The sequence below is a fragment of the Pseudomonas sp. R45(2017) genome, assembly GCF_002112305.1.
Lineage (GTDB): Bacteria > Pseudomonadota > Gammaproteobacteria > Pseudomonadales > Pseudomonadaceae > Aquipseudomonas > Aquipseudomonas paraglycinae.
The window spans coordinates 286,229-338,434 of the sequence record NZ_NEHH01000009.1 but is presented as its reverse complement, the minus strand read 5'-3'; the positions used below and the strand labels follow the sequence as shown (position 1 = coordinate 338,434).

51 protein-coding genes (1 of these 51 running past the window's edge) are annotated in these 52,206 nt (G+C 60.4%); 30 read left to right on the top strand and 21 right to left on the bottom strand.

All coding sequences use genetic code 11. From position 1 onward, the window contains the following. Window positions 1–263: 263 nt before the first annotated feature. From msrQ to CAF74_RS22160, 6 genes are all read right to left on the bottom strand, one after another. The gene (gene msrQ / locus CAF74_RS22185) at window positions 264–887 is read right to left on the bottom strand and encodes a protein-methionine-sulfoxide reductase heme-binding subunit MsrQ (protein WP_085747759.1); all 624 of its coding nucleotides are present in this window, start codon (window positions 885–887) and stop codon (window positions 264–266) included. Beyond that, window positions 887–1,900 (bottom strand): protein-methionine-sulfoxide reductase catalytic subunit MsrP, encoded by a 1,014-nt coding sequence (gene msrP, locus CAF74_RS22180; protein ID WP_085747758.1) that lies wholly within the window; start codon window positions 1,898–1,900, stop codon window positions 887–889. Before msrP ends, msrQ begins: the two co-directional genes overlap by 1 nt. A 62-nt stretch (window positions 1,901–1,962) precedes the next feature. Continuing rightward, on the bottom strand, window positions 1,963–2,820 hold the full coding sequence (gene pssA / locus CAF74_RS22175; RefSeq protein WP_039771608.1) for a CDP-diacylglycerol--serine O-phosphatidyltransferase: 858 nt from the start codon (window positions 2,818–2,820) through the stop codon (window positions 1,963–1,965). 148 nt (window positions 2,821–2,968) lie between these two features. Beyond that, window positions 2,969–3,985, bottom strand: coding sequence for a ketol-acid reductoisomerase (gene ilvC, locus CAF74_RS22170; RefSeq protein WP_007959661.1), 1,017 nt, complete (start codon window positions 3,983–3,985; stop codon window positions 2,969–2,971). Window positions 3,986–4,033: 48 nt separating this feature from the next. Further along, entirely contained in the window at window positions 4,034–4,525 is a 492-nt protein-coding gene (ilvN, locus tag CAF74_RS22165) for an acetolactate synthase small subunit (protein WP_003176102.1), read from the bottom strand. A 2-nt stretch (window positions 4,526–4,527) separates the two neighbouring features. Next, complete coding sequence (locus CAF74_RS22160; RefSeq protein WP_085608788.1) at window positions 4,528–6,252, bottom strand: acetolactate synthase 3 large subunit; 1,725 nt, start codon at window positions 6,250–6,252, stop codon at window positions 4,528–4,530. Between the two features lie 400 nt (window positions 6,253–6,652). Between CAF74_RS22160 and CAF74_RS22155 the strand changes: the two genes are divergently transcribed. Beyond that, entirely contained in the window at window positions 6,653–7,069 is a 417-nt protein-coding gene (locus tag CAF74_RS22155) for a DUF4124 domain-containing protein (protein WP_085747757.1), read from the top strand. Between the two features lie 18 nt (window positions 7,070–7,087). On the opposite strand, the gene CAF74_RS22150 is transcribed toward CAF74_RS22155, so the two are convergent. From CAF74_RS22150 to mrcB, 3 genes are read right to left on the bottom strand one after another with little or no spacing between them, the layout of a single operon-like run. Further along, window positions 7,088–7,423, bottom strand: a complete 336-nt coding sequence (locus CAF74_RS22150) for a YqcC family protein (RefSeq protein WP_064599443.1) — start codon at window positions 7,421–7,423, stop codon at window positions 7,088–7,090. Continuing rightward, window positions 7,423–8,169, bottom strand: a complete 747-nt coding sequence (locus CAF74_RS22145) for a hypothetical protein (protein WP_007959642.1) — start codon at window positions 8,167–8,169, stop codon at window positions 7,423–7,425. Before CAF74_RS22145 ends, CAF74_RS22150 begins: the two co-directional genes overlap by 1 nt. A 16-nt stretch (window positions 8,170–8,185) precedes the next feature. Next, entirely contained in the window at window positions 8,186–10,510 is a 2,325-nt protein-coding gene (gene mrcB / locus CAF74_RS22140; RefSeq protein ID WP_007959641.1) for a penicillin-binding protein 1B, read from the bottom strand. Between the two features lie 118 nt (window positions 10,511–10,628). On the opposite strand from mrcB, the gene CAF74_RS22135 reads away from it, so the two are divergent. From CAF74_RS22135 to CAF74_RS22120, 4 genes are all read left to right on the top strand, one after another. Continuing rightward, entirely contained in the window at window positions 10,629–12,185 is a 1,557-nt protein-coding gene (locus CAF74_RS22135; protein WP_085747756.1) for a bifunctional aminoglycoside phosphotransferase/ATP-binding protein, read from the top strand. A 91-nt stretch (window positions 12,186–12,276) separates the two neighbouring features. Next, entirely contained in the window at window positions 12,277–12,621 is a 345-nt protein-coding gene (locus CAF74_RS22130) for a pentapeptide repeat-containing protein (RefSeq protein WP_007959639.1), read from the top strand. Window positions 12,622–12,843: 222 nt separating this feature from the next. Further along, complete coding sequence (locus CAF74_RS22125; protein ID WP_085747755.1) at window positions 12,844–13,116, top strand: TfoX/Sxy family protein; 273 nt, start codon at window positions 12,844–12,846, stop codon at window positions 13,114–13,116. A 15-nt stretch (window positions 13,117–13,131) separates the two neighbouring features. Further along, window positions 13,132–13,914: a Crp/Fnr family transcriptional regulator gene (locus CAF74_RS22120; protein WP_085747754.1), complete on the top strand. Its 783-nt coding sequence runs from the start codon at window positions 13,132–13,134 to the stop codon at window positions 13,912–13,914. Between the two features lie 226 nt (window positions 13,915–14,140). On the opposite strand, the gene CAF74_RS22115 is transcribed toward CAF74_RS22120, so the two are convergent. Genes CAF74_RS22115 through CAF74_RS22100 form a run of 4 tightly spaced genes read right to left on the bottom strand, consistent with a single transcriptional unit; the run spans window position 14,141 to window position 17,687 of the window. Further along, window positions 14,141–14,992, bottom strand: a complete 852-nt coding sequence (locus CAF74_RS22115) for a ChaN family lipoprotein (RefSeq protein ID WP_085747753.1) — start codon at window positions 14,990–14,992, stop codon at window positions 14,141–14,143. Between the two features lie 21 nt (window positions 14,993–15,013). Continuing rightward, window positions 15,014–15,781 carry a heme ABC transporter ATP-binding protein gene (locus CAF74_RS22110; protein ID WP_085747752.1) on the bottom strand — a complete coding sequence of 256 codons (768 nt, stop codon included), beginning with the start codon at window positions 15,779–15,781 and terminating at the stop codon, window positions 15,014–15,016. Then, complete coding sequence (locus tag CAF74_RS22105) at window positions 15,781–16,764, bottom strand: iron ABC transporter permease (RefSeq protein ID WP_170928972.1); 984 nt, start codon at window positions 16,762–16,764, stop codon at window positions 15,781–15,783. Before CAF74_RS22105 ends, CAF74_RS22110 begins: the two co-directional genes overlap by 1 nt. Window positions 16,765–16,814: 50 nt before the next feature. Beyond that, window positions 16,815–17,687 (bottom strand): hemin ABC transporter substrate-binding protein, encoded by an 873-nt coding sequence (locus tag CAF74_RS22100; RefSeq protein WP_085747751.1) that lies wholly within the window; start codon window positions 17,685–17,687, stop codon window positions 16,815–16,817. 162 nt (window positions 17,688–17,849) lie between these two features. On the opposite strand from CAF74_RS22100, the gene CAF74_RS22095 reads away from it, so the two are divergent. After that, entirely contained in the window at window positions 17,850–18,167 is a 318-nt protein-coding gene (locus CAF74_RS22095; RefSeq protein ID WP_085747750.1) for a Rieske (2Fe-2S) protein, read from the top strand. Here the strand turns inward: CAF74_RS22095 and sfsA are convergent. Next, a complete protein-coding gene (gene sfsA, locus CAF74_RS22090; protein ID WP_085747749.1) occupies window positions 18,164–18,877 on the bottom strand; it encodes a DNA/RNA nuclease SfsA in 714 nt (237 codons plus the stop codon). The genes CAF74_RS22095 and sfsA overlap by 4 nt on opposite strands. Further along, window positions 18,877–20,049 carry a pyridoxal phosphate-dependent aminotransferase gene (locus CAF74_RS22085; protein WP_085747748.1) on the bottom strand — a complete coding sequence of 391 codons (1,173 nt, stop codon included), beginning with the start codon at window positions 20,047–20,049 and terminating at the stop codon, window positions 18,877–18,879. The genes sfsA and CAF74_RS22085 overlap by 1 nt, the downstream gene beginning before the upstream one ends. A 334-nt stretch (window positions 20,050–20,383) precedes the next feature. Between CAF74_RS22085 and dksA the strand changes: the two genes are divergently transcribed. The 14 genes from dksA (at window position 20,384) to CAF74_RS22020 (ending at window position 39,745) form a co-directional block, all read left to right on the top strand. Continuing rightward, window positions 20,384–20,827, top strand: coding sequence for an RNA polymerase-binding protein DksA (gene dksA / locus CAF74_RS22080; protein ID WP_039771633.1), 444 nt, complete (start codon window positions 20,384–20,386; stop codon window positions 20,825–20,827). A gap of 83 nt (window positions 20,828–20,910) precedes the next feature. After that, complete coding sequence (gene gluQRS, locus CAF74_RS22075) at window positions 20,911–21,807, top strand: tRNA glutamyl-Q(34) synthetase GluQRS (RefSeq protein WP_085747747.1); 897 nt, start codon at window positions 20,911–20,913, stop codon at window positions 21,805–21,807. Window positions 21,808–21,884: 77 nt separating this feature from the next. Then, window positions 21,885–22,061 carry a hypothetical protein gene (locus tag CAF74_RS29085; RefSeq protein ID WP_003176118.1) on the top strand — a complete coding sequence of 59 codons (177 nt, stop codon included), beginning with the start codon at window positions 21,885–21,887 and terminating at the stop codon, window positions 22,059–22,061. Continuing rightward, on the top strand, window positions 22,045–24,999 hold the full coding sequence (locus CAF74_RS22070) for a sensor histidine kinase (protein WP_007959612.1): 2,955 nt from the start codon (window positions 22,045–22,047) through the stop codon (window positions 24,997–24,999). The genes CAF74_RS29085 and CAF74_RS22070 overlap by 17 nt, the downstream gene beginning before the upstream one ends. A gap of 22 nt (window positions 25,000–25,021) precedes the next feature. Continuing rightward, window positions 25,022–26,458 (top strand): sigma-54 dependent transcriptional regulator, encoded by a 1,437-nt coding sequence (locus CAF74_RS22065; RefSeq protein WP_085747746.1) that lies wholly within the window; start codon window positions 25,022–25,024, stop codon window positions 26,456–26,458. A 734-nt stretch (window positions 26,459–27,192) separates the two neighbouring features. Beyond that, entirely contained in the window at window positions 27,193–28,593 is a 1,401-nt protein-coding gene (locus CAF74_RS22060) for a polynucleotide adenylyltransferase PcnB (RefSeq protein ID WP_007959609.1), read from the top strand. Between the two features lie 3 nt (window positions 28,594–28,596). Beyond that, complete coding sequence (folK, locus tag CAF74_RS22055) at window positions 28,597–29,082, top strand: 2-amino-4-hydroxy-6-hydroxymethyldihydropteridine diphosphokinase (protein WP_085747745.1); 486 nt, start codon at window positions 28,597–28,599, stop codon at window positions 29,080–29,082. Between the two features lie 396 nt (window positions 29,083–29,478). Further along, window positions 29,479–30,279, top strand: coding sequence for a 3-methyl-2-oxobutanoate hydroxymethyltransferase (panB, locus tag CAF74_RS22050; RefSeq protein ID WP_085747744.1), 801 nt, complete (start codon window positions 29,479–29,481; stop codon window positions 30,277–30,279). Then, complete coding sequence (panC, locus tag CAF74_RS22045; RefSeq protein WP_085747743.1) at window positions 30,276–31,136, top strand: pantoate--beta-alanine ligase; 861 nt, start codon at window positions 30,276–30,278, stop codon at window positions 31,134–31,136. The genes panB and panC overlap by 4 nt, the downstream gene beginning before the upstream one ends. Window positions 31,137–31,485: 349 nt before the next feature. Next, window positions 31,486–33,150 (top strand): glucose-6-phosphate isomerase, encoded by a 1,665-nt coding sequence (pgi, locus tag CAF74_RS22040; protein WP_085747742.1) that lies wholly within the window; start codon window positions 31,486–31,488, stop codon window positions 33,148–33,150. Between the two features lie 114 nt (window positions 33,151–33,264). Further along, complete coding sequence (gene acs, locus CAF74_RS22035) at window positions 33,265–35,202, top strand: acetate--CoA ligase (protein WP_085747741.1); 1,938 nt, start codon at window positions 33,265–33,267, stop codon at window positions 35,200–35,202. 145 nt (window positions 35,203–35,347) lie between these two features. Then, window positions 35,348–36,364 carry a class I SAM-dependent rRNA methyltransferase gene (locus CAF74_RS22030; RefSeq protein ID WP_085747740.1) on the top strand — a complete coding sequence of 339 codons (1,017 nt, stop codon included), beginning with the start codon at window positions 35,348–35,350 and terminating at the stop codon, window positions 36,362–36,364. Between the two features lie 133 nt (window positions 36,365–36,497). Continuing rightward, window positions 36,498–39,449, top strand: a complete 2,952-nt coding sequence (locus CAF74_RS22025; protein ID WP_085747739.1) for a DUF748 domain-containing protein — start codon at window positions 36,498–36,500, stop codon at window positions 39,447–39,449. Beyond that, a complete protein-coding gene (locus CAF74_RS22020; protein ID WP_085747738.1) occupies window positions 39,449–39,745 on the top strand; it encodes a DUF2845 domain-containing protein in 297 nt (98 codons plus the stop codon). Before CAF74_RS22025 ends, CAF74_RS22020 begins: the two co-directional genes overlap by 1 nt. A 167-nt stretch (window positions 39,746–39,912) precedes the next feature. On the opposite strand, the gene CAF74_RS22015 is transcribed toward CAF74_RS22020, so the two are convergent. Then, entirely contained in the window at window positions 39,913–40,269 is a 357-nt protein-coding gene (locus CAF74_RS22015) for a BON domain-containing protein (protein WP_011335977.1), read from the bottom strand. A gap of 297 nt (window positions 40,270–40,566) precedes the next feature. After that, the gene (locus CAF74_RS22010) at window positions 40,567–40,989 is read right to left on the bottom strand and encodes a pilin (RefSeq protein WP_085747737.1); all 423 of its coding nucleotides are present in this window, start codon (window positions 40,987–40,989) and stop codon (window positions 40,567–40,569) included. 226 nt (window positions 40,990–41,215) lie between these two features. Here CAF74_RS22010 and pilB point away from each other — a divergent pair, with 226 nt between their 5' ends. From pilB to yacG, 5 genes are read left to right on the top strand one after another with little or no spacing between them, the layout of a single operon-like run. After that, on the top strand, window positions 41,216–42,916 hold the full coding sequence (gene pilB, locus CAF74_RS22005) for a type IV-A pilus assembly ATPase PilB (RefSeq protein ID WP_085747736.1): 1,701 nt from the start codon (window positions 41,216–41,218) through the stop codon (window positions 42,914–42,916). Window positions 42,917–42,918: 2 nt separating this feature from the next. Further along, window positions 42,919–44,136 (top strand): type II secretion system F family protein, encoded by a 1,218-nt coding sequence (locus tag CAF74_RS22000; RefSeq protein ID WP_085747735.1) that lies wholly within the window; start codon window positions 42,919–42,921, stop codon window positions 44,134–44,136. 1 nt (window position 44,137) lies between these two features. Next, window positions 44,138–45,010: an A24 family peptidase gene (locus CAF74_RS21995; RefSeq protein WP_085747734.1), complete on the top strand. Its 873-nt coding sequence runs from the start codon at window positions 44,138–44,140 to the stop codon at window positions 45,008–45,010. After that, window positions 45,007–45,630, top strand: coding sequence for a dephospho-CoA kinase (gene coaE / locus CAF74_RS21990; protein ID WP_085747733.1), 624 nt, complete (start codon window positions 45,007–45,009; stop codon window positions 45,628–45,630). Before CAF74_RS21995 ends, coaE begins: the two co-directional genes overlap by 4 nt. Further along, a complete protein-coding gene (gene yacG, locus CAF74_RS21985) occupies window positions 45,627–45,827 on the top strand; it encodes a DNA gyrase inhibitor YacG (RefSeq protein WP_011335983.1) in 201 nt (66 codons plus the stop codon). The genes coaE and yacG overlap by 4 nt, the downstream gene beginning before the upstream one ends. A gap of 6 nt (window positions 45,828–45,833) precedes the next feature. Here yacG and CAF74_RS21980 read toward each other — a convergent pair whose 3' ends face one another. From CAF74_RS21980 to CAF74_RS21970, 3 genes are all read right to left on the bottom strand, one after another. Continuing rightward, the gene (locus CAF74_RS21980) at window positions 45,834–46,049 is read right to left on the bottom strand and encodes a hypothetical protein (RefSeq protein ID WP_007959584.1); all 216 of its coding nucleotides are present in this window, start codon (window positions 46,047–46,049) and stop codon (window positions 45,834–45,836) included. A 65-nt stretch (window positions 46,050–46,114) separates the two neighbouring features. Continuing rightward, complete coding sequence (locus CAF74_RS21975; protein ID WP_085747732.1) at window positions 46,115–46,804, bottom strand: energy-coupling factor ABC transporter permease; 690 nt, start codon at window positions 46,802–46,804, stop codon at window positions 46,115–46,117. After that, a complete protein-coding gene (locus CAF74_RS21970) occupies window positions 46,801–47,268 on the bottom strand; it encodes an FAD/FMN-containing dehydrogenase (RefSeq protein ID WP_085689765.1) in 468 nt (155 codons plus the stop codon). The genes CAF74_RS21975 and CAF74_RS21970 overlap by 4 nt, the downstream gene beginning before the upstream one ends. A gap of 130 nt (window positions 47,269–47,398) precedes the next feature. On the opposite strand from CAF74_RS21970, the gene CAF74_RS21965 reads away from it, so the two are divergent. The 5 genes from CAF74_RS21965 to CAF74_RS21945 all read left to right on the top strand — a co-directional run bounded on the left by CAF74_RS21965 (window position 47,399) and on the right by CAF74_RS21945 (window position 50,755). After that, window positions 47,399–48,025, top strand: coding sequence for a DUF1780 domain-containing protein (locus CAF74_RS21965; RefSeq protein ID WP_007959580.1), 627 nt, complete (start codon window positions 47,399–47,401; stop codon window positions 48,023–48,025). Next, window positions 48,022–48,549, top strand: coding sequence for an MOSC domain-containing protein (locus CAF74_RS21960; protein WP_085747731.1), 528 nt, complete (start codon window positions 48,022–48,024; stop codon window positions 48,547–48,549). Before CAF74_RS21965 ends, CAF74_RS21960 begins: the two co-directional genes overlap by 4 nt. Window positions 48,550–48,600: 51 nt before the next feature. After that, a complete protein-coding gene (locus CAF74_RS21955) occupies window positions 48,601–48,774 on the top strand; it encodes a DUF3094 domain-containing protein (protein WP_007909875.1) in 174 nt (57 codons plus the stop codon). A gap of 63 nt (window positions 48,775–48,837) precedes the next feature. Then, window positions 48,838–50,136, top strand: a complete 1,299-nt coding sequence (locus CAF74_RS21950) for an NAD(P)/FAD-dependent oxidoreductase (protein ID WP_064599500.1) — start codon at window positions 48,838–48,840, stop codon at window positions 50,134–50,136. 211 nt (window positions 50,137–50,347) lie between these two features. After that, the gene (locus tag CAF74_RS21945; protein ID WP_007959573.1) at window positions 50,348–50,755 is read left to right on the top strand and encodes a hypothetical protein; all 408 of its coding nucleotides are present in this window, start codon (window positions 50,348–50,350) and stop codon (window positions 50,753–50,755) included. 72 nt (window positions 50,756–50,827) lie between these two features. Here CAF74_RS21945 and CAF74_RS21940 read toward each other — a convergent pair whose 3' ends face one another. Next, window positions 50,828–52,206: the 3' portion of a methyl-accepting chemotaxis protein gene (locus tag CAF74_RS21940; RefSeq protein ID WP_085608689.1), read on the bottom strand. Its footprint extends 247 nt past the window's final position; the window shows 1,379 of its 1,626 coding nt (coding positions 248–1,626); the start codon falls outside the window, past its right edge — the gene reads right to left on this strand; its stop codon occupies window positions 50,828–50,830.

Sequence of the window (52,206 nt, the reverse complement as noted above, 5' to 3'; positions counted from 1 at the left end):
GCTTCCGATCTCTCGTTAGCGGGAGGCGAATTCTACAGCGTTACACGCTGCTGTCAACACCTCTTTTTCTCCGCTTTCGACCGAGAAGATCGAACCGTTAAAAGCGCCGAACAAGTCGACATTTCCAACTCCTTCCAGGCTTCGATGAACTGAAGCGACCCGCTTTCGAAACCTACTTAACTCATTGAATCTCAAGTAGTTTTCCGTTTCGACTGCGCCGGAAGTGGGGCGAATTATAGAGACTCAGGATCTGCCGTCAACCCTTAATTTCGCTTTTCCTGAAAAACCTGCTTTTTACCCATCAAACGCGAGATCCGGCGGGTCAAAGGAGGAATACGCAACGCCAAAAGGAAAACACCTATAAAGGCATAGATTGCCCACTCCTTAAGATCAGCACGGACAATCCACAACATATGCAGCAATCCCAACCCGAGAATCACATACACCAGCCGGTGCAATTTCTTCCAGCGGGTACCTAAACGACGCTGACTGTATCGGTTGGAGGTAATCGCCAATGCCAACAACCCCAGAAAACCCAGAGCACCCACAATGATGTAAGGACGCTTGCGCAGCTCGACACCCAGTTGCGACCAGTCGAAACCGAGAATGAACGCCATATAGCTGCAAAGATGCAGAACCACATAGGCAAAACACCAGAGCCCCAACTGACGGCGCACAGCAATCCACCCGGCCCACCCCGTAAGTTTCTGCAGCGGCGTCATACTCAGGGTGATCAACAGCAATACCAATGTCCCAAGCCCCAGCCGATCAACCAGAACCTTCCCCGGATCTGGCCCAAGCAGATCCGCAAAAGCCTGATAGAACCACAACAGCGGCCAGATCGCCGCAGCCAGGAAAACGCCTACACGCCAGATCGGATATCGCATCAGTAGTTCTTCCGCAGATCCAGCCCTGTATATAAAGAAGCGACCTCATCCGAGTAGCCGTTGAACATCTGCGTATCACGCACATTCGGCTTGAACAGACTGTTAGGCAGTCGCCGCTCCCGAGCCTGAGTCCAACGTGGGTGGTCGACAGTAGGGTTCACATTCGCATAGAACCCGTACTCATCCGCCGCAATGCTCTGCCACGTCGTCTTCGGCTGCTCGCTGACCAGACTGATCCGCACGATGGATTTGACGCTCTTGAATCCGTACTTCCAAGGCACCACCAGACGCAACGGCGCACCGTTCTGGTTTGGCAATTCGCGGCCATACATACCCACCGCCAGAATCGCCAAGGGATTCATCGCCTCATCCAGACGCAAGCCTTCTACATAGGGCCAGTCGATCAGGGCAAATCCCGAACGCTGTCCCGGCATGCTCTTCGGATCCTGTAAGGTTTCGAAGCGAATGTATTTGGCATTCGAAGTAGGTTCTACCTGCTTCAACAGTGCCGAAATGGGAAAACCGATCCAGGGAATCACCATCGACCACGCCTCGACACAGCGCAGGCGATAAATACGCTCTTCCAGCTGGTAAGGCTTCATGAAGTCTTCCAGAGCATAACGCCCCGGTTTACCCACCTCCCCGTCCACGACAACACTCCACGGTTCGGTTTTCAGCGAACCGGCATTGGCTGCCGGGTCACCTTTGTCAGTACCGAACTCATAGAAGTTGTTGTAATGGGTCGCGTCCTTGAAAGGTGTGATCGCCTCATCCTTGACGTTCACCGCACCCCATTTGACAGAGGGCAACTTCTCGGCAAACCAGGCGGGCGCTTTTCCGGCTTCGACATCGGCGTAGCGGGCAGCCTCTTCGGCACTGGCCCAGCGCGGCAGACTGCTTATGGCCAAACCGGCCGCGGTCGCTCCGAGCAATTGTCGGCGAGAGAGATAAATGGATTCAGGCGTGACGTCCGACTCATGGCAGTCGGACGCTTTGGGGACTTTGATCAGCATGGCAACTCCGCAGCTTTGGAGGACAGATGCACCATAGACTGCGGAGTATGAGGGAAATTACATCACTCGGCGTGTTTGTGACGACGAAGATGCAACAGATACTGCACCGGGCCCGACGCGGCATAAGCGAGGAACACCAGCAGCAGAATGCGAGGCGGATCGCTGAACACCACGGCAAACACCAGCACCACCGCCAGAATCGCCACGAAAGGCACGCGCCCCTTCAGATCCAGCTCCTTGAAGCTGTTGTATTTGATGTTACTGACCATCAGCATGCCGGCGGCCGCTACCATCAGCGCGACCAGGAACGACATCTTCGAACCCTGGATCCCGTAATCGCTGAACGCCCAGACAATCCCCGCAACAACGCCGGCAGCAGCCGGGCTGGCAAGACCGATGAAGTAGCGCTTGTCGGCGGTCCCCACCTGAGTGTTGAAACGCGCCAGACGCAACGCCGCACCCGCCACATAGATGAAGGCAACCATCCAGCCGACCTTGCCCATGTCACCCAGTGCCCAGCCGAAAGCCAGAAGCGCCGGCGCGACACCGAAGGCAACCATGTCCGACAACGAGTCGTACTCGGCACCGAACGCACTTTGGGTATTGGTCATGCGTGCCACGCGACCATCAAGGCCGTCGAGCACCATGGCGACGAAAATCGCGATGGCGGCAAAGGCGAAATACTTGCTCGCATTCGCCGCGTCCCCGGCACTCAAGGCAGCCTGGGCACTCATCGAGTTGATGATGGAATAGAACCCTGCGAACAGGTTCGCAGTGGTGAACAGATTCGGCAGAAGATAGATACCACGATGCCGGACTTTACGACCTTCTGCGTCATGCCCTTCTTCGATGTGCTCATCGATGGGCAGCAGGCTTTCGGCGTCGGAAGCCTGGTTCGGCTCTTCGGGACGTTCGCTCATGGACAGTACCTTGCAACGGATTGGACATTTTCGACAGGTGTCTGGGACGACGGTTCGGCCACAAACGATGCAGCTTTATACCAGAACCGCCCGCCCATACGAAAAAACGCGGCCGAGGCCGCGTTTTTTTCATACAAGGTTCGACGACTTAGTTTTTGGCTTTGTCGACGATCTTGTTGGCACCGATCCACGGCATCATGGAGCGCAGTTGCTCGCCGATGATTTCGATACCGTGAGCGGCGTTGTTACGACGCTTGGCGGTCATCGAAGGGTAGCCGGTTGCGCCTTCGCTGATGAACATTTTGGCGTATTCGCCGTCCTGAATACGTTTCAGGGCGTTGCGCATGGCCTGACGGGATTCGGCGTTGATCACTTCCGGACCGGTCACGTACTCGCCGTACTCAGCGTTGTTGGAGATCGAGTAGTTCATGTTGGCGATACCGCCTTCGTACATGAGGTCAACGATCAGTTTCAGTTCGTGCAGGCACTCGAAGTAGGCCATTTCCGGCGCGTAGCCAGCTTCAACCAGGGTTTCGAAACCGGCTTTTACCAGCTCAACGGTACCGCCGCACAGAACGGCTTGTTCGCCGAACAGATCGGTTTCGGTCTCGTCCTTGAAGGTGGTTTCGATGATGCCGGTACGACCGCCACCCACGCCGGCGGCGTAGGACAGTGCAACGTTCTTGGCATTGCCCGAGGCGTCCTGGTAGATCGCGATCAGGTCAGGGATACCGCCGCCTTTCACGAACTCGGAACGTACGGTGTGGCCCGGGGCTTTCGGCGCGATCATGATCACGTCGAGGTCGGCACGCGGAACAACCTGGTTGTAGTGGATCGCGAAGCCGTGGGAGAAAGCCAGGGTGGCGCCTTTCTTGATGTTCGGCTCGATTTCGTTCTTGTACAGCTGGGACTGGAACTCGTCCGGGGTCAGGATCATGACCAGGTCGGCACCGGCAACAGCGGCAGCCACGTCTGTCACTTTCAGGCCATGGGCTTCAGCCTTGGCGACGGTAGCCGAACCTTTACGCAGACCGACGGTAACGTCGACACCGGAATCTTTCAGGTTGCACGCCTGGGCGTGGCCCTGGGAGCCGTAACCGATGATGGCAACTTTCTTGCCCTGGATGATCGACAGGTCGCAGTCTTTATCGTAGAAAACTTTCATGAATTTCCCCTTTATATCCAGGCCGTTCAGGCCATTCGCTAATTTGGTTTAGATGCTGAGTACTTTGTCGCCGCGGGCAATACCGGTGACGCCACTGCGGACGGTCTCCAGAATCGATGCGGTGCCGATGGACTGAATGAAGCTGTCGAGCTTGTCGCTGGTACCGGTCAGTTGAACGGTATACACGCTGGCGCTGACGTCGACGATCTGTCCACGGTAAATATCGGTGGTGCGTTTGATCTCGGCGCGCTGGGCGCCAGTGGCCTTGACCTTGACCAGCATCAGTTCGCGCTCGATGTGAGCGCTTTCCGACAGGTCCACCAGCTTGACCACTTCGATCAGCTTGTTCAGGTTTTTGGTGATCTGCTCGATGACTTCATCGTGGCCGACTGTGGTCAGCGTCAGACGCGACAGGGTCGGGTCTTCGGTTGGCGCCACAGTCAGGCTTTCGATGTTGTAGTTGCGCTGCGAGAACAGGCCGACTACGCGAGACAAAGCACCGGGTTCGTTTTCCAGAAGCAAGGAAATAATGTGCCGCATGATTAGGTACGCTCCGTCTTGCTCAGCCACATATCGCGCATGGAGCCGTCTTTGATCTGCATCGGATAGACGTGCTCGCTGGTGTCGACCGAAATGTCGATCACCACCAGGCGATCTTTCATGGCGAACGCCTCTTCCATCTTCGACTTCAAATCTTTCGATTCGGTGATGCGCACGCCGACGTGGCCATAGGCTTCAGCCAGCTTGACGAAATCAGGCAAGGACTCCATGTAGGAGTGCGAGTGACGGCTGCCGTAACTCATGTCCTGCCACTGACGAACCATGCCCAGAACACCGTTGTTCAGGATGACGATCTTGACCGGCAAACCGTATTGCAGGCAGGTCGACAATTCCTGGATGTTCATCTGGATACTGCCTTCACCGGTGACACACGCAACATCGGTGTCAGGGAAGCTCAGCGCGATACCCATCGCGGCCGGCAGACCGAAGCCCATCGTGCCCAGGCCACCGGAGTTGATCCAGCGGTTCGGCTTGTTGAACTTGTAGTACTGCGCAGCAAACATTTGATGCTGGCCCACGTCGGAGGTCACAAAGGCGTCGCCCTTGGTCACTTCGCACAGGGTTTCGATCACGGTCTGCGGCTTGATCTTGCTGCCGTCGCCCTTGTCGTAAGGGAACAGACCGCGATCACCGCGCCATTCATCAACCTGCTTCCACCAGCTGGCAACGGCTTCCTTGTTCGGGGTTTCGCCGATTTCCTTGAGGATCGCGACCATTTCGGTCAGGACGCTCTCCACCGGACCAACGATTGGCACATCGGCCTTGATGGTCTTGGAAATCGAAGCCGGGTCGATGTCGATGTGAATGATCTTGGCGTTCGGGCAGAACTTCGGCGCGCCGTTGATCACGCGATCGTCGAAACGCGCACCGACCGCCAGGATCACGTCGGCATGGTGCATCGCCAGGTTCGCGGTGTAGCTGCCGTGCATGCCGAGCATGCCGATGAACTGACGGTCAGTGCCAGGGTAGCCACCCAGGCCCATCAAGGTGTTGGTAACCGGCAGGTTGAGCATTTGCGCCAGCTCGGTCAGCGGCGCGGAGCCGTTGCCGAGGATTACGCCACCGCCGGAGTACAGCACGGGACGCTTGGCCGCCAGGAGCATTTCTGCCGCCTTGCGGATTTGCCCGGAGTGACCGCGAACGGCCGGGCTGTAGGAACGCAGTTTGGCTTTCTTCGGGAAGATGTATTCGAACTTCTCGGCCGGGTTGGTCATGTCTTTCGGGATATCGACCACGACCGGGCCCGGACGACCGGATTGCGCCAGGTAGAAGGCTTTCTTCATGACTTCCGGGATTTCCGAAGCGTGCTTGATCATGAAGCTGTGCTTCACGATCGGCCGGGAGATACCGATCATGTCGGTTTCCTGGAACGCGTCGGTGCCGACCATGGTGCTTGGCACCTGACCGGAAATGATCACCATTGGAATCGAGTCCATATAGGCAGTGGCGATACCGGTGATGGCGTTTGTGGCGCCTGGACCGGAAGTCACCAATACCACGCCGGCTTTACCGGTGGCACGAGCGTAGCCGTCAGCCATATGGGTAGCCGCTTGTTCGTGACGAACCAGGATGTGGGTCACTTCCGGTTCTTTGAACAGGGCATCGTAAACATGAAGGAGAGCACCACCCGGGTACCCGTAGATATATTTGACGCCTTCGTCACGCAAAAAGCGGACGAGCATCTCACCGCCAGATAAAAGCTCCACGTTGTTCACCTCTAAAACGCCAGAATACCGTCCACAAAAAAGCGAACGGGTCTTAATAGGTTTACTTCTCGGCAGAGCATGAGCGACGGTGGTCGCCGACTACGTCAGCACTGACTGAGCAAGTATTGGGATCGTCCCAAGTGTTGCGGGCCTTTCCCACCCAGCGCGAGGTAACGCGTTGCGGGTGTAACAGGTCGACGCGGATATGCGCCTCATGATCTGCCGAGAGGGTCTGCTTCTGGCAGTCCCTGTACAGCGGACTTTGGATTCTTCTGTTTCGCCCTCTCCAAGTCAAGCCGTCTATGTGCTTAATTGTGGGTAAGCACATGAGAACGCAAGAAAAAACCTGGAAACCGCTACTCTGTTAGCTTCAATTGCGCAGTTTTGCCAAGGAATCAGCATGCGAACGCTTCTCTTAACTCTGCTAATCGGCGCCAGCCCCTGGTGTATGGCCGGTCAGATCTACAAATGGGTCGATGCCCAAGGCGTCACCCATTTTGATCAACAGCCACCACAAGGGCAGTCATCCACCGCCGTGAAGACGCCCTCATCTCCCGCACCAATACCTGCCGCATTACCTGGCAGCGGCGCGCTGGGCGATCAGAAAGCCATCGATGACAAGGTCAAAAAGCAAGTGGCCGAGCAACAGAATCAGCTCAAGGCATTTTGCGAACAGGCACGCACGAATCTCGCGCAACTGCAGAACAATCCGCGCTTGAGGGAGGAAGTGGAGGGAGAATTGCGGCGGCTGAGCGACGAACAGCGACAGCAACGTACTGCGGAGGCACAAAAACAGATTGCGGAAAACTGCCAGTAACCACTGGCAGTTTTCGGTTCAGCGCGAAGCGGTGATCAGCAGGTCGAACTCTTTGAGCAATACCTGAAGCTGCCGATCCTTGCCCTGCAGATTGCGCTGGGCAAAAACCATCTCGGCCATTTCCTGAATGCCCGAGGCATTGGGCAATGGCAGATCCTGTTCGAGGATCATCTTCATCCGCGGCAGGAAGATCCATTGCAGCCACTGCTCGAAATCGAGGGTGTCGACCGAAAACGGCTCGACACTGCTCAGGGCTTCGACCGAGGGCTGGACGTCATCCCACCAGCCCTGGGCGCGCAGTTCACGCTCGATCAACAGCAGTTGATCGGCGACTTTGGAGAAACGACTGTCCATCACAGCGAAACCTTGGCCTTCTGACGGGCCAGAGTGGCGCCGGCGGAATCACCTTGCTTCTCACGTGCCTGAGCGATCAATTCCCACAGACTGGCCTGCAAGTCCGGACGACCATTGGCCATGGTCAACGCACGGCGAGCGGTCTGCTCGGCTTGCGGCGCATCGCCCTGGGCCATACGTACCTGCGCCAGACGGTAAAGCACTTGCGGCTCGCGCGGCGCTACACGCTGGGCGCGCTCCAGGCTGGAGGACGCGCCGTTGAGGTCGCCACCGGCCTGCTGCTGTTGCGCAGTGCTCAACAACGCGAGAACCGGACCGTCCAGTTGTTCATCGGCAGACAGACCGCCGCCGCTGCTGGCCGAAGGAATGCCGCTCGGCGTCGAAGGCATACTGTAGCTGCCGGAGCTGATCGGCGCCGACTCGACCGCCGACGGGTTATACGGCCCCGGCGTGATGCCGCCGGATGCCGGGCCCGGAACGATCGGCGAAGAGCTGATCGGTGCCGAAGCCGCTGCGCCGCCCGGCACCATCACTACCACACCGGTATCGCCTTGCGGGATCGCCTGAGTCTGGGCCTGTGCAGGACGTTTCACCGTCGTTTGACGGAAACCGCCATTGGCCGAAATACGCTCGCTGTTGGACACGGCGGTGCCGGAATCCACAACCGGGATCGAACCACGCTGTACGGTGGAGCAGCCGCTGAGCAAAGCCACGGCGGTCACCGCTGGAATCAACCACTTGTTCACTTGAAACCCTCTTTGCTTAATTCATCCAGCCCTTGACCCAATCCATCACCGACTCGCCCGATGCCGGGCTTTCGCCCGCGCAGGAGGCGCCGGGTGGCGGTTCGCTGCCGCGAATATACGGCATCTGCACGGCGCCCGGACAGTTGGCATCGGAGCCCTGGCCGGTACGCGAATCGACCCAGGCCTGCACCACGTTGTCCGGCTGCGGCATGTCCAGCGGCAGCGGATCGGCCTTGCGCATGAAACTGGTCCAGACCTGCAACGCACCGGTGGCCCCGGTGAACGGCGTCTTGCCGTTGTCGTCACGGCCGAGCCAGACCACCGCCAGCAGATCCTGGCTGAAACCGGCGAACCAGCTGTCGCGCGAATCGTTACTGGTACCGGTCTTGCCCGCCAGTGTCAGGGTTCTTGGCAACACGTTATAAACCGAACTGCCGGTACCTTCACGCATGACCCGCTGCATGGCGTTCTGGATCAGGTAGATAGAGGCCGGATCGAAACGCTGCTCGATCTGAAACGGATAACGCTTGAGCGGCTCGCCATCGGCAGTCAGCACGCTGCGGATCCCGCGCATCGGCGTATTGAAGCCACCGTTGGCCAGGGTCTGGTACATGGTCGCGACTTCGATCGGGGTCATGCCGCCAGCACCGAGCAGCATCGACGGGAACGCCGGAAACTCGCGGGTTACGCCCAGTCGCGCGAGCGTCTTGAGGACATTCGGAACACCGACCGCCAGACCGAGACGCGAGGTCGAGAGGTTGTAGGAATGCGCCAGCCCCTGATATAGGAACACTGTGCCGTGGGAGCGACGATCATAGTTCTGCGGTTTCCAGACCTGTCCGTCTGCGCCTTTTATCGAAAGCGGGTCGTCCGACAGCCAACTGGTCAGCGTGTACTGGCTTGGTTTCTCCAGTGCCGTCAGATAAACCGCCGGTTTGATCAGCGAGCCGATCGGCCGCACCGCATCCAGCGCCCGGTTGAACCCGGCAAAACTCGCCTGACGGCTGCCGATCATGGCCTGGACCTCACCGGTTTCCGGGTTGGTTACGACCATCGCCGCTTCCACGTCGTCGGAACCTTTACGGCCGGACAGACGCTTGAAGGTGTCGTTGACCGACGCTTCGGCTTTCATCTGCAGGATCGGATCGAAACTGGTGAAGATCCGCAGGCCTTCTTCGGTCAAGTCTTCGTCGCGATAGTCTTCACGCAACTGGCGTTTGACCAGATCGATGAAGCCCGGGAACGAGCTGTCGGCCAGCTTGCCGCGTGTGGTCACGCCCAACGGCATTTTCTTCGCAGCGGCGACTTGTTCGGCAGAAGCGACGCCCTGCTGCTCCAGCACGTCGAGCACCAGATTGCGTCGTTCCAGCGCACGCTCCGGGTTGCGACGCGGGTTGTAATAGGACGGACCTTTGACCATGCCGACCAACAGCGCGACCTGATGCAGTTTCAGCTCGGACAAAGGCTGAGCGAAGAAGAACTGGCTCGCCAGACCGAAACCGTGCACCGCCCGCTGACCATCCTGACCGACAAAGACTTCGTTGAGGTACGCCTCAAGGATTTCCTTTTTGTCGTAATGCAGCTCGAGCAGCATCGCCATCATCGCTTCGGTGAGCTTGCGGGTCAGACTGCGTTCGTTGGTGAGGTAGAAGTTTTTGACCAGTTGCTGGGTCAGCGTACTGCCGCCCTGAGTCATCTTGCCGCCCGAGGTGTTGACCCAGACTGCACGGGCGATCGATTTCGGCGACACGCCCCAGTGGCTGTAGAAATCCCGGTCTTCCACGGCGACCAAGGTTTCCAGCAGATACGGCGGCACCTGATCGAGCTTGATCAGAATCCGGTCTTCAAGGTTTTTCGGGTAGATACCGCCGATCATCAGCGGCTCCAGGCGTACCACGGAGAGCTTCGAACCGTTGGTCGCCGAGAGTTCGGCCACGTAATCGCCGGAGAAACGCACGCGCACCGGCTGCGGTTTCTCGAGGCCTTCATAGAACTGGAAGCCACGGGTATTCAGATCAACCGTATTGCCATTGACCGCCGCCGCGCCGGGACCGTTGCTCACGGCTTCGCGGCGATAGCCCAGGGCATCGAGTTCGGTGAGGAAATCGTCCTTGCTCAGCTTTTGTCCGACGAACAGCTCGAGCGGGCGCGCGTAAACCTTGGCCGGGATGGTCCAGCGCTTGCCGGAGAACTTCTCCTGCACCACGGCATCGAGGTAAACGGCGAAGCCGGCCAGCACCACAAGGCCGACCAGACTGAGTTTAAGGGCCCAGCCCAACCATGGGCGCAGGCCCCGGGAAGCTGGTTTTTTAGGGGTACGGGGGGATCGAGTACGAGTCATGGCGGCGGATTATACGCACTTTATTCATACTCAACAGGAGCGCTCCGAGGTTTGCGTCGGGCTGGCGAGCGGCCATAATGAGCGCCTTGAATTTCTCCCAGTCTCTGAAGGATCGTCCGTGAGCCAGTCCCTGATCGCTGCCCTGCAAAACCCGGCCCTCTACCCGCATCCCGTCGAAGGGTTCCAGGTCATCGAAACCCATATCTCGTGGGTACTGCTCACCGGTCCCTACGCTTATAAAGTGAAGAAGCCGGTGAATTTCGGCTTCCTCGATTTCACCGGCCTTGATTCCCGTGAACACTTCTGCGGTGAAGAGCTGCGCCTGAACCAGCGCCTGACCGAAGATTTGTATCTGGAAGTGATTCCCGTAACCGGCAGTGCGGAAGCTCCGCAACTGGGCGGCGAAGGCCCGGCCATCGAATACTTGCTGAAAATGCGCCAGTTCCCGCAGAGCGGCCTGCTCAGCACCCTGCAAGCCAACGGCGAGCTGACCACCGCGCACGTCGACGCAATGGCCGAACAGATCGCCCGCTTCCACCTCAACGCGCCGAAAGTCCCGGCGGAACACGATGCCGGCACGCCTGAAAGCGTAATGGCGCCGGTGCGCCAGAATTTCGAACAGATCCTGCCATTCCTCAGCGACAAGAACGATCTTCTGCAACTCGACGCCCTGCAAGCGTGGGCCGAAAGCAGCTTCGATCGCCTGAAACCGCTGTTCGCCCAGCGCAAGGCGGACGGCTTCACTCGCGAATGCCACGGTGACATTCACCTGGGCAACGCCACGCTGATCGACGGCAAAGTCGTGATCTTCGACTGCATCGAATTCAACGAACCGTTCCGTTTCACCGACGTCTGGGCCGACACCGGTTTCCTGGCGATGGACCTGGAAGACCGTGGCCTGAAATCCCTGGCCCGTCGCTTCATCAGCCAGTACCTGGAACTGACCGGCGACTACCAAGGCCTGGAAGTACTGAACTTCTACAAGGCTTACCGCGCCTTGGTACGTGCGAAAGTCGCACTGTTCAGCATGCCGGCCGATGCCACTCCGGTGCAGCGTGCCACCACCCTGCGCCAGTACCGCAACTACGCCAACCTGGCGGAAAGCTACAGCACCATTCCTTCGCGCTTCATGGCGATTACCCACGGCGTGTCCGCTGTAGGCAAAAGCCACGTGGCCATGCGTCTGGTCGAAGCGCTGGGCGCGATCCGCCTGCGTTCCGATGTCGAGCGCAAACGTCTGTTCGGTGAGCAAACCGTTGCCAATGATGTTCAGGCCGGGATCTACAGCGCCGAAGCCAGCACCGCGACTTATGCTCGTCTGCATGAAATCGCCGAAGTGATTCTGCACGCCGGTTTCCCGGTGGTGATCGACGCCACTTATCTCAAGCGCGAACAACGCGACAACGCCGCCAAGGTCGCCGAAGCCACTGGCGCGCCATTCCTGATCCTCGACTGCAATGCTCCGCAGGCCGTGATCGAGAGCTGGCTGGCGATTCGTCAGGCGGACAAGAAGGATCCGTCCGACGCGACCCTCGCTGTGATCGAAGCACAACAGGCCAACCGCGAAGCGCTGACGCCGGAAGAAATCCTGCGCAGCAAACGCGTGCAGACCAATGAATCCGGCACCCTGGATACCGTCGTGGCGCAGATCCGCCAGCGCCTGCCAGGTCTGTAAGAAACTATTTCGGCCGTGAAGCCCTCGCTCGCTTCACGGCCGTCAAATAGTGGCACTATACTGGCGTCATAAAACCAACAGGTGATTTGACATGAGCCAGCCGAAACTTCTCGACACCCCGCTTTATGCCTTGCTGCACAAAGACGACATCACAGGTTTCAACAATGAACGCCCGAAAGACGGTCCGATCGACATGGTTGGTGGTGATTTTCGCGGCCTGGACCTGCGTGAACTGAACGCCGATGGCGTGGATTTCCGGGACGCCTACTTCCGTTCCGCCGACCTGCGCGGCATCGACTTTCGCAACGCCTCGCTGGAAGGCGCGAGCCTGGCTCATGCGCAGATTTCCGGGGCCTACTTCCCGCCGGAGCTGAGTGCCGACGAAATCCTGATGTCGATGAATTTCGGTACGCGCCTGCGTTATCGCACCCGCTGAAGCTTTTAAAAACCTGAACCGTCCAGCGCCCCCGCTTTGCGCTGGACTGCGTGCTATTGGTAATTTTCCCTCGCCCCCCCCCCATCCTGATTCATCAACGGAAACTGACGTTTCTTAGAAGCGTTTGCGTTGAATCCGACCAAACAACCACGCTTTTCCTACTGATGGCTACACTCCTGAGAAGCTCGCCCACGCACCATTCGGCCGTCGCAAGGAGGCTTGATGAATGATGAACTGCAACACCTGAAGAATCTTGGCAAGACGTCGGCGCAATGGCTGCATGCCGTGGGCATCCATAGCGCCTCGGATCTGCGTCGCCTGGGCGCGGTGGATGCCTACCGGGCCGTGCGCACTCGCGGGTTTCGGGCGTCGAAGGTGTTGTTGTACGCGATCGAAGGGGCGTTGATGGATGTGCACTGGAACGACATTCCCCCCGAACGCAAGGATGCGCTGAACAAGCAGCTGGAAGCCATTTCCTCTCGCCACAAGAACTAACGGGCACTGACCGCCATGTACCTGCTCGGGGAACAATCGGCCCAGGCCGATGCATTGATCAACCACTTGCAGTGCTTGCCTGCGCAATGGCTTGAGGGCCTGGCGCCGTGCGGGCCAGCGCTGGACCTGGAAGCAACGGATGATCTGTTGGCACCCTTGCCGGACGATCAGTTGTTCTTGCTCACGCAAGGTGTCATCACCGGCCGAGTCAGCGGTCGAGGCTTGTTCTACTGGCACGAGGGAGATTTGATCGGTCTGCAACAAGGGCCGGAATGGGCGGATTGCACGCTGTACTCAGACAACCCGTTGACATTACTGCCCTATCGCCTAAGTGATTTGTTTCAACATGTGTATGGCGAACCATCGCGCTCGGAGCAGTTTCTGCGCTACCTGCTCGGGCAAATGGCGCTGCTGGCCCACGCCGTTGCCGAGTTCAAGCCGCGTGAGTTTCGCAGCACCAATGGTTTCAAGCGGGTCGACGCCGGAGACATTCTGATCCGCGAGGGCGATGACGCCGACCATGTGTTCGTGATTATCGAAGGACACGCCGAAGCGTTTGTTAACGGGCACAAGGTAGGCGACGTGCCCAAGGATGAAATATTCGGTGCAATGGCTGTGTTCACGGGCGAGCCGCGCAACGCGACGGTCATAGCCCGGGAGGCAAGCACGGTAATGCTGATTCCCGGCGATCAGTTTCTGAGCATGACCCGCACCAATCCGAAAATCGCCCACAGCCTGATCGAAAGCATGGCGCGGCGTATCGACCAGCTCAACAAGCAGCTCACAGCCCAGACCTGACGCCCGTATTCACGGGGCGTTTACGCCATTGCCGGGACAAAACGAAAGAAATGAAAAAACAGCAGTTGACTTGGTAATGAGAATCGCTATGATTATCACAACTGATCGCGAGATCAGTCGATATTCTGAAAAGCCCTTGGTTCGGACTCTCAGATTATCTCCTCATCAGGCTAATCACGGTTATTTGACCCGGTTTTTACCGGGTCTTTTTTTGCCTGTGGAAAAGTCATTTCTTACTGAACTGTTTACGCATCTCGGCGCAATAATCCTGTTTCGGCGTGGCCGGTGTGTACCAGACATAATCAGCCATCGCCGCCGTGATCTGGCTGCCTTGCTCCGCCAGCATCAGCACCGTCGGCGCTTCGGGCGCGCCCAGATCCAGCGCATGCAACGGCACCCCCACATCCTTGCGCGCGTGATACGCACCCGCTAATAACAACGCAGGCGCGGGCGCCGCCAACAAACGCGAGGCCATGCGCCGATCCCGTTGTTGCTGAACGGCCAGCATCGCCGGCATTTGCGATGACGGCAGCATGCCGCAGTGAGAATCGCCGATCTGCTCCAACAGCGTCTCTTTCACAGATTTCGCGTTGCTGCGCTCACCGCTCAAAACCGGAGGATCACGATAGAACGCACGAATTTCGATGTTATCGAGATTGGCCGCCAGCACTGGCCAGGATTGTGTCAGGGCAAACCGAACAATCGGTCCGTAGAGATTCCAGTCCCAACCGTCCTGCCAGGCCAATGCTGCAGGAAGATCAGTGGGTGGCGTTGCGGCATGGCGCACGTCATCGACGCGCGACTGTTGATCGGGCGTCAGCATTTCCAACAGGAGACTGCCTTGGGGTCGTGTTTCTTCGAGGTTCTGCAACAACCACAATTGAAGGGCATGGTGATCGGCGTTGTCATGCTGTTCGCCAATGATCAGCCGCGACGGTCTGCTCAGTTGCTTCAGTAACTGCTGCGCCGTCAGACGCTCGCCGCTGCGCAGATCACGGATCTCGGCCACGACCGGCGGCGCCGCAACATGCTGGCAACCCGCAAGCCACAACACCGCCAACAGCAGAATCCTGCGCATACCCTCACCTCGATGACGACATCAGCGGGCGATGATCAGCGGATGCCCGCGCTCCGGGTGCGGCTGCACCAATACTTCCAGACCGAAAACCGCCTTCAGCGATTCCGGGCGCAACACCTGTTGCGGCGTATCCAGCGCCACCGGGCGCCCGCCCTCCAGCAGCAGGATGCGATCACAATAGCGCGCCGCCAGATTCAGATCATGCAGGATCACCAGCACCGCCGCGCCACGATCAGCAAATTCGCGCACTGCCTGCAGCGTCGTGTGTTGATGTAGCGGATCGAGCATCGAGGTCGGCTCATCAAGCAGCAACGTCTGCCCCGCCTGACCCGGCCAGAGTTGCGCCAGCACCCGCGCCAGATGCACCCGCTGACGCTCGCCGCCGGACAGCGCCAGATAACTGCGGCCACTAAGATGCCCGGCATCGGCCGCCAATAACGCGGCAGCGACGATCTCGTCATCGCGCACCCGCCCGCTCTGATAAGGCAGACGCCCCATGCCGACCACTTCTTCAACACGAAAGGCAAAATCCAGGGTCGACACCTGTGGCAACACCGCCAGCCGCTGAGCGCGCTGAGTGCCGCCCCAATGGCTCAGTGCCTCACCGTCCAGCAGCACTTCCCCTTCGTGTGCGCTCAGCTCACCGCACAACGCGCCGAGCAAAGTGCTCTTGCCGGCGCCATTCGGCCCCAGTACACCCAGCACTTCGCCCGGTTCGAGCTGCAGGCTGACATCGGCCAGAACGGTCTTGCGGCCACGGCGGATGTGCAGATTGTGCGCACGCAGCATCAGGCACGCCCTCGCAGCAGCAGATAAAGGAAGAACGGCGCACCGATGAACGCGGTGACGATGCCGATCGGCAGCTCCGCCGGTGCCAGTGCCAGCCGCGCCACCAGATCCGCCAGCAACAACAGACTCGCCCCGGCCAGCACCGATGCCGGCAGCAATACCCGATGATCCGGCCCCGCGAGCAAGCGCACCAGATGCGGCACCACCAGCCCGACAAAACCGATCATACCCGCCGCCGCCACCGCCGCGCCCACACCCAACGCCGTGCAGAACACCAATTCGCGCTTGAGCCGCTCGACATCGATCCCCAGATGCCCGGCTTCCGATTCGCCGAGCAGCAACGCATTGAGCGCCTTTGCCCGACGTGGAAGCCACAGTGCAACACCGGCGGTGATGATCAGCAGCGGCCACAACCGCGCATAGCTCGCGCCGTTGAGGCTGCCCAGGTTCCAGAACGTCAACGTGCGCAATGTCGCGTCATCAGCCAGATAGGTAAACAGTCCCACCGCCGAGCTGGCCAACGCCGTCAGAGCGATACCCGCCAGCAACATGGTCGCGACATTGGTCTGCCCATTGCGGCGACCGAGACGATAAACCAGCGCCGTCACACCCAGACCACCGAGAAACGCGCAAACCGACAGCAGATAAGGCCCGAACCACTCCGGCAATCCACCAAAAAACGAACCGCCGACAATCGCCACCGCAGCGCCCAACGCCGCTCCACTCGAGACGCCGACCAGCCCCGGATCCGCCAGCGGATTACGAAACAGCCCCTGCATCGCCACCCCGGACAACGCCAGCACACCGCCAACTGCCAGCCCGAGCAACGTACGCGGCAGACGAATCTGCCCGAGAATCAGTTCAGCCTGTTCCAGCCCGTCCGGCGCCAGCGGCACACCGATCATGCGCAACGCTGCGCGCAAGGTGTCGAATAACGGCAGACTGACCGGCCCCAGCGCCAGCGAAAGCCAGATCGCCAGCAGGCAGAGCAGGATCAGGCCGATAAACAAGCCACGGGGTTTGACCAGCGTGGTCATTGGCCGCTCTTGGCCGGGTAGAAACCGTCAGACAGGGTTTTCAGCGCTGCCGGTAATCGCGGCCCGAGCCCGCCCACCAGCAGCGTCGGGTCCAGCTCCAGCACGCGTCCGGTCTTGGCCGCGCGGCTGGAATTGAGGATCGGGTTTTCCTTGAACAGCGCCGCTTTCGCCGCCTCGCCGGTCAGCGCACGGTCAGCGAATACCAGCACTTCAGGATCGAGGCTGGCCAGGGATTCCACAGAAAACGGCTTGTACCCGGTGTGGGTCGCAAGGTTATGCCCGCCCGCCTGTTGCAGCAGCCAATCGGCGGCGGTGTCTTTGCCGGCAATCAACGGTTTTCCGCCGGCATGCCCAAGTAGCAACAGCACGCCCGGTGCTTTCCGCTTTGATTGCACCGTAATCACACGCGCCTTCTGCGCATCGAGTTGCTGTTGATAACTTTGCAGCAGCTGAGTCGCCTGACTTTCGGCGCCCAGCAACTGCCCCAGATGGGTAACGTTTTTCTCCAGCGTCGGCAGATCCGGCTGAGCCGAGAACAATTCCACCTGCACCTTGGCGCTGCGAACCTGGGAGATCACTGGCGGCGGGCCCATTTCTTCGGTGCCGATCAGAATGTCCGGGCGCAGGCTGAGGATGCCTTCGGCCGACAGGCTGCGCTGGTAGCCGATGCTTGGAAGGGACTTGAGGGACTGCGGGTGCTGGCTGGTGGTGTCGACGCCCACCAGTTTCGCCTCACCGCCCAGCGCACTCACCCACTCCGACAACGCGCCGCCAGCGCTGACCCAACGTTGCGGCAACTCGGCCGCTGCAGCCTGGTGGCTGACCAAAAGTCCGACACACAGCACGGCAACGCGGGTACTCAGGCGCATAGACAGCTTCCTTGAAAGGTTTTCCCGGGCATCGGGACGGCAGGCCAAGTATCCTCGGCAGCGGTCACCTCGCCACGGGTGAAGGCGGCCATTTGATAATTGTTTGCATTTGAACGTCAAGCTCGGACATATCCAGACACGAGCCGACATTTGAGGATAGCCATGAAGTTTCTTTGCGCGGGCGCCGATCTGGTTGAGGACGGCAGTCGCGGTTTCGATATCGACGGGAAAAAACTGTTTGCCGTGCGCCGTGCGGGGCAGGCTTACGTCTATCTCAATCGCTGCCCGCATCGGGGCGTCGGACTGGAATGGCAGCCCGACCAGTTTCTCGACCCAAGCAACAGCCTGATCCAGTGCGCCACCCACGGCGCACTGTTTCTGATCGAAGACGGTGAATGCGTCGCCGGCCCGTGCGCCGGGCAATCGCTGACGGCCATCCCTTGCCGTGAAGACGCGCAAGGGCTGTGGATCGATGTTTAACCGTTGAGCAGCACGTCCAGGCGCCGGTCGATCACCATCTCTTCATGGCTCAAACGCACGCCGTACGCCAGGACTTCGACCCCGCACGCCACCGCCTCACGCAGCGCAGCGGCGTAGGCCGAGTCGATTTCCTCGGCAGGACGCACCGCTTCGATACCCGTGAGATTGACGCAGTACAACTGCACCGCGCGAATCCCGTCCCTGGCCAGATGCGCCAGCTCACGCAAATGCTTGGCGCCGCGATCGGTCACTGCATCGGGAAATGCCGCGACCGCCGTGCCGTCGAAACCCAGCGTGACACTTTTCACTTCCACATACGCCGGGCCCGTCGGGTAGTCGAGGCGAAAATCGATCCGGCTCTTTTCCTGCCCGTACGCCACCTCGCGTTTGAGCCCGGTAAACCCGCTCAATTCGCTGATGACACCGGCCTGCAAGGCATCTTCGACCAGTGCGTTGGCGCGTCCGGTGTTCACGCAAAACAGCCGGCCCTGCGGGGTTTCACCGACTTCCCAAGTACCGGGCAGTTTGCGTTTCGGATCTGTGGAGCGACTGAACCAGACCTGCCCGCCCTCGACCTGGCAATTGAGCATCGAGCCGGTGTTCGGGCAATGAATGGTCAGCAACTCGCCGCCAACGGTTTCGATATCGGCGAGAAAACGCTTGTAACGGCGGATCAACCGGCCTTCTTCAAGAGGAGGATGAAAGCGCATCAGCCTTGCCAGCTCTTCAAGCCACGGGCGATACGCTCTACCGCTTCCTGTAGGCGTGGGAGGTTTTGCGTGTAAGCAAAGCGCACATGATGACCGGCCTGATAGCGACCGAAATCCAGCCCCGGCGTGAAGGCTACATGCTCGGTTTCGAGGAAATGCCGGCAGAACGCGAAGGCATCGCCGCCGAACTGGCTGATATCGGCATACAAATAGAACGCGCCTTCCGGCTCTACGGCAATGTCGAAGCCCAGCTCCCGCAATGCCGGCAGCAGGAAGTCACGGCGACGGCCGAATTCGGCGCGGCGCTCTTCGAGAATCGCGATGGTGTCCGGCTCGAAACAGGCCAGCGCCGCATGCTGGGCCATGCTTGGCGCGCTGATGTAGAGGTTCTGCGCGAGTTTTTCCAGTTCACTGACCGCCGCATCCGGCGCCACCAGCCAGCCGAGGCGCCATCCGGTCATGCCGAAATATTTGGAGAAACTGTTGAGGACAAATGCGCTGTCGTCCACTTCCAGCACACTGGCCGCGTCGGTGCCGTAAGTCAGACCGTGATAGATCTCGTCCACCACCAGATGCCCGTGACGCGCCTTGATGGCTGTGGATAACCCGGCCAGCTCATCGCGGGTCAGAATCGTACCGGTCGGGTTGGCCGGCGAAGCGACCAGCGCACCGACGCTGTCGTGGTCCCAGTGGCGCGCCACCAGGTCCGGCGTCAGTTGATAACGCACGTCCGGGCCAACTGGTACAAGCTGCGCCGCGCCTTCGACCAAACGCAAAAAGTGCCGGTTGCAGGGATAGCCGGGGTCGGCCAGCAGCCAGTGCTTGCCCGGATCCACCAGCAACGCACTGGCCAGCAGCAACGCCCCGGAACCGCCGGGGGTGATGAGAATCCGTCGAGGATCGATGTTCAAGCCGTAGCGCGTCTGATAGAAGCCGGAAATCGCCTCACGCAGTTCGGGAATGCCACGGGCTGCGGTGTAACGGGTTTTCCCGGCTGTCAGGGCTTGCTGGCCGGCGCGGATGATCGGTTCGGCGGTAGTGAAGTCCGGTTCGCCGATTTCCAGGTGGATCACGTCGTGGCCGGCGGCCTGTAATTCATTGGCCCGCGCCAGCAGCGCCATCACATGGAACGGTTCGATCGCACGACTGCGCGCACTGTAGGGCTGAGCCATTGGCCTTCCTTCAACGAGGGAAAAGAAACGATTCTACCCATCTGCCGGAACGAGCGAGAACCCGCAGCGGTCACAGCCACAAGAACACTGGACTGTAACGACCCGAGCGTACGCTCCAGGATTGACTAAAATCAGTGATTGAGCAGGTTTGCAGCACCGCCGGACATGGCTTGGCAAACATTTGCAAGTCCCCTCGGCCACGCGCTCGACATCCGGGAGTAGCGCGGGTCGAATTGATCTGGTAAGTTCGCCCGCTTGCAGCCGCAGGGCCGGCAGGTGTCGGTGATGGAGCAATCCTGCGCAATGGATTACAAGAGTAGAGGCGGTCCATTTCATGCCCACCCAAGCAAAGCAACAGGCAAGTCAGACACTCAGCGGTTTCGAACCTTACGTCCCTAAAGAGGGCGAAGAGTACATGGGCGCGCCTATGCGTGCGCATTTCACCAAGATCCTGACCAAGTGGAAACTCGACTTGATGCAGGAAGTCGACCGCACTGTTGATCACATGAAAGACGAAGCGGCCAACTTTCCTGATCCGGCCGACCGTGCCAGCCAGGAAGAAGAGTTCGCCCTCGAGCTGCGCGCCCGCGACCGCGAGCGCAAACTGATCAAGAAGATCGACAAGACCCTGCAACTGATCGAAGACGAAGAGTACGGCTGGTGCGACTCTTGCGGCATCGAGATCGGCGTCAAGCGCCTCGAGGCCCGTCCGACTGCCGACATGTGTGTCGACTGCAAGAACCTGGCGGAAATCAAGGAAAAGCAGGTCGGCAAATAATCCCGGCCTGAACGAAAAACGGAGCGTGCGAACGCTCCGTTTTTGTTTCTGCCGTTTTTTGACTCTCAAGTAACATCGCCCTCATGACTGCCAACACCTCCCCCGCCTATATTGGCCGCTTCGCCCCGACCCCCAGCGGGCACCTGCACTTCGGTTCGCTGGTTGCCGCCCTGGCCTCTTATCTGGACGCACGCTCGGTGGGCGGTCGCTGGCTGGTGCGCATGGAGGATCTCGATCCGCCCCGGGAAGAGCCGGGCGCGCAAGCGGCGATTCTCAAGGCGCTGGAAAGCTATGGCTTCGAATGGGACGGCGAGATGGTTCGCCAGAGCGATCGGCACGAGGCCTACGCGCAAGTGCTCGACAGCCTGTTCAATCACGGCCTCGCCTACGCCTGCACCTGCTCGCGCAAACAATTGGAGCCATACCACGGCATTTATCCGGGACTGTGCCGCAATGCCGGCCATGGCCAGGAAGACGCGGCGATTCGCCTGCGCGTGCCGGAGTTGGAATACCACTTCATCGACCGGGTGCAGGGCGAATACCGCCAGCATCTGGGCCGTGACGTGGGAGATTTCGTGATCCGCCGCCGCGACGGCCTCTACGCCTACCAACTGGCGGTGGTTCTGGACGACGCCTGGCAGGGCATCACCGACATCGTGCGCGGTGCCGATCTGCTCGACTCCACACCGCGCCAGCTCTACCTGCAGGAATTGCTGGGCCTGCGCCAACCGCGCTATCTGCATCTGCCACTGATTACCCAGCCGGACGGCAACAAGCTCGGCAAGTCCTATCGCTCGCCACCACTGGAAGCCGATCAGGCCACGCCATTGTTGCTGCGGGCCCTGCGCGCACTGGGGCAAGACCCGGGGCCCGAACTGGCCCACGCCACGCCGCAAGAACTGTTGAACTGGGGCAGCGTCCACTGGGATGCCTTGAAAATCCCGCGCACACTGACCCTGCCCGAAGCGCAACTGCTGTGACGACACTTGCAGTGGCGCGCCCATCCGTTACCATCGCCGCACGTTTTCGGGCACGCGCATAAAAAAGAGAGGCCGGGATGTACATCTATCGTTTGGTCCTGCTTCTGGTCGTGGGGATCTACCTGTTTTCTCCCGCCATCATGGATTGGTGGATCGACGCTACGGGCGCCTGGTATCGCCCTTATCTGCTCTGGCTGATCCTGATTGTCGTGACCTTCATCCTGCAGAGCCAAAAAGATGCCGATGAGCTTTAGCCTGACCCAGATGCTGCTGATCAGCGCCGCCTACCTGGCCGCGTTGTTCGGCGTGGCCTGGATCAGTGAACGGGGCATGATCCCGCGGGCGATCATTCGCCATCCGTTGACTTACACCCTGTCGCTGGGGGTCTACGCCAGTGCGTGGGCGTTCTATGGCACGGTGGGTCTGGCCTATCAGTACGGCTACGGCTTTCTGTCCAGTTATCTCGGGGTCTCCGGCGCGTTTCTGCTGGCGCCGGTGCTGCTGTATCCGATCCTCAAGATCACCCGCACTTATCAACTGTCGTCGCTGGCAGACCTGTTCGCCTTCCGCTTTCGCAGCACCTGGGCCGGTGCGCTGACCACGATTTTCATGCTGATCGGCGTATTGCCGCTGCTGGCGTTGCAGATCCAGGCCGTGGCCGATTCCATCGGCATCCTCACCGGCGAACCGGTACAGAACCGCGTAGCCCTGGCGTTCTGTGCGCTGATCATTCTGTTCACGATCTTCTTCGGTTCCCGTCATATCGCCACCCGTGAAAAGCACGAAGGGCTGGTATTCGCGATTGCCTTCGAATCGGTGATCAAACTGGCAGCCCTCGGCGGCGTCGGCCTCTACGCGCTGTACGGCGTATTCGACGGCCCCCAGCAACTTGAACTGTGGCTGCTGCAGAACCAGACCGCCCTCGCCGCCCTGCACACACCCTTGCAGGAAGGTCCGTGGCGCACATTGCTGCTGGTGTTTTTCGCCTCGGCGATCGTGATGCCGCACATGTATCACATGACCTTCACTGAAAACCTCAACCCGCGCTCGCTGGTCAGCGCAAGCTGGGGCCTGCCGCTGTTCCTGCTGTTGATGAGCCTGGCTGTGCCGCTGATTCTCTGGGCCGGCCTGAAACTCGGCGCCACCACCAATCCGGAATACTTCACCCTCGGTATCGGCATCGCCGCCAACAGCAAGTCGCTGGCGTTGCTGGCGTATGTCGGCGGTCTGTCGGCGGCCAGCGGTCTGATCATCGTCACCACGCTGGCGCTGTCGGGCATGGCCCTGAACCATCTGGTGCTGCCGCTCTATCAGCCACCGGCCGAGGGCAATATCTATCGCTGGTTGAAATGGACCCGCCGGGCGCTGATCGTCGCGATCATCATGGCCGGTTTCTGCTTCTACCTGATGCTCGGCGCCGAGCAGGATCTGGCCAACCTCGGCATCGTCGCTTTCGTTGCGACCCTGCAATTCCTGCCGGGCGTGCTCTCGGTGCTGTACTGGCCGACCGCCAATCGCCGCGGCTTTATCGCCGGTCTGCTGGCGGGGATTGTGGTGTGGGTCGTGACCATGCTGTTGCCGCTGGTCGGCAATCTGCAGGGTTTCTATATTCCGCTGCTGAACATGATCTACGTACTGGACGACACCAGTTGGCACATGGCGGCCATCGCCTCGCTGGCGGCCAACGTCCTGATGTTCACGCTGATTTCGCTGTTCACCAATGCCAGCCCCGAAGAGGCCAGCGCCGCCGAAGCCTGCGCGGTGGATAACGTACGCCGTCCGCAACGCCGGGAGCTGCATGCGGCCTCGCCGCAGGAATTCGCCACGCAACTGGCCAAGCCGCTGGGCGCCAAGGCTGCGCAGAAAGAAGTCGAACAGGCCCTGCGTGACCTTTATCTGCCATTCGACGAGCGCCGCCCTTATGCCTTGCGCCGCCTGCGTGACCGGATCGAAGCCAACCTCTCCGGCCTGATGGGCCCGAGCGTCGCCCAGGACATGGTGGAAACCTTCCTGCCGTACAAGGCCGGCGGCGAAAACTACGTCACAGAAGACATCCACTTCATTGAAAGCCGCCTCGAGGATTACCACTCGCGCCTGACCGGGCTGGCCGCCGAACTCGATGCCCTGCGCCGTTACCACCGCCAGACCCTGCAGGAACTGCCGATGGGCGTCTGCTCGCTGGCCAAGGATCAGGAGATCCTGATGTGGAACAAGGCCATGGAAGAACTGACCGGGATTGCCGCGCAACGGGTGGTCGGCTCGCGCCTGAGCACCATCGCCAATCCGTGGAAGGATCTGCTGCAAGGCTTCATCCACCTGCCGGACGAACACTTGCACAAACAGCATCTGGCCCTCGACGGCCAGACCCGCTGGCTGAACCTGCACAAAGCGGCGATCGACGAGCCGCTGGCACCGGGCAACAGCGGCCTGGTGCTGCTGGTGGAAGACCTGACCGAAACCCAGATGCTCGAAGACAAACTGGTGCACTCCGAGCGCCTGGCCAGCATCGGTCGACTCGCGGCGGGTGTTGCTCACGAAATCGGCAACCCGATCACCGGCATCGCCTGCCTTGCGCAGAACCTGCGGGAAGAGCGCGAAGAGGACGGCGAGCTAACGGAAATCAGCGGCCAGATCCTTGAACAGACCAAACGCGTGTCACGCATCGTCCAGTCGTTGATGAGCTTCGCCCACGCCGGCAGCCATCAGCACAGCGACGAGCCCGTCTGTCTGGCGGAAGTCGCGCAGGACGCCATCGGCTTGCTGGCGCTCAACCGGCGCAATTTCGAAGTCCAGTTCTACAACCTGTGCGATCCGGATCACTGGGTCGAAGGCGACCCGCAGCGGCTCGCCCAGGTGCTGATCAATCTGCTCTCCAACGCCCGTGACGCCTCGCCTGCGGGCAGTGCGGTGCGGGTCAAGAGCGAAGCCGGCGAACACACGGTCGATCTGATCGTCGAAGACGAAGGCAGCGGTATTCCATCGAGCATCATGGACAGATTGTTCGAACCCTTCTTCACCACCAAGGATCCTGGCGAAGGCACCGGTCTGGGCCTTGCACTGGTCTATTCCATCGTTGAAGAGCATTATGGACAAATCACCATCGACAGCCCGGCTGATGTTCAGAGCCAGCGCGGCACCCGTATCCGGGTGACATTGCCGCGCCATGTCGAAGCGACGTCCGCTGTGAACTGAGACCGTCGAGAGTATCGAATCAATGCCGCACATTTTGATCGTCGAAGACGAAACCATTATCCGCTCCGCCTTGCGCCGCCTGCTGGAACGCAACCAGTACCAGGTCAGCGAAGCCGGTTCAGTGCAGGAAGCACAAGAACGCTTCAGTATTCCCACATTCGATCTGATCGTCAGCGACCTGCGTCTGCCGGGCGCTCCGGGTACCGAGCTGATCAAGCTCGGCCAGGGCACACCGGTGCTGATCATGACCAGCTACGCCAGCCTGCGCTCGGCGGTCGACTCGATGAAGATGGGCGCGGTGGATTACATCGCCAAGCCTTTCGACCACGATGAAATGCTGCAGGCTGTCGCGCGGATCCTGCGCGATCGCCAGTCGGCGCCCGCCGTCGGCGAAGCAGCTCCGGCCAAATCGGCCAATGGCAGCGGCAAATCCGCGATCGATAACAGCAATGGCGAAATCGGCATCATCGGCTCGTGTCCGCCGATGCAGGATCTTTACGGCAAGATCCGTAAAGTCGCCCCGACCGATTCCAACGTGCTGATCCAGGGCGAGTCCGGTACCGGTAAAGAACTGGTGGCCCGCGCCCTGCACAACCTGTCGAAACGCGCCAAGGCACCGATGATCTCGGTGAACTGCGCAGCCATCCCGGAAAGCCTGATCGAGTCCGAACTGTTCGGCCACGAGAAAGGTGCGTTCACTGGCGCCAGCGCCGGTCGCGCCGGTCTGGTGGAAGCGGCGGACGGCGGCACGCTGTTCCTCGACGAAATTGGCGAGTTGCCACTGGAAGCCCAGGCTCGTTTGCTGCGCGTATTGCAGGAAGGCGAAATTCGCCGGGTGGGCTCGGTCCAGTCGCAGAAGGTCGATGTCAGGCTGATCGCTGCAACCCACCGGGACCTCAAGAGTCTGGCGAAAATCGGCCAGTTCCGTGAAGACTTGTACTATCGCCTTCATGTGATCGCGTTGAAACTGCCAGCCCTGCGCGAGCGTGGCGCCGACGTCAACGAAATCGCCAATGCGTTCCTCGCTCGTCAGAGCGCCCGCATCAACCGCACCGACCTGAAATTTGCCGCCGATGCCGAACAGGCGATCCGGCACTATTCCTGGCCGGGTAACGTGCGGGAGCTGGAAAACGCCGTCGAGCGCGCGGTGATTCTGAGCGAAAGCCCGGAAATTTCTGCCGACCTGCTGGGCATCGACATCGAACTGGGCGACCTGGAGGACGACGAATTCATCGGCCTGCCGGCGCAAACGGCCGGTAACGCCAGCAACAGCAGCCACGAACCGACCGAAGACCTGTCACTGGAAGACTACTTCCAGCATTTCGTACTCGAGCATCAGGACCACATGACCGAGACCGAACTGGCGCGCAAACTGGGCGTCAGCCGCAAATGCCTGTGGGAACGCCGTCAGCGTCTGGGCATTCCACGGCGCAAGACCGGGGTCGCCAGCGAGAGCTGAACGTTACCTGTCGAGTGTGCGGGCTACCGTTGAAGAGGTGAAAAAACTGTTACCTCAGTCTTTTCACGTAACAGAAGCCGGGGTTATCGGTAACGAAACCCCGGCTTTTTTTCGACCTGCGAAAACGGTTATATCGACCTAACCCCTTGTTTTATTGGGGTTCGCAAAAGTTGGCACGGCACCTGCTATATGTTTGGTACAAGAACAATAACAAGCAATGCACAAGACAATAAAAATAAGACGAATCGACTCACGCACAATAAAAACAAGACGGCGAGAGGCGCAGCTAACTGATTCTTTTGGAGAGGCGTTGTATTTGGGGCTAGCCCCACGACCAGGCCGAGAACAACAAAAACTGTCTTAAGACAGAGCCTGTACTGGTTGGATCGCAAGATCACTGCAACACAGCGACCAAAGCAATCCGTTTGCTCTTGGCTCCCGATTGGGAGGGTCATGAAGGAAAAGCTTCATGGCGAGGGCACTCAACAAAAACAAGAAGCCCGAATCAATAATAAAAAGAGCACGCAACTACTTCTTGGGGAGCTTCGGCTCCCCTTGTAGTTTCTCCTTTCTGGCAAATCCCCCCTTCTGACGCATCTCCACCCCCTCTAGCCTGCGGCTTGCAGCGCAAAACGGCAGCGTCCTACACCATCCCTCGACTAAATGCTAGAATCCCGGCCCATCATGCGGTCATTCTCTGGTATGGCCGAACATTCCTTCAAACAGTGCATCCCATGCTGAAGAAGCTGTTCCAGTCATTCCGAACTCCCCTGCGTCGTACGCAACACATCCGTAGCACGCCTGAAGTCCTCAACAGCGGCCAACACTCGCTGCAGAAGGCGCAATTCAGCCGTTACGCGGTCAACATCGTCGAACGTCTGCAGGGCGCCGGCTACCAGGCCTACCTGGTTGGCGGTTGCGTGCGAGACATGCTGCTGGGCATCACGCCCAAAGACTTCGACGTCGCCACCAGCGCCACCCCCGAGCAGGTTCGCGCCGAATTCCGCAATGCGCGGATCATCGGCCGCCGGTTCAAGCTGGTACACATCCATTTCGGTCGCGAAATCATTGAAGTCGCGACCTTCCGCGCCAATCACCCGCAAAACGAAGACGACGAAGACAGCAACCAGTCTTCGCGCAACGAGAGCGGGCGCATTCTGCGTGACAACGTTTACGGCACCCTGGAAGAAGACGCGCAACGCCGCGACTTCACCATCAACGCCCTGTATTACGATCCGGTCAGCGAGCGCATCCTCGACTACGCCAACGGCGTACACGACATCCGTAATCACCTGATCCGTCTGATCGGCGACCCGAAGCAACGCTACCAGGAAGACCCGGTGCGGATGCTGCGGGCCGTGCGTTTCGCCGCCAAGCTCAATTTCGGTATCGAGAAGCACACCGTCCAGCCAATCCGCGAACTGGCGCCGATGCTGCGCGAGATTCCGTCGGCACGCCTGTTCGAGGAAGTGCTCAAGCTGTTCCTCTCCGGTCATGGCGCGATCACGTTCGAGATGCTGGTCGACCTGCAACTGTTCGCGCCGCTGTTCCCGGCCAGTGCCGATGCGCTGGAACACAACCCGGAATATACCCACACGCTGATCAGCGAAGCACTGACCAACACCGACCTGCGGATCAAGCAGAACAAACCGGTAACCCCGGCGTTCCTGTTTGCTGCCCTGCTGTGGCCTGCCCTGCCGGCCCGAGTGCTACGTCTGCAAGAGCGCGGCATGCCGCCAATTCCAGCCATGCAGGAAGGCGCTCACGAACTGATCGCCGAACAGTGCCAGCGCATCGCGATTCCAAAACGCTTCACCATGCCGATCCGCGAGATCTGGGACATGCAGGAACGCCTGCCACGCCGCAGCGGCAAACGCGCCGACCTGCTGCTGGACAATCCGCGCTTCCGCGCCGGCTACGACTTCCTCCTGCTGCGTGAAAGCGCTGGCGAGCAGACCGATGGCCTGGGTGAATGGTGGACCGATTATCAGGACGCCAACGACAGCGAACGTCGCGACATGATCCGCGACCTCAGTGGCAAGGGTGATGACGCCAGTGGCGCACCGCGCAAGCGTCGCCGCAGCAGCGGCTCCAAACGCAAACGCGCTGGCGCACCGAGCGCCACGGGCGAATAAGGCATGGAACGCATCTACATCGGCATGGGCAGCAACCTGGCTGACCCGGCCGAACAACTGCGCAGCGCGGTCGACGCGCTGGGGCAATTGCCCGAGACCGAACTGGTCGGCGTATCTGCCTTCTACCAAAGCGACTCGCTGCTGCCGGGCCAACCGCGTTATACCAACGCGGTTGCCGCACTCGAAAGCGCGCTCGCCCCGCTTGATCTGCTCGATGCCTTGCAGGCAATCGAAAACGATCAGGGCCGCGAACGCCTGGAGCGCTGGGGCCCGCGCACGCTGGATCTGGACATTCTGCTGTTCGGTGATCGCCTGATCGACGAACCGCGCCTGAAAGTCCCGCATTACCACATGCAGGAACGCGCGTTCGTTCTCTATCCCCTGGCCGAACTGGCGCCCGAAGATCTGCGCCTGGCCGATGGCCGCACCCTTGCCGATCTTCTCGCAGCCTGCCCGTTCGTCGGCCTCGAACGCCTTCCCCACCCCTGACATCTATCCCTGTGGGAGCGGGCTTGCTCGCGAATGCGGTGTATCAGCTCAATAAGATGCTGACTGGCACGACGCCTTCGCGAGCAAGCCCGCTCCCACATCGACCTGTCCAAATCCCGGTTTTTGTAGGACAAAAACCCCGCAGATCAGGCCCGCCGGCCCGCTGAATCGCATCAGTAACGCCGGTAACACTCCCCTCGTAACAATGCGGTAACACATGCAATTGACTTCCTGAGGCCTCATCACGACTATAGGCGTCCCGCTGCCGCCAACCCGGCATACAAGGGCGCAATCCAGGCCTTATAAGCACGACAAAAGAGCGTGCGCCTGAATAGATGACGAATCACGCGCGTTACTCGCAGTAGTTTCCAAAGCGCCTGAACGAGGATTTCTTACATGCCAGCCATCACCCTGACCACGCTCCAGAGCCTCAAGCAGAAAGGTGAAAAGATCACCATGCTGACCTGCTATGACGCGACCTTCGCCCACGCCTGCAACGAGGCCGGTGTCGAAGTGCTGCTGGTGGGCGACTCCCTCGGCATGGTCCTGCAGGGTCACGACAGCACCCTGCCGGTGACCACCGCAGAAATGGCCTACCACGTTGCCAGCGTCAAACGCGGCAACTCTGATGCCTTGATCCTGGCCGACCTGCCGTTCATGGCCAACGCCACCCTCGAGCAAACCATGACCAACAGCGCCCTGCTGATGCAGGCCGGCGCGCACATGGTCAAGGTCGAAGGCGCCTTGTGGCTGGCGGATTCGATCCGCCTGCTGGCCGAACGCGGTGTGCCGGTCTGCGCCCACATGGGCCTGACCCCGCAAGCCGTGAACATTCTCGGTGGCTATAAAGTGCAAGGTCGCAACGAGAACCAGGCACGCCAGATGCGCGCCGACGCGATCTCGCTGGAGCAGGCCGGTGCAGCCATGCTGCTGCTCGAATGCGTGCCGAGCGAACTGGCGGCTGAAATCAGCCAGGCCTTGAAAATCCCGGTGATTGGCATTGGCGCCGGTTCGAATACCGACGGTCAGGTCTTGGTGCTGCACGACATGCTCGGCCTGTCGATCAGCGGCCGTGTGCCGAAATTCGTGAAGAACTTCATGCAGGGTCAGGACAGCATCCAGTCCGCGCTGAAGGCTTACGTCAGTGAAGTCAAAGCCACCACTTTCCCCGGGATCGAACACGGATTCTCTGCATGAACACCGTCAAAACCGTACGTGAACTGCGCGCCGCCGTGGCGCGCGCCCGCAGTGAAGGCAAGCGCATCGGCTTCGTGCCGACCATGGGCAACCTGCACAGCGGCCACATCGCGCTGATCACCAAGGCCACCCAGCGCGTGGACTTCGTGGTCGCGAGCATTTTCGTCAACCCGCTGCAGTTCGGCGCCGGCGAAGACCTCGACAAATACCCGCGCACCTTGGCGGCGGATCAGGAAAAACTGCTGGAAGCCGGCTGCGATCTGCTGTTCGCCCCGACCGTCGAGGAAATGTACCCCGACGGCATGGCCGGGCAGACCCGGGTCAGCGTGCCGCAACTGTCCGAAGGCCTGTGCGGCGCCAGCCGTCCGGGGCACTTCGAAGGCGTGGCGACGGTGGTCAGCAAGCTGTTCAACATGGTCCAGCCGGACCTGGCGATCTTTGGCCAGAAAGACTTCCAGCAACTGGCGGTGATCCGCGCGCTGGTGCACGACCTGAACATGCCGATCCAGATCATTGGCGAGCCGACCGTACGCGCCGCCGACGGTCTGGCGCTGTCGTCGCGCAACGGTTTCCTCAGTGAAGAACAGCGCGCTGTGGCGCCGGTGGTCTATCGCACCCTGAGCAGCATTGCCGAGTCGATCAAGCAAGGTGAACGCGACTTCCCTGCCCTGATCCAGGCGCAACGCCAGCAACTGGAAGCCGCCGGCCTGCGCCCGGATTATCTGGAGATCCGCCACGCCCTGACCCTGCGCCCGGCAACGGCGGACGATCGTGATCTGGTGATTCTGGTCGCGGCTTTCCTCGGCACCACCCGGTTGATCGACAACCTGCACCTGAATCTCGATACCCCCGCCTGAACACCGGCAAACGCTGTGGGAGCAACCCCGCTCCCACAGCGTCTGCACGCGCTTCCAGACCGTATTGCTGAGCACCTGCCCATCGGGCAAACTTCCTGCCGTTCGACGCCACGCGATAAGCAGGGACTTGCTCGCATTACTCGCCGTCTGTCGGCCCCGTCTGTTATCAATGTTAAAAAAGTACCGAAAACAGGTCAGACAAAGCCAAGACAGATCGCGGCGCTGGGTTTACTGTATTCGCCCTGCGCCCAAGTAATCGTGTCGACGCAGTTGCCCCCTCGCCCAAACATGGTGGGGAGGTCTTTTCAGAGTTCAAAAGGCCGTTCAAGTAAAAAGGAAAACCGCAGCGATGGCGTACTACCGCACTCCTCATGACGTTACCGCTCTGCCTGCCTGGCAAGCGTTGAAAGATCACCGCCAAGCCATGCAGGATTTCAGCATGCGCGAAGCCTTCAACGCCGATCCGCAGCGCTTCAATCAGTTCACCCTCAGCAGCTGCGGACTGTTTCTCGACTATTCGAAGAATCTGATCAACGCCGAGACCCGCAATCTGCTGGTGGGTCTGGCCAACGAAGTCGGTCTCAAGGGCGCGATCAAGGCGCTGTTCGACGGCGAAATCGTCAACTCCTCCGAAGGCCGCCCGGCGCTGCACACCGCCCTGCGTCGCCCGGTCGGCGACAAGCTGTCGGTCAACGGCGTCAACGTGATGCCTGAGGTACACAAGGTGCTGAACCAGATCACCGATCTCGTGGGCCGCATCCACGACGGTCTGTGGCGCGGTTACACCGAGAAGCCGATCACCGACGTGGTGAACATCGGCATCGGCGGCTCGTTCCTCGGCCCCGAGCTGGTCTCCGAAGCCCTGCTGTCCTACGCCCAGAAAGGCGTGCGTTGCCATTACCTGGCGAACATCGACGGCAGCGAGTTCCACGAGCTGACGCAGAAACTGCGCGCCGAGACCACGCTGTTCATCGTTTCGTCGAAATCGTTCAACACCCTCGAAACCCTGAAAAATGCCCAGGCCGCACGCGCCTGGTACCTGGCCCAGGGTGGTTCGGAAGCCGAGCTGTATCGCCACTTCATCGCCGTATCGAGCAACAATGCCGCCGCCGTGGCCTTCGGTATCCGCGAAGAAAACATCTTCCCGATGTGGGACTGGGTCGGCGGTCGTTACTCGCTGTGGTCCGCCATCGGCCTGCCAATCGCGCTGGCCATCGGCATGTCCAACTTCAAGGAACTGCTGTCCGGTGCCTACACCATGGACCAGCATTTCCAGAGCGCGCCGTTCGAACAGAACATGCCGGTGCTGCTGGCCCTGCTCGGCGTGTGGTACGGCAACTTCTGGGGCGCGCAAAGCCACGCGATCCTGCCGTACGACCACTACCTGCGTAATATCACCAAGCACTTGCAACAGCTGGACATGGAATCCAACGGCAAGAGCGTGCGTCAGGACGGCACCCCGGTGTCGACCGACACTGGCCCGGTGATCTGGGGCGGCGTCGGTTGCAACGGTCAGCACGCTTATCACCAGTTGCTGCACCAAGGGACCCAACTGATCCCGGCCGACTTCATCGTGCCGATCGTCAGCTTCAACCCGGTCTCCGACCACCATCAGTGGCTGTACGCCAACTGCCTGTCGCAGAGCCAGGCGCTGATGCTCGGCAAGACCCTGCCGGAAGCCGAAGCGGAACTGCGCGACAAGGGCATGAGCGAAGACCAGGTGCAGAAACTCGCACCGCACAAGGTGATCCCGGGCAACCGTCCGAGCAACACCCTGGTGGTCGAGCGCATCAGCCCGCGTCGTCTCGGCGCACTGGTGGCGATGTACGAACACAAAGTCTTCGTGCAAAGCGTGGTCTGGGGCATCAACGCCTTCGACCAGTGGGGCGTGGAGCTGGGCAAGGAACTGGGCAAAGGCGTGTACAACCGCCTGGTCGGCAGCGAAGAAACCGCCGCTGAAGACGCGTCCACCCAGGGCCTGATCAACTACTTCCGCGGCCGTCACCGCGGCTGATCCAGCCTTGAACACACCCCCTCGCCATGAGGGGGTGTTTGTTTACAGGTATTGAACCCTCCCCGCTCTCGGCGCATCTTTATCCTTGTCGCACAACAAGAATAAGGAACCGTCATGTTCGATATCAGCACGTTCCCCAAAGCCGATGCCGTCCGCCGGGCTGCACAGTTGAGTCAGGACGACTACCAGCGCCTGTACCGCGAATCCATTGAACACCCCAGCACCTTCTGGGCCGAACAGGCCACCCGCTTCCTCGACTGGAGCACACCGTGGCAGACCGTCCAGCGCTATGACCTGAGGACCGGCGAAGCCGCCTGGTTTGCCGGTGGCAAGCTGAACGTCAGCTACAACTGCATCGACCGCCATCTTGAAAAGCGCGGCGATCAGACTGCCATCCTCTGGGAAGGCGACGACCCTGCCGAATCGACGCAAATCACCTACAGCAAACTCCATCACCACGTCTGCCGCCTGGCCAACGTGCTGAAAAGCCGTGGCGTGAAAAAAGGCGACCGGGTGTGCATCTACATGCCGATGATCCCCGAAGCGGCCTACGCCATGCTCGCCTGCGCGCGGATCGGCGCGATTCATTCGGTGGTGTTTGGCGGGTTCTCCCCGGACTCATTGCGCGACCGCATTCTCGACGCCGACTGCCGCACGGTGATCACCGCCGACGAGGGCGTGCGCGGTGGCAAATTCGTGCCGCTGAAACAGAACGTCGACAAGGCTCTGCAGAGTTGCCCGAATGTCAGCACCGTCGTGGTGGTCGAGCGCACCCAGAACAAAGTCGACTGGGTCGAAGGCCGCGACCTCTGGTATCACCGGGCCGTGCGCGACGTCAGCGACGAATGCCCGCCGGAACCGATGGACGCAGAAGACCCGCTGTTCATCCTCTACACCTCCGGCAGCACCGGCAAACCCAAAGGCGTGCTGCACACCACCGGCGGTTACCTGCTGCAAGCGGCGATGACCTTCAAGTACGTGCTCGACTACCGCGACGGCGAAGTGTTCTGGTGCACCGCCGACGTCGGCTGGGTTACCGGCCACAGCTATATCGTCTACGGCCCGCTGGCCAACGGCGCCACCACACTGATCTTCGAAGGCGTGCCGAGCTACCCGAGTACTTCGCGGTTCTGGCAGGTGATCGACAAACACAAGGTCAACATCTTCTACACCGCCCCCACCGCCCTGCGCGCATTGATGCGTGAAGGCGCCGGGCCCTTGCAGGAAACGTCGCGACAAAGCCTCAGATTGCTCGGCAGTGTCGGTGAGCCGATCAACCCGGAAGCGTGGGAATGGTATTTCAACGTCGTAGGCGAACAGCGCTGCCCGATTGTCGATACGTGGTGGCAGACCGAAACCGGCGGCATCATGCTCAGCCCGCTGGTCAGCGCCCAGCGGATCAAACCGGGCTGCGCCACCCAGCCGATGTTCGGCGTGCAACCGGTGCTGCTCGATGAGCACGGCAAGGAGATCAAGGGCGCCGGCAGTGGCGTGCTGGCGATCAAGTCGAGCTGGCCGGCGCAGATTCGCAGCGTCTACGGCGATCCGCAGCGCATGGTCGACACCTACTTCAAGCCCTATCCCGGTTACTACTTCACCGGCGACGGCGCCCGCCGCGACGAGGACGGCGATTACTGGATCACCGGGCGCATCGATGACGTGATCAATGTCTCCGGCCATCGCATCGGTACCGCCGAGGTGGAAAGTGCGTTGGTGCTGCACGACAGCATTGCAGAGGCCGCCGTGGTCGGTTATCCCCACGACGTCAAAGGTCAGGGGATTTATGCGTTCGTCACACCGATGAATGGCACCGAACCCAACGATGAGCTGAAGAAAGAACTGCTGGCCCACGTCAGCAAGGAAATCGGCAGCTTCGCCAAACCGGACCTGATCCAGTGGGCCCCGGCCCTGCCGAAGACCCGCTCGGGCAAGATCATGCGGCGGATCCTGCGCAAGATCGCCTGCAACGAACTCGACAGCCTTGGCGACACTTCGACTCTGGCGGATCCGAGCGTGGTGCAGGGCTTGATCGATAAACGCCTGAACCAGTAAGGCCGCAAAAGCATCGCGAGCAGGCTCGCTCCCACAAGGACTTATGATCGTCTGTGGGAGCGAGCCTGCTCGCGATGGGAACCCCTCGATTGCCTGCCAAACTGCTAAACTCCCGCGCCCCGATTCCCTCCAGCAAGGCGCCCGCATGTCTTCCTTGAACCTGGCGCTGCGCGCCGCCCTCGATCAACGCCAGGATCTGCTCGCCGAGCTGCACCGCCAGGGCACCGACTGCTATCGGCTGTTCCACGGCAGCCAGGAGGGTGCCGGCGGCCTGACCATCGACCGCTACGGCCCGCAACTGATGGTGCAAAGTTTCCACCAGACCCTGGCACGCGAAGACCTGCTGCAACTGCACGCCATGGTCAACCAGACCCTGGGCCTTGAAACCCTGTTGGTCTACAACGACCGCTCCCGTGGCAACTCGCGAATCGACCGTGAAGACAGCGTCTACCGCGCCGACGACGCCGCGCTGGCCGATCTGGTCGGCCACGAATGGGGCCTGAATTATCGTGTGCGCGGACGCCATGCCGGACAGGATCCGCTGCTGTTCCTCGACCTGCGCAACACCCGCGGCTGGGTCAAGGATCACGCCAAGGGCAAAAGCGTGCTCAACCTGTTTGCCTACACCTGCGGCGTCGGCCTCAGCGCAGCAGCTGGCGGTGCACGTGAGGTGTGCAACCTGGATTTCGCCGAGGGCAATCTGGCGGTGGGGCGCGAGAACGGTCAGCTCAATCCGCAACTGCCGACCATGGAATTCATCCAGTCCGACTACTTCCCGGCGATCCGCCAACTCGCCGGCCTGCCGATCAGTCAGCGTCGCGGGCAGAAACTGCCGAGCTATCAACGCTTGGAACAGCGCCAGTACGATCTGGTGCTCCTCGACCCGCCCGCGTGGGCCAAGAGCGCGTTCGGCACCGTCGACCTGCTGCGTGATTATCAAAGCCTGCTCAAGCCAGCCCTGCTGACCACCGCCGAGAATGGTGTGCTGATCTGCTGCAACAATCTGGCGAAAGTCAGCATGGACGACTGGCGCGAACAAGTGCTGCGCTGCGCCGAAAAAGCCGGGCGGCCGGTGCGTGAATGGAGCGTGATGACTCCGGGCCGGGACTTCCCGTCGATGGATCAACAACCGCCGTTGAAGACACTGATTCTGCAGCTCTGATCTTTACCCATGCAGGAGCAGCCTTCGGAAGCTCCTACAGAAATTGCAGACAAATCTGAACAATCCTGTCTCGTGCGATGTACTTCGGAACCGGAATCGCGTGCCATACTCCAAGGCACTCCGATTCAGACAGATGAAGCCGCACATGCCCAAAGGATTGATTCGCGCGATTGGCGCCCTGTTGACTGCCCTGGCCCTCTACAGCCTGCTGGGGTTCCTGATTTTGCCGGGCATTGCGCTCAGGGTGGTGAATCAGCAACTGGCCAACTACGCCATGGTGCCGGCGCATCTGCAGCGCATCGAACTCAACCCGTTCAGCCTTGAACTCACACTGTGGGGCCTGGTGATCGGCGAGCCGGGCAAGGAACAGGTCGGCTTCGAACGTCTGTACGCCAACCTGCAACTCGACAGTCTGTGGACCAAAGCCCTGCATCTGTCCGACATCGAACTGGAAAAATCCAAAACCGAGATCCTGTTCGCCAAAGACGGTCAGCTCAATCTTCTCGGTCTGTTCAAGCTCCCGGCCAGCGAGCCCACCCCGGCCGATCCCGACGCCAAACCGTTTCCGCTGCGCATCGACCGCATCCAGCTGGCCGGCGGCAACCTGCATTTTGTGGATGCGCGGCCCAGCGAGCTGATCGAATTTCTCTACGACAAGCTCGACTTCGAGCTGAAAAACCTCAGCACCCTGCCCGAAGACAACGCCGACATGACCCTCGTCGCGATCGGCCCGGCCGGTGGGCAGATCGACTGGAAAGGCAACTTCAGCCTGATCCCGATCGCCTCCGAAGGCACCCTCAAGATCACCGATGGCAAGATGAAAGCCTTCTGGCCTTACGTGCGCGACGCCGTGCCACTGGTGCTGGAAGAGGGTGTCGTCAGCTTGAGCACCGACTACAAGCTCAACCTGTCCAAGGAAACCGAACTGCTGCTGAGCAACGTGGCGGTCAATATCGCGCCGTTCGCCATCAAGGCGCCGGACGGACGCCCGCTGGCGAAACTCGAGCGCCTCGACGTCAGCGACACCACGGTGGACCTGGCCAAACAGCAAGTGGTGGTCGGCAAGATCCGCAGTCAGAAACTGGAAACCTGGGCGGCGCTGGAAGCGGACGGCAAACTGGACTGGCAAAAACTGTTCGCCAGCCAGCCATCGAAACCCGCTGCCAAAGCTGCAGCGGAGCCGAAAAGCACCCCGGCGGCCGCCGACTCGCCGAAACCTGAACCGACCGCGCCGAGCAAACCGTGGCAAGTGTTGATCAAGGACGTGCAACTGCGTGACTACAAAGTGCATCTGGCCGACCGTTCGGCGAAGCCGGAAGTCACCCTGGACGTCACCCCGCTGAACGTCGATCTGCAAAACTTCGACAGCCTCAACGGCTCGCCTTTCAACCTCAAACTCGATACCGGTCTGGGCAAGCAAGGCAAGATCAGCGCCGACGGCGTGGTCAATCTGGCCCCGGTCAGCGCGCAGCTCAACGTGAAAACCCAGGACATCGACCTGCGGGTCGCGCAGTCCTACATCAACCCGTTCATTCGTCTCGAACTGCGCAGCGGCATGCTCGGCAGCGACCTGAAAGTGAACCTGAAAAGCACTGACCCGCTGGCCCTCAGCGTCACCGGTCGTGCTCAGGTCGATCAGTTGCACACCCTCGACACCCTGAAAACCCGCGACTTCCTCAAATGGCAGCAGGTGGTGGTCGAAGGCCTGAACTATCAGCACGGCGACAGCCTGTCGATCGACAGGGTCAACCTGTTCCAGCCGTATGCGCGGTTCATGATCAACGATGATCGCACCACCAACATTGACGACCTGCTCATTCCGCAGCCGGCCGATTCCGGGGCGAAGACCGCCGCGGCGAAACCGGCGAGCAATGACAAACCGCTGGGTATTCACATCGGCGGCATCGCGATCAACGACGGCTCGGCCAACTTCGCCGACTTCAGCCTGACCCCCAACTTCGCCACCGCGATCCAGCAGCTCAACGGCCAGATCGGCACCATCGACAGCCGTCAGGCGAAACCGGCCAGCGTCGACATCAAGGGCAAGGTCGACCGCTATGCGCCGGTGACCATCAAGGGCGCGGTCAACCCGTTCGACCCGATGGCCAGTCTCGACATCGCCACCAGTTTCAAACGCGTCGAACTGACCACCCTGACTCCCTACTCCGGCAAGTTCGCCGGCTACCGGATCCGCAAGGGCCGGCTCAACCTCGACCTGCATTACCTCATCACCAAAGGCCAGCTCAAGGCCGAGAACAAAGTGGTGGTCGAGCAACTGCAACTGGGTGAGAAAGTCGACAGCCCGGATGCCGTGAGCCTGCCACTGAAACTGGCGATCGCCCTGCTCAAGGACGTCGACGGCAAGATTTCCATTGAGTTGCCGGTCACCGGCGACCTGAACAACCCCCAATTCAGCGTGATGCCGATTGTCTGGCAGACCCTGCGCAACCTGATCGTCAAGGCCGCCGCCGCACCGTTCAAGCTGATCGGCGGACTGGTCAGCGGTGGCAGCTCGGAAGACCTCGGCACCGTGTCCTTCGCACCGGGATCCAGCGACCTGAGCAAGGACGCCGAAGCGGCGCTGGTGAAGCTGTCGCAAGCGCTGAAGGAGCGTCCGGCCCTGCGCCTGGAAATCGAAGGCACCGCGGCAAAAAGCAGCGACGGTCCGTTGCTCGCAGAACAGCGCCTGGAACGTGAATACCAGTACAACTACTACAAGATGCTCCAGCGCCGGGGCGACAAGGTGCCGGCTCAGGCTTCGCTGATTCAGGTACCGGATAACGAAAAAGGCCCGCTGCTTGAGGGCATCTATCGCACCCGTCTGAAAACCCAGCCACCGGCCGAATGGAAGGATCTGGGCAAGGAAGAACGCACGGCGAAAATGCGTGCCGACGTGATCAAGTTCTGGAGCTCCAGCGACGTGCTGTTGCGCCAGCTCGGTCAGGACCGTGCAAGCAGCATCAAGGACTACCTGGTGGATAAAGGCCAACTGGCCGACGATCGCGTGTACTTCATCGACGCCAATCTCGGCGAAGCGGAGAGCGACGGGCGAGTGGTGACGCAAATGCATCTGGATGCCGAGTGATGAACCGAAACTGGCTGACTGCAATGGGGCTGGCATTGATCGCCAGCCAGGCTGCGGCGTCCGATACCCTGCGCTGCGGCAGCCAACTCGTCAGCCTTGGCGACCGCGCCAGCGAGGTGCTGCAAAAATGTGGTGAGCCGGTTGGTCGCGATCTGCTCGGTTACAAACGCAGCGCCAACCGTCGTGAAGAGTTTCAGGTCGAGGAATGGACCTACGGCCCGAGCAACGGCATGTATCAATACCTGCGCTTTGAAGGCAATCGCCTGAAGCAGATCAACAGCAAACGCGGCAATTGACCTTCCCCGCCTTTTCCGGCCCCTGAATAGAACAGGCCCCGACACATGTGCCGGGGCCTGTAATGGCCACATTCCGTGTGGCCGGTCGCATGAACTCTAAAGTGCGGCAGACGTATTGCTCGGCCCGCCTGTCGCGTCTTCTCCCGGTTCAGGCGAGAAGTCTTGCCTTACTCGGCTTTCAGGCCGTCAGCGGAGACCGCTTTCACGCCTTTGATTTTCTTGGTGATGTTCACTGCGGTGGTTTTCTGAGCCTCGGTGATAGCGACGTCAGAAGACAGGGAAACCACACCTTTGTTGGTTTCGACTTTGATGTCGGTACCAGGAATGCCTTTTTCGGTTACCAGGTCGCTTTTGACTTTGGTAGTGATCCAGGTATCGGAAGTAGCTTCTTTAGCCTTGGTGACTTCACCGGCAGCCAAAGTCATTGGAGCCTGAGTGGTCTGGGTCGATTGAGCAAATGCACCGGAAGCCATGGTCAGGGTCAGCGCGGTAGCAGCAGCGGCAGTGATAGCGAACTTCTTCATACGAGTAACTCCTGTTTTTCTGGAAAGTCTGCTGCGTGTCTTGTCAGCAGGGTTACCGTAGATATTGCGAACGTTGTGCCAACTTTTAAAATCTTAATAATCCCTTATAAATCAACAACTTAAAAACTATGAATATTTTCGGAATCATGCAAATTGCATGACCGGTGAAATATTTACATGCAAGTTGCGGCTTTTCGAAAAGTTCCTAAAGCACTGAAATTATTGAAGCTTTTGCCAGGTAGTCGACATAACGAAAATGCCCCGCAGAGCGGGGCATCGTTCGGACTTCCAAATGGATCAGGTACCGCTTGCTGTACAGCCTTTAGGGGAGTAGTCCGGCGCAACGGTCGTTGCACACGACCAGCCGTTGGCAGCGGTTCGTGTGAGCGTGATGGTTTTGCCCACCACCGGTGCCGGCGCATTGGCCAGCGTACAAACGATGGTGCCCGCTCCATCTGCAGCTGTCCCCGAGGCGGTCAGTGCACAGTTGGAGGTGGTAGTGCCCGCATCGCCTTTAACGGCAGCCAGCGTGGGGTTCGTCCCTTGATTGATGATGTCTTCGAACGGCACTTTCATCGCCGAGATTTCGGCCAGCCCCGCCGTCACCTTCGACCGCGCCTGATATTTGGAGTACTGCGGCAGCGCCACAGTCGCGAGAATACCGATGATCGCCACAACGATCAGCAGCTCGATCAGAGTGAAACCTTGTTGTTTCTTCATAGACACGCTCCATGCATGAGTCGGAATCTCATGATCTGAACAGGAATCAGCACAGCCCGTGCCAAGCGCTCGCAGCCCCGGCCTGCTGGGCGTGAACCGGACGTCGTGCCGATTCCTACAGCCCGTAACCGCACTATCTGACACTTTTTGTCACCTGCACCCCGGGTGTTTGGCGCTGTCACTTGACTAGGCTATAAGTCATGAACGGCAAGCACGTGGAAACCCCATGAATGACATCGCTCTGAGCGGTCTGGCCAAACAACTGGTCCAGGCCGAATTGCTCACGGAAAAGAGTGCCCAGCAGGCCTGGCAGCAGGCGCAGCGCAATCGCCTGTCGCTGGTCAGTTACCTGGTGCAGAACAAACTGGTGAAGAGCTGGCAGGTCGCCGAAATAGCCTCGGAGCATTTCGGCATGGCATTTCTCGACCTCAACTGTCTCGACAAGGAAACCCAGCCCAAGGGCCTGGTCAGTGAAAAACTGGTGCGCCAGCACCACGCCCTGCCCCTCTGGCGGCGCGGTAACAAACTGTTCGTGGGGATTTCCGACCCGAGCAATCACCAGGCGATCAATGACATTCAGTTCAGCACCGGGCTGAGCACCGAAGCCATTCTGGTCGAAGACGACAAACTCACCGACGCCATTGAAAAATTCTTCGACACCCACGCCACCGGCCTGGAGGAGATGGCCGATGTCGACCTCGACGGGCTGGACATCGAGTCGGCCGACGACAGCAGACAGGACACCCTCGGCGGAATCGACGCCGACGATGCTCCGGTGGTGCGCTTCGTGCACAAGATGCTGCTGGACGCGATCAAGAGCGGCTCATCCGACCTGCATTTCGAGCCTTACGAAAAGAACTACCGGGTGCGGGTGCGTACTGACGGCATTCTGCGGGAGGTGGCCAAGCCGCCGATTCAGCTCGCCGGGCGCATTGCCGCGCGCCTGAAGGTCATGGCCAGCCTCGACATTTCGGAGCGGCGCAAACCCCAGGACGGGCGGATCAAGATGCGCCTGTCGAAGAGCAAGTCGATCGATTTCCGGGTCAACACCCTGCCCACGCTCTGGGGCGAGAAAGTGGTGATGCGGATCCTCGACCCCTCCAGCGCTCAGATCGGCATCGATGCCCTCGGCTACGAGCCGGAACAGAAAGACCTGTACATGGCCGCCCTCAAGCAGCCCCAAGGCATGATTCTGGTAACCGGCCCCACGGGGTCGGGCAAAACCGTGTCGCTGTACACCGGGCTCAACATCCTCAATACCGTCGACATCAACATCTCCACCGCCGAAGACCCGGTGGAGATCAACATGGAAGGCATCAACCAGGTCAACGTCAATCCACGCCAGGGGTTGGACTTTGCCCAGGCCTTGCGCTCGTTCCTGCGTCAGGACCCGGACGTGATCATGGTCGGCGAGATCCGCGACCTCGAAACTGCCGAAATCGCGATCAAGGCCGCCCAGACCGGGCACCTCGTGCTGTCCACCCTGCACACCAACAGCGCAGCGGAAACCCTCACCCGTCTGCACAACATGGGCATTCCCGGCTTCAACATCGCGACCTCGGTGAGCCTGATCATTGCCCAGCGGCTGGCGCGAAAACTCTGCAGCCACTGCAAGAAACCCATCGAAATCCCTCGCGAAACCCTGATCAAGGAAGGTTTCCCCGAGGAACGCATCGGCCATTTCACGATCTATGAGCCCGCCGGTTGCGATCACTGCAACGGCGGGTACAAGGGTCGCGTGGGGATTTATGAAGTGGTGAAGAACACCCCCGAACTGCAACGGCTGATCATGGCCGAGGGCAACTCACTGGAAATCGATACCCAGATGCGCCGGGACGGCTTCAACGACCTGCGCACCTCGGGGCTGATCAAGGCCATGCAAGGCATCACCAGCCTTGAAGAAATCAACCGGGTCACCAAGGACTGAACATGGCGGTCAAGGCAGCGAAAATCAGCATCTACGCCTGGGAAGGTACGGACCGCAAAGGCAGCAAGGTGACCGGCGAGTTGAGTGGCCAGAACCCCGCACTGGTCAAGGCCCAGTTGCGCAAGCAAGGCATCAACCCCGGGAAGGTGCGCAAGAAATCCGCCTCGTTGCTGAGCTTCGGCAAGCGCATCAAGGCCCAGGACATTGCCCTGTTCACCCGGCAAATGGCGACCATGATGAAGGCCGGCGTACCGCTGTTGCAGTCGTTCGACATCATTGGCGAAGGCTTCGAGAACCCGGCCATGCGCAAACTGGTCGACGAGGTGAAACAGGAAGTCGCCGCCGGCAACAGCTTCGCCGCCGCGCTGCGCAAGAAGCCTCAGTATTTTGACGAGTTGTACTGCAACCTGGTGGATGCCGGTGAACAGTCCGGCGCGCTCGACACCCTGCTGGAACGGGTCGCGACCTATAAGGAAAAGAGCGAAAGCCTCAAGGCCAAGATCAAGAAGGCCATGACCTACCCGTCGGCCGTGGTGCTGGTGGCGGCGGTGGTTACCGGGATTCTGCTGGTCAAGGTGGTGCCGCAGTTTCAGTCGGTGTTCTCTGGCTTCGGTGCCGAACTGCCAGCCTTTACGTTGATGGTGATCAGCCTGTCCGAATTCATGCAGCAATGGTGGTGGGCGATTCTTGGTCTGCTGGTGGCCGGTTTTTTCGGCACCCGCCATGCCCTGAAAAAATCCCAGGCCATGCGCGACCGGCGTGACGCCTGGTTTCTCAAGCTGCCGCTGGTGGGCACGCTGATGTACAAGTCCGCAGTGGCGCGGTTCGCCCGGACCCTGTCGACCACCTTCGCAGCCGGCGTGCCGTTGGTTGAAGCGCTGGACTCGGTGGCCGGGGCCACCGGCAACGTGGTGTTCAAGCGCGCCGTGCTGCGTATCCGTCAGGACGTTTCCACCGGCATGCAGCTGAATTTCTCGATGCGCTCCACCGGCATCTTCCCGAACATGGCGGTGCAGATGACCGCCATCGGCGAAGAGTCCGGCGCACTGGACGAGATGCTCGACAAGGTCGCGGGTTTCTACGAGGACGAAGTGGACAACATGGTCGACAACCTCACCAGCCTGATGGAGCCGTTCATCATGGTGGTGCTCGGGGTGATAGTCGGCGGTCTGGTGGTGGCGATGTACCTGCCAATCTTCCAACTCGGCTCAGCGATCTGACATGCCTATCGACGAACTCTTCAGCCTGTATCCGCTGGCCTTTATCTTCACTGCCTTGTTGCTGGGGCTGGTGGTCGGCAGTTTCCTCAACGTGTTGATCTGGCGCCTGCCGAAAATGCTCGAGCGTGAATGGCGTCAGCAGGCTCACGATGTTTTGGGGCTGCCCGGTGAAGCGCCGTTGCCTACCTACAACCTGATGCTGCCGCACTCGCAATGCCCGCACTGTGGCCACCGGATCCGCGCGTGGGAAAACATTCCCGTGTTGAGTTACGTGTTCCTGCGCGGGCGCTGCTCAAGTTGCAGCACACCGATCAGCAAACGTTACCCGCTGACCGAACTGGCCTGCGGCCTGCTCTCGGCATTCATCGCCTGGCACCTGGGTTTCGGCTGGCCGGCGTGCCTGCTGATCGTGCTGACCTGGGGCCTGTTGGCCATGAGCCTGATCGACACTGAGCATCAATTGCTGCCCGACGTGCTGGTGCTGCCGCTGCTCTGGCTGGGGCTGATCGTCAACAGCTTCGAGCTGTTCGTGCCGCTGCACGACGCCCTGTGGGGCGCGGTGCTGGGTTACATGGCCCTGTGGTCGGTGTTCTGGCTATTCAAACTGATCACCGGCAAGGACGGCATCGGTCACGGCGATTTCAAGCTGCTGGCGCTGCTCGGGGCCTGGGGCGGCTGGCAGATTCTGCCGCTGACCATCCTCTTGTCCTCGCTGGTGGGCGCCGTGCTCGGTGTGACTTTGCTCAAGCTGCGCGACCAGAAAACCTCGACGCCGATCCCCTTCGGCCCTTATCTGGCAATTGCCGGCTGGATTGCCTTGCTCTGGGGTGGTCAAATAACCGGCTTCTATTGGCAGTTTGTCGGTTTGAAATGAATACCCCTGTGGAAAAACCCTGGATTCTCGGCCTGACCGGCGGCATCGGCAGCGGCAAAAGCGCTGCTGCCCAGCACTTCATCGATCTTGGCATCCACGTGGTGGACGCCGACCACGCGGCGCGCTGGGTGGTCGAACCGGGCCGTCCGGCGCTGGCGAAGATCGCCGAACACTTCGGCCCCGATGTGTTGCAGGCCGACGGCACGCTGGATCGTGCGGCCCTGCGCAAACTTATCTTTGAGGTGCCGGAGCAACGGCGCTGGCTCGAAGCGCTGCTGCATCCGCTGATCGCCGAGGAAATCGCCCATCATCTGGCGCTGGCACAATCGCCTTACGCGATTCTGGTTTCGCCGCTGCTGATCGAATCAGGGCAATACGCGATGACCCAGCGAACTCTGGTAATCGACGCCCCGCAACAACTGCAGATCGCACGCACCTTGCAGCGTGACCAGACCAGCGAAGAGCAGGTCCAGGCGATCCTCAAGGCCCAGTCCAGCCGCGAAGACCGCGTCAGCCGTGCCGACGACGTGGTGGTCAACGACCGCGACCTCGCCTGGCTGCACAGCGAGGTCGAGCGCCTGCATCACTTTTACCTGACTTTATCCGGAGGCCAATCATGAGCCAGACCCCAACCGTCAACTGCCCGACTTGCGGCGCGCCCGTGGAATTCACCCCGGAAAACAAATACCGTCCGTTCTGCTCGGACCGCTGCAAACTGATCGACCTCGGCGCCTGGGCGTCGGAAGAACACAAGATTCCGGTGGCCCCGGATGCCGAGGACGAACTGTTTTCCGGCGATTTCGACCCGCGTCACTGATTCCGCTCAGGGCCGCATGAAGCCGTAGTCCTGATCGTCGTCGAGGTTTTCCGCCAGAAAACGCAACTCGTCGGCCAGGTCTTCGGCATTGCGCACCGCCTTGCTCTGCTGCACCACCGCACTGAGCAAGGCGCGCAGGCTCAGGCCCGGATCGAATCCCACCTCCTGCGCCATCTCCAGACTCTGCCGGGTTTCCTGCCTCGCCCACTCGTACACGCTCATGCCGCTGCTCCTGAAGGGATTTGGCCGAGCATGAAATGCCGCGCGCAGAGTGGATTTGATGTGGATCAAGACTTGGGGTCGTCGTCCTTCCATGGCGCCGAAAGGTAGCGTGTGCGGTTGAAGGTCTCCAGCCATTCCGGGCAGAACACCACCAACGCGCTGACCACCATGCCGTTGATGAAGGCTTCGGGAAAAATCAGCAACCACAGGTAACCGATGAAATCCTCCAGCCATTCCGGCATGGCAAAGAGGCCGTCGTACCAGAGCAACGTCAGACTCAGCGTCAGACACAACAACGCCGATAGCGCGGCGGCGAAAAAACCGGAACAGAAGATGTACACGAACGGATTGCGCGGCTGGGCGCGCTCGACCAGGATTGCCACGCATTCGGTGATCAGCACCGGCAACAGGATCAGCAAGGCGCCATTGACCCCGACGGCCACCAGGTCCTGACGCCCCAACAGCACCAGTCCCAGTTGCGCCACCAGTCCGCCGACGATCGCCAGCGGCCAGTCCAGCAGCAGCGTCACAGCCGTCATGCCGATGAAGTGGTAGGACACGCCGGTGTCGAAATCCCTGCGCACCAGCCACAGCAGAAACAACGCGAACACCGTGCCGAACAGCAAATGCTGACGGCGGTTATCGCTGAACAGCTCGACCCACGGTGCGCGGACAATCGCCCAGAGCAGCACCGGCAGGTAAATCAACCATCCCAGCAGCAGGCTCGCAGACGACAGCAGCTCGGCGCCGATCATGGGCGAGCCTGCTCCAGTGCCTCACGTAGTTCAGCCGCCTGGGTGTATTCGTGCCGGGCCAGCAAACGCCCGTCCTTGAGCTGCAGCCAGAGCACCGCGCCTTCGGCCCCGGGGTAGCGCGAGGCCACGCGACTTTCGCGATCAAGCAACACTCGATAGCTGTAGTCACGCATCGCCGGAACGGCGAACATCTTCGCGATCAGCGCCGGCATGCGCTGGATATCGGCGACAAACACCGCATGCCGCGCCTCCAGATAGCCCTTGGGCTGATCGGCCATGGCTTGCTTGAGCAGTTTCGCACCGTCCATGTCACGCGCCACCAACAGCGTCGTAGTGCGGTCATCGAGAGTAAACGGCTGATCGTACTGGTCCAGCAGCGTCCAGGGTGCCAGTCGCTCACCTATTTCCAGCGCATGGGCCCATAGCGGAACGACAGCGAACAACAACAGCCAGCGAAATTTCACATTCAGCCCCTTTCATTCGACGTTAATACACGGTGCCCTCAGTCTACACCGCCCCTCCCGACTGCCCACTGATGCACTTTGCCGCGCGAACGCTTTCTGCTTGTCGCAATTGAACGCTAAGCTAGGGCCTATGGATGACTCAGATTATTTACGCCTGCTGACCATCGCGGCCGAGCAAGCCAACGCATTCCTGTCCAATGCCCGCAAATGGGAGCGTGAGCGTTGGGTCTGCCAGCGCCTGCTGCAAGGCTTGAACATTCCTTATCGCGCCGACGAATTCGCCCCGGCCGGTGAGCCGCCGGACGTTTTGTTTCGCGACGCCAATTTCGAGGTGTTTTTCGTCCTCGACGAGGGCCGTCGGCTGAACGACGAATGGCGCGATGAGCTGCAACGTCGGCGCAGTGCGTTTTCCCTCAGCCAACTGGTGCGGCGTGAAGCCAAGCCGCGGCGGATTCCGGCCAATGAATTTCTGCTGAGACTGGCGCCGACCTTGCGCAAGAAAGCGCACAACTACAAGGAACGTGGCATGGACCTCGGCGAGCTGGACATCATTGCCTTCGCCAGCCTCAAACGCGAAGTGCTCGACCTCAACAGCCATTTTCCGCCGCCCACCGAATATTTGCGTCAGGGCTGGCGTTCGCTGTCGCTGGTCGGGCCGACCTTTGCCCGGGTGTTGTTCGCCCATCCCGATGCCCCGGACTTTCTGCGCGGTAACCTGGGGCGCAGCATCGTGTTCGATGTCGGGATCAGCCTGTGACGCCACTTCAACAATTGATTGCCGATGTTCCGCAGACCGGATGCGTGCGCTGGATTGGCGTGCGCCCCGAGTCACGGGGGCCGATGCTCGCGCTCGACGCCGTGGAAGCGCGGCTTGAAGCCGGACTCACCGGCGATCACGCTCGGCCCGGTGTGCGAAATGCGCGGCAGGTGACGCTGATTCAGTGGGAGCATCTGGCCGTCATCAGCGCCTTGATGGGTCGTCCCCACGAGCATCCGGTCACACCTGAAGATCTGCGGCGCAATCTCGTTATAAGCGGGATCAACCTGTTCAGCCTCAAGGGGCGGCGCTTTCGCATTGGTCAGGCGATTTTCGAAACCACGGGCTGGTGCCAGCCGTGTGCGCGCCTGCAAAACAACCTTGGCCCCGGAACATTCCAGGCCGTGCGCGGGCATGGCGGAATCACCGCGCGAGTGTTACAAAGCGGGATCATTCGCCTCGGGGACAGTGTGTCTGTCGAACCGGTCCCGGACAGTGGCTATGCTGCGTTCAATCCCGGTTGAAAACCGCTGTAGCGTGTTCTCATTCAGTAACGTCTACCTGACGAGGCCTTTATGACCAGCCGCCTGAACCCCGAAGACCAGAAGCATGTCGAAGAGTACCTGCAGTTGTCCCAACACCGTGTCGAGCGCCGGCCATTCCGGCCGTGGATGCTCCTGGTGCTGGTGCTGGCAGTGACCATTGGTCTGGGCCTGTTGAGCCGATTTATCAGTTACCTGACGCTATGAGCTGCATCGCGCTCGCTCGGGTAGCCGTACCGATTTCCTTTCAAAACCTTGCGAGCTATCCCTATGTCCCATCGTATTGTCATTGTCGGCGGCGGCGCCGGCGGTCTGGAGTTGGCTACCCGTCTGGGTAAGACTCTGGGCAAACGCGGCACCGCCAGCATCATGCTGGTTGACGCGAACCTCACGCACATCTGGAAACCGCTGTTGCACGAAGTGGCCGCCGGATCGCTGAACTCTTCCGAAGACGAACTCAACTATGTCGCCCAGGCCAAATGGAACCACTTCGAGTTCCAGCTGGGGCGCATGAGCGGGCTCGATCGTGAGCAGAAGAAGATCCAGCTGGCTGCCACCTACGACGAAAACGGCGTTGAGCTGGTTCCGGCGCGGGAAGTGCCCTATGACTCGCTGGTGATCGCGGTCGGCAGCACCACCAACGATTTCGGCACCCAGGGCGCCGCGCAACACTGCCTGTTCCTCGACACCCGCAAACAGGCCGAGCGCTTCCACCAGCAACTGCTCAATCACTATCTGCGTGCTCACGCCGGGCAGACCGATGTGGTCCAGCAGATCAGCGTGGCCATCGTTGGCGCCGGCGCCACGGGTGTCGAACTGGCGGCCGAGCTGCACAACGCCGCCCATGAACTGGCGGCTTACGGTCTGGACCGAATCAAACCGGAAAACATGCACATCACCCTGATCGAAGCCGGGCCACGGGTGCTGCCAGCCCTGCCTGAGCGCATCAGCGGGCCGGTGCACAAGACTCTGGAGAAACTCGGGGTCAACGTGATGACCAACGCGTCGGTCAGTCAGGTCACCGCCGACAGCCTGATCACCGCCGATGGCAACGAGATCAAGGCCAGTCTGAAAGTCTGGGCCGCCGGGATCCGCGCACCGGGTTTCCTCAAGGACATAGACGGTCTGGAAACCAACCGCATCAATCAGCTGCAAGTGCTGCCGACGCTGCAGACCACCCGCGACGAAAACATTTTCGCCTTCGGTGACTGCGCCGCCTGCCCGCAACCGGGCTCGGATCGCAACGTTCCACCTCGGGCCCAGGCCGCGCATCAACAGGCCTCGCTGCTGGCCAAGTCGCTGAAACTGCGCATCGAAGGCAAGACCCTGCCGGAGTACAAGTACACCGACTACGGCTCGCTGATTTCGCTGTCGCGTTTTTCGGCGGTGGGTAACCTGATGGGCAACCTGACCGGCAGCGTGATGCTTGAGGGCTGGCTGGCGCGGATGTTTTACGTGTCGCTGTACCGCATGCACCAGATGGCGCTGTACGGGCCGTTCCGCACGGCGATGCTGATGCTGGGCAGCAAGATCGGACGCGGCACCGAGCCACGCCTGAAGCTGCACTGATGTAATAACACCGTGGGGGCGGGCTCGCCCTCACGGTGTTTTGTCTTCTACTGTATCTGCCCCCTGCTTTCCCCACCTTCGCTTACAAACGTCCCGCTCCTCGACACAGACGCGATACACCGCCACCGCTTAATGGCCACACCCGAGCACAACTGCTCCGGCTTGATCGCCCTTAACGTGTGGTTGCGCAGTGCAACCGAAGGAGAATGCAATGTCCCGTACTTCGAAAATCGGCAAAAACTCCCTTGGCCTGGTCGGTGCCGTACTGGCCGGCGGCCTGATGCTGTCCGGCTCGGTGTTCGCCGCGCAACCGCTGGCCCAGGGCTACATGGTTGCCTCGGCTGAAACCTCGGTGAAAACCCCGGAAGGCAAATGCGGTGAAGGCAAATGCGGCGATGCGTCGATGGCCAAGACCGACACCGATGGCGACGGCAAGGTCTCGCGCGCCGAGTTCCTGAAGGTCGCGCCGAAGTCCGACTTCGACAAGATCGACACCAACCACGACGGTTTCATCGACGAGCAAGAGGCGTACAACAACGTCAAAGCCAACTTCGAAGCCAACGGCAAGAAAATGCCGAAAGGTCTGTTCGAACACCTGAAAGACCAGGACGGTGCCTGATTTTTCAGACGCCCGACAAAACAAAGCCGCGCTTTCTCTGACGAGAAGCGCGGCTTTTTCACGCCTGCACGATTACAGCTGGAAGCGTCGCACCATGCCCTGCAAGGCGTTGGCCAGTTGCGACAGTTCATGGCTGGATGCGTTGGTTTGATCGGCACCCGCCGCCGAGCGCACCGACAGATCGCGAATGTTCACCAGATTGCGGTCCACTTCCCGCGCCACCTGCGCCTGTTCTTCGGCGGCGCTGGCGATCACCAGATTGCGCTCGTGGATTTCGTGTACCGAGGCCGTGATCGTCTGCAACGCTTCACCAGCCCGCTCGGCCAGCACCAGCGTGGTGGCCGCCCGCGAGGCGCTGGCCTGCATCGACTCCAGCGCCAGGCTCGAACCGCTGCGCATGCCCTGCACCATCTGCTCGATTTCCTGGGTCGATTGCTGCGTGCGATAAGCCAGCGCCCGGACTTCATCGGCAACTACCGCAAATCCGCGCCCGCTCTCCCCGGCCCGCGCGGCTTCGATGGCTGCGTTGAGCGCCAACAGGTTGGTCTGTTCGGCAATCGCCCGGATCACGTCCAGTACCTTGCCGATGTCCTGCGACTGATTGGCCAGTGATTGCACCAGCTCGCCGGTGTGTTCGACTTCGCTGGCCAGGGCGTTGATAGCGCCGGCGGTTTCGCTGACCCGTTCCTGGCCCAACTGTGCCGACTCGCTGGACTGGCGGGTAGCGTCGGACGTCGACACCGCATTGCGGGCAACTTCCTCGACCGCCGTGGTCATCTCGTTGACGGCGGTGGCGGCCTGTTCGATCTCGTTGTTCTGCTGTTGCAGCCCTTGCGTGCTGTCGTGGGTGACTGCGCTCAGTTCGTCGGAAGCGGTCGCCAGTTGCGTGGCCGAGCCACTGATGCCCTGCAGGGTTTCGCGCAGGTTCTGCTGCATGGTCGCCAACGCCTTGAGCAAGCGGCTGACTTCATCATTGCCGTGGGTTTCGATCGGACGGGTCAGATCGCCTCTGGCGACGTGCTCGGCAGCGTCGACGGCGGCGCTCAAGGGGCGAACGATGCTACGGGTCAGCAACATGGCCAGGGCCACGGTTGCCAACGCCGCCAGAGCGATGAACAAGGTCACGATGGTGCGCGAGGTTTCGTAGTGGGCGGCAGAGTTCTGGCTTTCGGCGGCGACCTGGCGGGCGAACAGATCGGCCAGATCGTTGAGTTGCTTACCGGAGCCGTCGACCACGGTTTTCATGTCGACCAGCAGCAGCTTGGTCAGCTCATCGCGCTTGCCTTGCTCCGCGAGGGTGAACGACTGGGCGATGCCGGTGCGGTAGGCGGCGAAGGTTTTCTTGAACTGATCGTATAACTGCTGGCCTTCCGGGGTGGTCACCAGCCGGTCGTAGGCGGCGATTTTCTCGCTCAGTTCCTTGTCGCGGGTGTCCATCTGGCTGCGGTAGG

Coding starts and splice junctions, on each gene's coding strand:
- CAF74_RS21950 (WP_064599500.1), top strand. CDS start 48,838: ATGTCCCATCGTATTGTCATTGTCGGCGGCGGCGCCGGCGGTCTGGAG.
- CAF74_RS22065 (WP_085747746.1), top strand. CDS start 25,022: ATGCCGCACATTTTGATCGTCGAAGACGAAACCATTATCCGCTCCGCC.
- CAF74_RS22030 (WP_085747740.1), top strand. CDS start 35,348: ATGTCTTCCTTGAACCTGGCGCTGCGCGCCGCCCTCGATCAACGCCAG.
- sfsA (WP_085747749.1), bottom strand. CDS start 18,877: ATGCGCTTTCATCCTCCTCTTGAAGAAGGCCGGTTGATCCGCCGTTAC.
- ilvN (WP_003176102.1), bottom strand. CDS start 4,525: ATGCGGCACATTATTTCCTTGCTTCTGGAAAACGAACCCGGTGCTTTG.
- acs (WP_085747741.1), top strand. CDS start 33,265: ATGTTCGATATCAGCACGTTCCCCAAAGCCGATGCCGTCCGCCGGGCT.
- CAF74_RS22125 (WP_085747755.1), top strand. CDS start 12,844: ATGAATGATGAACTGCAACACCTGAAGAATCTTGGCAAGACGTCGGCG.
- pssA (WP_039771608.1), bottom strand. CDS start 2,820: ATGAGCGAACGTCCCGAAGAGCCGAACCAGGCTTCCGACGCCGAAAGC.
- CAF74_RS22085 (WP_085747748.1), bottom strand. CDS start 20,049: ATGGCTCAGCCCTACAGTGCGCGCAGTCGTGCGATCGAACCGTTCCAT.
- CAF74_RS29085 (WP_003176118.1), top strand. CDS start 21,885: ATGTACATCTATCGTTTGGTCCTGCTTCTGGTCGTGGGGATCTACCTG.
- panC (WP_085747743.1), top strand. CDS start 30,276: ATGAACACCGTCAAAACCGTACGTGAACTGCGCGCCGCCGTGGCGCGC.
- CAF74_RS21980 (WP_007959584.1), bottom strand. CDS start 46,049: ATGAGCGTGTACGAGTGGGCGAGGCAGGAAACCCGGCAGAGTCTGGAG.
- yacG (WP_011335983.1), top strand. CDS start 45,627: ATGAGCCAGACCCCAACCGTCAACTGCCCGACTTGCGGCGCGCCCGTG.
- msrQ (WP_085747759.1), bottom strand. CDS start 887: ATGCGATATCCGATCTGGCGTGTAGGCGTTTTCCTGGCTGCGGCGATC.
- CAF74_RS22100 (WP_085747751.1), bottom strand. CDS start 17,687: ATGCGCCTGAGTACCCGCGTTGCCGTGCTGTGTGTCGGACTTTTGGTC.
- pilB (WP_085747736.1), top strand. CDS start 41,216: ATGAATGACATCGCTCTGAGCGGTCTGGCCAAACAACTGGTCCAGGCC.
- CAF74_RS21945 (WP_007959573.1), top strand. CDS start 50,348: ATGTCCCGTACTTCGAAAATCGGCAAAAACTCCCTTGGCCTGGTCGGT.
- CAF74_RS22015 (WP_011335977.1), bottom strand. CDS start 40,269: ATGAAGAAGTTCGCTATCACTGCCGCTGCTGCTACCGCGCTGACCCTG.
- CAF74_RS22000 (WP_085747735.1), top strand. CDS start 42,919: ATGGCGGTCAAGGCAGCGAAAATCAGCATCTACGCCTGGGAAGGTACG.
- CAF74_RS22120 (WP_085747754.1), top strand. CDS start 13,132: ATGTACCTGCTCGGGGAACAATCGGCCCAGGCCGATGCATTGATCAAC.
- folK (WP_085747745.1), top strand. CDS start 28,597: ATGGAACGCATCTACATCGGCATGGGCAGCAACCTGGCTGACCCGGCC.
- CAF74_RS21975 (WP_085747732.1), bottom strand. CDS start 46,804: ATGATCGGCGCCGAGCTGCTGTCGTCTGCGAGCCTGCTGCTGGGATGG.
- panB (WP_085747744.1), top strand. CDS start 29,479: ATGCCAGCCATCACCCTGACCACGCTCCAGAGCCTCAAGCAGAAAGGT.
- CAF74_RS22155 (WP_085747757.1), top strand. CDS start 6,653: ATGCGAACGCTTCTCTTAACTCTGCTAATCGGCGCCAGCCCCTGGTGT.
- CAF74_RS22070 (WP_007959612.1), top strand. CDS start 22,045: ATGCCGATGAGCTTTAGCCTGACCCAGATGCTGCTGATCAGCGCCGCC.
- CAF74_RS21955 (WP_007909875.1), top strand. CDS start 48,601: ATGACCAGCCGCCTGAACCCCGAAGACCAGAAGCATGTCGAAGAGTAC.
- gluQRS (WP_085747747.1), top strand. CDS start 20,911: ATGACTGCCAACACCTCCCCCGCCTATATTGGCCGCTTCGCCCCGACC.
- dksA (WP_039771633.1), top strand. CDS start 20,384: ATGCCCACCCAAGCAAAGCAACAGGCAAGTCAGACACTCAGCGGTTTC.
- CAF74_RS22060 (WP_007959609.1), top strand. CDS start 27,193: ATGCTGAAGAAGCTGTTCCAGTCATTCCGAACTCCCCTGCGTCGTACG.
- mrcB (WP_007959641.1), bottom strand. CDS start 10,510: ATGACTCGTACTCGATCCCCCCGTACCCCTAAAAAACCAGCTTCCCGG.
- CAF74_RS22020 (WP_085747738.1), top strand. CDS start 39,449: ATGAACCGAAACTGGCTGACTGCAATGGGGCTGGCATTGATCGCCAGC.
- CAF74_RS22110 (WP_085747752.1), bottom strand. CDS start 15,781: ATGCTGCGTGCGCACAATCTGCACATCCGCCGTGGCCGCAAGACCGTT.
- CAF74_RS22010 (WP_085747737.1), bottom strand. CDS start 40,989: ATGAAGAAACAACAAGGTTTCACTCTGATCGAGCTGCTGATCGTTGTG.
- CAF74_RS22150 (WP_064599443.1), bottom strand. CDS start 7,423: ATGGACAGTCGTTTCTCCAAAGTCGCCGATCAACTGCTGTTGATCGAG.
- CAF74_RS21965 (WP_007959580.1), top strand. CDS start 47,399: ATGGATGACTCAGATTATTTACGCCTGCTGACCATCGCGGCCGAGCAA.
- CAF74_RS21995 (WP_085747734.1), top strand. CDS start 44,138: ATGCCTATCGACGAACTCTTCAGCCTGTATCCGCTGGCCTTTATCTTC.
- CAF74_RS22130 (WP_007959639.1), top strand. CDS start 12,277: ATGAGCCAGCCGAAACTTCTCGACACCCCGCTTTATGCCTTGCTGCAC.
- msrP (WP_085747758.1), bottom strand. CDS start 1,900: ATGCTGATCAAAGTCCCCAAAGCGTCCGACTGCCATGAGTCGGACGTC.
- ilvC (WP_007959661.1), bottom strand. CDS start 3,985: ATGAAAGTTTTCTACGATAAAGACTGCGACCTGTCGATCATCCAGGGC.
- coaE (WP_085747733.1), top strand. CDS start 45,007: ATGAATACCCCTGTGGAAAAACCCTGGATTCTCGGCCTGACCGGCGGC.
- CAF74_RS22025 (WP_085747739.1), top strand. CDS start 36,498: ATGAAGCCGCACATGCCCAAAGGATTGATTCGCGCGATTGGCGCCCTG.
- CAF74_RS22115 (WP_085747753.1), bottom strand. CDS start 14,992: ATGCGCAGGATTCTGCTGTTGGCGGTGTTGTGGCTTGCGGGTTGCCAG.
- pgi (WP_085747742.1), top strand. CDS start 31,486: ATGGCGTACTACCGCACTCCTCATGACGTTACCGCTCTGCCTGCCTGG.
- CAF74_RS22095 (WP_085747750.1), top strand. CDS start 17,850: ATGAAGTTTCTTTGCGCGGGCGCCGATCTGGTTGAGGACGGCAGTCGC.